Origin of the sequence: Chryseobacterium daeguense DSM 19388, assembly GCF_000430825.1 — a bacterium.
In the GTDB taxonomy this organism is placed as follows: Bacteria; Bacteroidota; Bacteroidia; order Flavobacteriales; family Weeksellaceae; genus Chryseobacterium; species Chryseobacterium daeguense.
In genome coordinates this window covers 1-57,671 of record NZ_AUMT01000012.1, presented here as the reverse complement: position 1 = coordinate 57,671, position 57,671 = coordinate 1, and the positions used below count along the sequence as shown (strand labels likewise).

Here is a 57,671-nt window from a genome sequence, read left to right as displayed (position 1 = left end):
TTGGGAAAAAGCATACGATGAGTTAATCTTATTTTTATGTACTAATCTATTTTTTAATAAATGGAATTTTAACAATGACAGCCTTGACAGGTTTATTTCTGATATTAATAAAAACTTCAGTTCCAGGCTTAGCATTTTCAACAGAGATATATCCCATCCCTATTCCTTTTTTGAGTGTAGGGGATAATGTTCCTGAGGTAACCGTTCCAATAATCTGATGATGATGATCCCAAATTTCATACCCGTGGCGCGGGATCCCTTTTTCTTCAATTTCAAAACCAACCAGCTTCTTAGTAACTCCTTTGTCTTTTTGAATTTTTAAGAATCCGCTATAAATAAAATCTTTGGTAAATTTTGTTATCCAGCCCAAACCAGCTTCCAATGGTGAAGTAGAATCATTAATGTCATTCCCGTAAAGACAGTACCCCATTTCAAGACGCAGTGTATCTCTTGCAGCCAGTCCAATCGGTTCAATACCTTCATCTTTTCCCGCGTCAAATATAGCCTCCCATAAATGAGCTGCATATTTATTTTCTACATAGATTTCAAATCCTGATTCTCCTGTATATCCTGTCGCTGAGATCAGAGCATTCGGAATATGGGCGAATTCACCAATGGTGAAAGTATAAGACTCCATGTCTCTTAGATTAATATCCGTCAAGCCCTGTAACACTTTTACTGATTTTGGTCCCTGAACGGCCAATAAAGAAACTGAATCTGAAATATTGGTTACTTCTGCTCCAAAAGAATTATGTCTTTTTATCCAATCCAGGTCTTTTTGTATGTTTGAAGCGTTAACAACAAGCAGGTAATCGTTTTTGCTTATTTTATAGACCAGCAAATCATCAATAAGTGCGCCGATATCATTGGGCATACAGCTGTATTGTACTTTTCCCGGATAAAGCTTTGATACATCGTTAGAAGTGATTTTTTGGATTAATTCCAAAGAACCTTTTCCCTGTATTGAAATCTCGCCCATATGAGAAACGTCAAAAACTCCAATACCACGTCTTACCATTTCATGCTCATGAGTGACTCCTTTGTACTGAACAGGCATTTCATATCCGGCATATTCCACCATTTTCCCTCCAAGAGCATGATGCATCGCATTAAATGCTGTTTTCTTTAGTTTTTTAGTTGTCATTTATTATAATCCTATTAAACATGTATATGTGTCAGGTCTCAACAGCCATTCTATATCAAAAAGATTCTCAATTTTCATTTTAATCATCCACCCTTCTCCATAAGGGTCAGAGTTTACCAGTTCAGGATTTGTTTCTAATTTGGGATTAATTTCCAGTATCTTTCCGGCAATTGGCAGGAAAAGGTCCGATACAGTCTTTACAGCTTCAACTGTTCCAAATATCCCATGCTGTTTTAAAACTTCCCCAAGGGTTTCTATTTCAACATACACTATATCTCCTAATTCACGCTGGGCAAAATCAGTAATTCCGATATAGGCCATATCATTTTCTAATCTAACCCACTCGTGATCTTCAGTATACAAGAGATTTTTAGGGATCTTCATTATTATCGTTCTTTTATTAATTTATATTCTTATTCTATGAGTTAATCTCATTTTGGATCAATGGAGCTCCGCTCAGAATTTCTTCATCCGCAAAAGACTCAAAAGACTTAAAGTTTTGTACAAACTGCACAGCAAGATGCTGTGCTTTTTCATCATATTCTGACTGGTCATTCCACGTATTTTTAGGATATAAAATTTCAGATGGGACTCCTTCACATTCTACAGGAATTTGAAGTCCAAATACAGCATCACATACAAAATCCACATTTTCGAGTTTATTTTCGAGTACTGCGGATATCATGGCTCTGGTATAGGCTAATTGTATACGTTCTCCTTTACCATAAGCTCCTCCGGACCAACCGGTATTAATAAGCCATACCTTGATATTATTTTCTTTTAATTTTTTTCCTAACAGTTCTGCATATTGTGTGGGATGAAGCGGTAAAAAAGGTTTTCCAAAACATGCTGAAAATGTTGTCTGGGGTTCTGTAATTCCAGCTTCGGTTCCCGCTACTTTCGCAGTGTAGCCAGAAATAAAATGATACATAGCCTGCCCTACTGACAATTTTGATATGGGAGGAAGAACTCCAAAAGCATCACAGGTTAAAAAGAAAATATTATTAGGAGTTTTTCCGATGGAAGGATGCACTGCATTATTGATAAAGTCGATAGGATAAGCTGCTCTGGTATTTTCTGTAACTGAGACGTTATCATAGTCAACAATATCGGTTCCCTCAAAAAAGCGCACGTTCTCAAGCAAAGTTCCGGAGCGGATTGCTGAAAATATTTGCGGTTCTTTTTTCTGGCTCAGGCCTATACATTTAGCATAGCATCCACCTTCAAAATTAAAGACACTTTCATCATCCCACCCATGTTCATCATCACCGATTAACTTTCTTGAAGAATCTGCTGAGAGCGTGGTTTTTCCTGTTCCGGAAAGACCAAAAAACACAGACGTATCACCATTAATTCCAATATTAGCGGAACAGTGCATGGAGAGTACATTTTTTTCAAACGGCAGGATATAGTTCAATACCGTAAAAATTCCTTTCTTGATTTCTCCGGTATACCCACTACCCCCAATAAGGATTGTTTTCTTAGTGAAATTGATAATCGTGAAATTATGCTGACGGGTTTTATGAATTTCAGGAATTGCTTTAAACTCGGGAGCATTAAGGATCAGCCATTCATGCTGAAAGGTTTCCAGTTCCTTTTCTGTAAGTCTTAAAAAAAGATTATTAACAAATAAATTTGACCATGCAGTCTCCGTGATAACTTTTATGTTCAGCCTGTATTCAGGTTTTGCACAAGCATAGGCATCCCTGACATAAATATCTCTATCTGAAAGATGGGCTATAACACTGTCATACAAACTTTCAAAATCTTCAGGGGAAAAAGGATGGTTAACATCGCCCCACCAAATGGAGTCTTTGGTTTTATCGTCCATTACAATATACTTATCCTTCGGAGAGCGTCCTGTGAATTCACCAGTATCACAAGCCAAAGCTCCTGACCTTGTGATAATGCCCTGGCCTTTTTTTAATGTCTGAGATATCAGTTGAGGCTCGGATAAATTCCAATAGACTTCTTTATTGGGGATAATCCCAATATTTCTTAGAGATTCTAAATATTCCATAAGTCAATTAAGGGTTGAATGCCCACAAAAGTAGCTGAATTATAAGAATGAATAAATGACGTACACCTTTTCTAAACTTGATTTAAGTCAAATTTATATTGTCTTAAAATTGCTTAATTTAGTAAACCATGATTTCAAAGTTTATTTTTAATAGTCAATATCTTTTTGAGGAACTTTCTCTATATGATAAGGAAATGCTTCAAAAGGTGATGCAGATTAAAAACTACCGTAAAAATGAAGCCATATTTACTGAAGGGACTATTCCTAATGGGATATTTTTTTTAAAAGAGGGTAAGGTAAAAAAGTATAAGGTGGATAATGACGGCAGGGAACAGATTATTTACATCTATAATGCTGGAGAATTTTTTGGATATTCAGCGATATTAAGCAATGATTCCTATGGAGATACAACCCAGGCCATAGAAAATTCTGCTGTTGCTTTTATCCCCAAAGAGGATTTTTTGAATATTCTTGATCAGTCGAAAGTATTTTCAACATTGCTTCTCAAAAGCCTTAGCCATGAATTCAGTGTAATGGCTAATCTCATGACCGTTTTATCCCAACGAACAGTCAGGGAGCGTGTGGCGCTCAGCCTGTTAATCCTTCATAAAAAATATAGATTAAATGGTTCGGAAGATAAGGTATATATCACTCTTTCCAGGACAGATCTTGCCAATATGGTAGGAACAGCCAATGAAACATTAGCCCGTATACTTCATGATTTCCGGGAGGATCATCTTATCACAATGGAAGGAAGAAAAATACAATTGACAGATTTGGAAAGCCTGATCCGTATTGCTAATATTAATAGATAATTTTTTTTGTGTTCTATGGCTTCTGATAGCCTGCAAGAAATAATTTTGTCTTTCAAAAATTCATAGCTTACAATTAACCTAAAGGAATTATTCATGTTTAGACACAAAGGGAAAAGACGAACATATTCGCATAATTTAAAACTGGCTTCTATTTTATCCTGTGTTGCAGGGTTAGTGAATATCACAGGGGTTCTCTCTGCAAGCACCCTAACCACCAATGTTACGGGACACTTTGCTTATTTCTCGGAACAACTATTTATAAAAAATTATAAAATGGCCTTTATGTATTTGTTGTACATTTTATTTTTCTTACTGGGATCCTTTGTTTCAGGAGCTATTATGGAATGGGCTTCAAAACATAAATCCCATACTTCCTATATGGTTCCTTTGTCTATTGAGATTGTGATCATGCTTGTCATTGGTTTTTCACCTGAATTATTACCTGATGGTTCTTCTTTAGCTCTACTATTTTCTTCAGCTTTACTTTTTGCCATGGGTCTGCAAAATGCTCTTGTTACCCGTGTTTCGCAGTCTGTAGTAAGGACCACCCATCTCACAGGGCTCTTTACAGATCTGGGAATCGAATTGTCTCAGCAGCTTTTCCATAGGGAAAAAGAAAAAAGAATACAATTAAATAAAAGCATTTTTTTAAAGCTTATGATCATCAGTTGTTTCTTTTTTGGGGGAATACTTGGGGCACTCACCTATCAACATTTTAACTTAAGAACTCTTCTTATTCCCGCAAGTCTACTATTATTTGCCTTATGGTATGATGGGTTATTATTCCGGTACTATCACCTGAAAAGAAAATTGAGATAGTTTTATTTTTTCTTGTTTTAAATATTTTGAAAATATAATCAACGACAGGTTAAGCTACTTTATTTTCATGTCCAACAGGAACAAAAATATAAGCTATGACATTTTCCAGAGTAGGGAAAAAGTTACCGGATCTCCAAAATCAAATGGAGGAGCTAAAAGATAATCCTTAAGTCTGAAAAAACTCCTTTAAAACTTTTTGAATATCATGAAAAATTTAACAATAAGGATGAAATTCCTACATTAGATCAATTGAAAGAAGCCCTAGGTGATACTTATAACCTATGGCAAAGCCTTGAGAAATTCACTCATCAACATGACCACAATTCGAAGTCAGAATGGCATTTTTACGGCGAAAAATTTTGATGGAGTCTGCGAGTTAAAGATAGAAACCGGGTTATAATATATCTTTTGCCAAGAGAAAAATTCTTTAAAGCAGCATTTCAGACAGTATAAAAACTGAACTTATAGCTGCAAAAGTGTATGCAGAGGGACGTGGTATAAGGATTGAGGTCAGAGATCAATTGCATTGTAAAGATATTGAAAAACTAATTGAAATAAGATTGCTCACTGAAATCTTGTTCCAAAAAAAGACTATAAAGGGATGACCACCCATTACAGTCTTTTTTACCAAGCAGTAAAATCATTATAGTTGTAATCGCAAAGACTTTGCAACATCTACCCAGAATCGCGATCAGATTATTTTCTTCTGTAATCTTATGACATCAATAACAATGGCTTTACCCTTTGCCTGACCACCGATCAACTAGCTCGCCTGTGCAAGGTTTTTAACTAGGTTGAAGCGTACCACTACTTTTGTTATATAAAGCTTTTTTAAATACTATCAATGCGGCAGCTTGTCTCTGAAATATCCGTACACCCAAGTTCCGAAAACAGCACTCACCAAAGTAATAATAACCGCAAAAGCTCCTGTTCCAATCTGTGCAAAAAGAGGTCCCGGACAAGCTCCTGTAATGGCCCAGCCAAATCCGAAGATTAAACCTCCGTAAATTTGTCCTTTGTTAAAAGTTTTAGGAGCAATTGAAATTTTTTCTCCGTAAATGGTTTTTATTTTGAAATTTTTAATCAGCCAGACAGAAATCATTCCCGTTAGAACTGCACTTCCAATCACTCCGTACATATGAAATGATTGAAAACGGAACATTTCCTGAATTCTGAACCAGCTGATAATCTCAGCTTTTACAAACACGATCCCGAATAAAACACCAACTATTAAATATTTCAAATTGTGATACCATTTGTGCTGAAGATGGCTTTCGTTGGTACAAATGGTATCCTGGTGACGTATATCTGTTTCTTTTTTCATTATTAAATATATTTAGAGTGAAAGAATGATTGGAAAAATCACATTTGCCATTAAAAAACCGCCGACCATAAAGCAAATGGTCGCTACTAAAGAAGGCCATTGAAGATTGGAAAGTCCCATTATCGCGTGTCCGCTGGTGCAACCTCCCGCATATCTTGTTCCGAAGCCAACCAAAAATCCACCGACAACCATCATAATGAATCCTTTTAACGTCAATAAACTTTCAAAATTCATCAGTTGTGTCGGGACAAGATTGCTGTAATCCGTGATCCCATAGGTTGCCAATTCTGCTTTAAGGTTTGGATTGACTGTAATTCCTCCAAGAATCATCAGCAAATGAATGGCAATCATTCCTCCGAAGAAAATTCCTAAAACGAAGAATAAATTCCAGGATTCTTTTTTCCAGTCGTATTTGAAAAAACTCACGTTTGCCGGAATACAGGCTGCGCAAATATGTCGCAATGACGAACTGATTCCGAAAGATTTATTGCCTAAAATCAGCAAAGTCGGAACAGTAAGACCAATCAGAGGACCTGCGATATACCATGGCCAGGGTTCTTTTATGATATCTAACATTAATTTAATTATTTAATTCAAAATTACTTCAAAACTTTACTTTGACAAACGAAATTGCTTTTGGGAACATCAGTTTGTGCGATTGCATTAAATCCACCTTCAATTTCGGTAAAATTTCTGTAGCCTCTTGCCAGAAGAATGCTCGCCGCCATCATACTTCGGTACCCGCCTGCACAGTGAAGATAAAAATGTTCGGTCGGTTCAATATGGTTAATCCACTCATTGATGTAAGCTAAAGGCTTATTATAGGCTTCATCGACGTGTTCTGCTTCGTACTCACTTTCTTTTCGTACATCAATGATTGTAAGGTCTTTATCTTTAATCTCATTTTCAAATTGGTTTGCAGAGATTCTGTTAACGATATCAATTACCTTTCCGCTGTTTTTCCAGGCTTCAAAACCACCTTTCAGAAAACCCAAAACATTGTCAAACCCTACTCTGCTGAGTCTTGTGACCGTTTCCTCTTCATTATTTTCATCGGTAATTAATAAAATCGGTTGTTTTACATCTACAATCAAAGCACCGACCCAAGGTGCAAAATCTCCGCCTAACCCAACATTAATCGATTGAGGAATAAAACCTTTAGCAAAATTTTCATTATTTCTGACATCCAAAATCAAAGCTCCTGAATGTTCTGCCATTTCTTCAAATTCTTCAGGAGAAAGAGCGTGAAGACCTTTAGATAAAACCTCATTAAAGCTCTCATAGCCTTTTTTATTCATCGCTACATTCATCCCGAAATAAGAAGGTGGAGGAAGAAGCCCTTCTGTAACAGCTTTTATAAAGCTTTCTTTGTCTTTTTGATTCAATGCATAATTTGTTTTCTTTTGATTACCCAACGTATCAACCGTTTCTTTCTGCATATTTTTTCCGCAGGCAGAACCGGCTCCGTGCGCAGGATAAACGATAATTTCATCATCCAAAGGCAGAATTTTTTGGTATAAACTATCGTAAAGAAGCCCAGCAAGTTCTTCCTTGGTCATATTTACCGCTTTCTGAGCCAGATCCGGGCGACCGACATCGCCGAGAAACAGAGTATCTCCACTGAAAAGTGCTTTTTCTTTTCCGTTTTCATCGATTAACAAAAAGGAAGAACTTTCCATTGTGTGTCCCGGTGTGTGCAGAACTTTTATTTTGATTTTTCCGATTTCAAAGATCTGTCCGTCTTGAGCAATGATGGCTTCAAACTCGGGCTTTGCCGTTGGTCCATAAACGATTGGCGCATTTGTTTTTTTACTTAAATCAACGTGGCCACTCACAAAATCTGCGTGAAAATGGGTTTCAAAAATGTATTTTAATTTTACATTGTCTTTTTCCAGTCTCTCGATGTAAGGTTGAGTTTCTCTTAAAGGATCAATGATCACCGCTTCACCTTTTGAAACAATATAATAAGCTCCCTGAGCGAGACATCCTGTATAGATCTGTTCTATTTTCATTTTAATATTTTTTATTTAATTTTAATTTGATACAAATTTCCGGGTTTGAACTCTGTTCTACAGCTACTTTTGTTACATAAGAGTTTTAATTAATTATCTCCTATTTTGAAACACCGAATGATTGCTGCCCGACTTGAACGGAGCTCTTTTTGTGAGGAGGAACGACGAGCAAAAAAGCGGGAGTGGAAGGCGGATAAAGCTGCCCCAATAATATTAGAAGAAAAGTTCTTTAATAATAATGTAAATTCCCATCACCAGAATAAACCATCCGAATGCAGGTTTCAGTTTTTTGCCATCAATTTTCTTTGATAATTGCGAGCCAATGATAATTCCAACGATGGCAATTGCGGTGATGGTTGATAATAAATTCCATTCGATCTTGACGTGATTCATTGATGAAAAAAATCCGATCAGAGAATTTAAAGAAATAATGACCAAAGAAGTTCCAATGGCAGTTTTCATTGGCGTTTTGAGAAGATTGACCAAGGCAGGAATAATCATAAATCCGCCTCCTGCTCCTACCAAACCTGTCAGAATACCGACTACAGAACCTTCAGCTACTGCCAAAGGTGTATTGTTTTTTTCTGAATTTATCGTTTTTAGTACAACACTTCTCTGAATCATCTTATAGGAAGCGGTAATCATTAATCCTGCAAATAGTAACAGAAGAAAAATGTCTTTGGTCACAATGAAACTTCCAAAAGTGAAAACTTCATCAGGAATAAGAGGCAAAAGGTAATTTCTTGTCAGAAAAATAGAAATGATGGAAGGAAAACCGAAAACTAAAGCTGTTTTAAAATTAACCAATCCTTTTTTGAAATAAGAAGCCGAGCCAACCAAACTACTGATTCCCACAATGAAAAGTGAATATTCTGTTGCCAGAAAAGCCTCAATTCCGAAGAGATAAACCAAAACAGGAACGGTAAGAATACTTCCGCCACCGCCAATCAATCCTAAAGAAATACCGATAAAAACCGATGCTACATATCCAAAGATTTCCATTTTTCAACTTTTATAAAGCAAAAATGGATATATCCGGGGAGCCGTACAGCTACTTTTGTTACATAGGGAAATTTATATGGGATCCAAGAGTGTAATTTTGTTTCTTCCCAATTTCAATTTACCGGAATCTTCCAGCTGTTTCAGAAGTCTTGACACCACTACTCTGGCTGTTCCGAGTTCATTGGCAAGCTGTTCGTGTGTGATTACGATGGTTTTAGATTGGGAGTTTTCAGATTTTTTATAGAGCAGATCAAGTAATCTTTCATCTACTTTTTTGAAAGCGATCGCATTGATAATATCGAGCAATTCTTCAAAACGCTTGTGATACAGCCTGAAAATATAATCCAGCCATTCCGGATATTCTTTGATGAATAATGTAACTTTATCCATTGGTAAAAACAAGATCTCAGAATCTTCCTCCACTTCGGCCTTTACAATACTTTTCTCATTGTGCATCCCACCAAGAAACGACATAATGCAACTTTCACCTGCTTTAATGTAGTATAGTAAAATTTCTCTGCCGTCTTCTTCTGTCCTTATTACTTTTAACAATCCTTTCATTACAATCGGAATGGAGCGTATGGACGCATTTTCATCCAGAATAATATCTCCTTCGTGATATGTTTTCAGGATACCGTTTTGATAAAGCATATCAGTTAATTCCTTAGAAGAACTGAATTCGGAAGAAATTATATTTGGGTTCATTATGTGAAAATATTCTACGAATTTACATTAATTTATAAATTTTCAATTTTACATCAATTAATTTTCTTATCAATTAAATATATCGTAATATTGCAATATTAAATTAACATGGGAGCTACAAAGACGGATCACTTTACAGATCAACAAAATAAAATAGCAGTGATAGCAAAAGCATTGGGACATCCTGCCAGAGTTGCTATTATAGAATACCTGCTCAAGGTAAATACGTGTATCACGGGAGACATCGTCAATGAATTACCCTTGGCACAACCCACCATATCCCAGCATTTGAAAGAACTAAAAAATGCCGGTTTGATAAAAGGTAACATTGAGGGAAATTCAGTATGCTACTGTATCGATGAAAATACTTTCGAGATCATGAAGGATTACTTTTCAAAGATCATTAATACCGTTACTGATCAAAAATGTTGTTGATGCATTTTTTACTTTTAAATATTGCATTAGTAAAATATATTTTTAGACTTTCAAATCGTATCCATTAAATTAAAAATAATTAAAACAAAATACTATGACACTAGGACAAATAAAAGAGATCTTGCCAACATTGGAGAATGTAGAGTTTCAATTGGAAGACGGGACTATTGTGCCTGAGCATTTCCACGTGACGGAGGTCGGACAAATTAATAAAAAATTCATTGATTGTGGCGGAGTGATCCGTGAGGAATCAGTGGTCAATTTCCAGTTATGGAATGCGGACGACTACGAGCACAGGTTAAAACCCGGAAAACTGCTTAATATTATCAAACTTTCTGAAGAAAATTTAGGGATTGAAAATAATGAGATCGAAGTGGAATATCAAAGCAATACAATTGGCAAATATGATCTGGAATTCAATGGGAAAGTTTTTGTTCTGAAAAGTAAGACCACTGCTTGTCTTGCTCAGGATGCTTGCGGAATTCCTTCGGAAAAACTGAAGAAGAATCTGGCAGAATTGCCTGTTAATAATACTAATACGTGCAAACCTGGAGGAGACTGTTGCTAAATCAATTTCTTTATGGAAGCATTCGACAAAAGATTGCATTGGGAAAACATTTACCAGAACAAACCTTTAGAAACAGTAAGCTGGTATCAGCCTGATCCCGAGACCTCTTTAAAATTCATCTGTCAGCTCGATTTAGCCAAGTCCGCTAAGATCATTGATGTTGGCGGAGGGGACAGTTTTCTTGTGGATCATTTGCTTGAGTTAGGGTATGAAGATATTACAGTGCTCGACATTTCCCATACAGCAATAGAACGGGCAAAAGCAAGACTAGGAAGCAAAGCCGACAAAGTACAATGGATCACCGAAGATATTTTGGATTTCAGACCAACAGAGCAATACGATTTTTGGCACGACAGGGCGGCCTTTCATTTTTTGACCGAAGAAAATGATGTGAATCATTATATAGAAATTACAGGAAATGCGATCTCCAGAAATGGAATGATGGTAATCGGTACCTTTTCGAAGCTGGGACCAAAAAAATGCAGCGGTATCGATATTAAACAATATTCAGAACAGACAATGACAGATCGGTTTGAGAAATATTTTGAAGGGATCGAGTGTTTTTCTGTTGATCATAAGACACCTTTTGAAACCATTCAGAATTTTGTATTCTGCAGCTTCAAAAGAAGAAACACCATTTCTGATAATGCTAAAGCTTAATCTTACTGACAATAGCAAAACCATCATTTTGATCCGTATGGAACTGCTACACGGAAGCGGAACCGACTGGGCGATGCTTTTCGGAAGTATTCTTTTGCTGATCAAAGGTGCAAGTTGTCGGTCACTCGATAAAAAACTGATCCCAAATGGAAAATAAGGTCAACACAAAAGAGATCATTCTTCTTTTTCTCAAACTGGGCATTATAGGATTTGGCGGTCCTGCCGCTCACATCGCAATGATGCAGAACGAAGTGGTGGTCAAAAGGAAATGGATGGACGAACAGCATTTTCTTGATCTCTTAGGAGCTGTCAACCTTATCCCCGGCCCCAACAGTACCGAAATGGCAATACACATCGGCTATGACAAAGGCGGATGGAAAGGTCTGCTAGCAGCCGGCTTGTGCTTTATTTTTCCCGCCGTTTTGATCACAGGAATATTCGCTTTTTTATATCATCAATATGGACAGCTGCCCCAAGTTCAACCGTTCATTTACGGTATTAAGCCTGCGATCATTGCGGTAATCATCGGCGCAGTGTATCCATTGGCAAAGAAGTCGATCAAATCTACATTCCTTGCTTTGGTCGGTATGGCTGTATTATTAGGTTCCTTATCAGGAATCAGCGAGATTTATCTAATGTTTGGTGCTGGGCTACTGGCCATAGTTGTATTCTCGTTTCAGAACACGAATAATGGTAACACTATGCAGGGCTTTGTTCCTTTATTATTTTTCAAGGTCGGTCAAAGTAATTTTCTTTCAGAAACAAATGTCAAATTGTTCTGGATTTTCCTGAAAATCGGTTCAATACTGTATGGAAGCGGATATGTTCTTTTTGCTTTCCTCGATACAGAATTGGTTGCAAAAGGCTTGATCACCAGACAGCAATTAATGGATGCGATCGCGGTGGGTCAGTTCACACCGGGACCTGTCTTTTCTTCTGTAACCTTTATCGGTTATCAGATCAATGGATTATCGGGTGCCATCTTTTCTACCATTGCCATATTCCTTCCGTCATTTATTTTCGTTGCATTGCTCAATCCACTAATGAAACGGATACGCGGATATAAAAGCTTATCGGCTTTTCTTGATGCCGTCAATGTAGCTTCTGTAGCGATCATAATTGCCGTCTGCTTTACAATGGGTAAAGAAGCCGTTACGGATTGGCGCACGATCACTATTGCATTGATCAGTGCTTTTGTTATTTTCAAATATCAAAAGATCAATAGTGCGTTTATCGTTTTAGGAGGTGCATTATTAGGCTATATTTTGATGAGTATTTAGTATGCTTACCATTAAAAAGAAGTCCGTTTATCGATACTAATAAAATAAATAAAAATGAACCAGACCATTTCAAAGATTATAGAATCAATTTCTATAGACTCTATTACCGAAGAAAGAAAAACTGTTTTGCAGCCATTAGCAGATTACATCCAAAGTAAATCGAAAGCAAATCAGACAGTCAGACTGAATTTTATCTGTACCCACAACAGCCGAAGAAGTCACCTGTCCCAGATCTGGGCGCAGACCATGGCTTTCCATTTTGGTATTAAGAGCGTGTATTGTTATTCTGGAGGTACAGAAGCGACCGCAATGTTTCCAAAAGTGGCTGAAACATTGGAAAATCAAGGATTTCAGATTCAGATGCTGATTGACAATGCAAATCCTGTCTATGCAGTAAAGTATGCAGAAAATGAAGCTCCTATCATCTGCTTTTCAAAAAAATACAGCAACGATTTTAATCCCAAAAAAGAATTTGGTGCGATTATGACGTGCAACAATGCCGATGAAGGTTGCCCTTTAGTGATTGGAGGAGAAGGTAGATTTCCTATCAAATACGATGACCCCAAATCTTCAGACAACACACCGGAACAGATGCAGATCTATACTGAGAGAAGTTTGCAAATCGCCACAGAGATGTTTTATGTTTTTTCGCAGATAGACAAATAGAATGGAAATAATACCAACAGACAAGAAGCATTTTCCAGACATAGCGGAAATATACAGGCAAGGACTTGAAATAGGCAATGCCACATTTGAAACCACTGTTCCGACTTGGGAGGATTGGGACAAAGGTAAACTAAAACACAGTCGATTGGTTGCTATAATTGACAACACGGTTGTTGGCTGGGCTGCACTCTCGGCAGTGAGTGACCGATGTGTCTATGGTGGTGTGGCAGAATTGAGCATCTACATTTCCAATAATCATAAAGGAAAAGGCATTGGAAAAGCCTTAATGCAAAAACTGATAGAAGAAAGTGAAAGGAACGGCATATGGACATTGCAAAGCGGTATGTTTCCTGAGAATGAAGCAACAGTGGCTCTTCATCAAAGTTCGGGCTTCAGAATGATAGGCTATCGTGAAAAAATCGGAAAGCTAAGAGATATTTGGCGTGACACCATCATTATGGAAAGAAGAAGTAAAACAACAGGAATAAATTAAAACAGTATGCAACCAAAATTAAAATTTCTCGACAGATACTTAACACTTTGGATATTTCTTGCCATGGCAGTCGGAGTAGGCTTAGGATATATATTTCCCGAAATAACAAACATTACCAATTCGCTTTCTGTAGGAGCAACCAACATTCCTCTGGCAATTGGATTGATCTTGATGATGTACCCTCCCCTCGCAAAAGTAGATTACTCTTTATTGCCTATTGCATTTAAAGACAAAAAGGTAATCACTATATCACTTCTGTTAAACTGGATCATCGGTCCCATATTGATGTTTATACTGGCCATTATTTTCTTAAGAAGTGAGCCGGACTATATGATAGGATTGATACTCATCGGTTTGGCAAGATGTATTGCAATGGTCATCGTGTGGAACGATCTGGCAAAAGGAAACAGAGAATATGCCGCCTTACTGATCGCCTTAAATAGTATTTTTCAGATATTCACCTACAGTTTTTTTGTCTGGTTATTCATCAATGTTTTACCTGGAAAATTAGGATTGGCCAATTTCAATGTAAGTGTATCAATGAAAGATGTAACCGAGAGCGTTCTCATCTATTTGGGCATTCCATTTCTGGCTGGGTTCTTAAGCCGATATTTCTTAGTTAAATCAAAAGGTTTGGATTGGTACAACAGAAAATTTGTACCAGCAATCTCTCCTATAACTTTGTATGCGTTATTATTTACCATTGTTTTAATGTTCAGTCTGAAAGGTGAAAAAATAGTAGAATTACCGATGGACGTTGTAAAAGTTGCGATACCACTCGTGGTGTACTTTGTTCTGATGTTCTTTGTCAGCTTCTTTATCAATAGATCGATGAAAGTACCTTACGACAAAAATGCTTCCATTGCATTTACAGCCACAGGAAACAATTTTGAACTGGCAATCGCAGTTGCGATCTCTGTTTTCGGCATCAACTCTGCGCAGGCCTTTGTCGGGGTTATCGGCCCCTTGGTAGAAGTTCCGGTTCTAATTTTGCTGATAAGAGCAAGTCTATGGTTAAAGAAAAAGTATTATGTATAATAATAGAAATTGAGATAACAGAAAAAGTTGGCTTATAACAAGACACTTTTTTGAATATGGCATTCAATTATGAAATTATCCATAACTACATTTTCTCAAGTAACATCGTTTTAATTTAGCAGTGAATAGTTAAACTTTTTAAAAGACACAGCTACAATAATATGTTCTAAATAACATAATGGTTTTTAATAAATAAACATTCACTCTCATTTTAGAATAAACCTTATCGGTAAAACTAAATTTTAAATTAGAAATACATAGATTTTTTTCTCCGATAAAGGCGATATGATATTGTTAAAAAGGCTTAATGTTGCAATCCTGATAATTGTGAAATTCTCTCTAAATCTTCTATCAAATGTTTTGATATTTCTTCGGTTTTTGGTACAAGACAGGCAAAGCCAACTAAAAGCTAACTATTCCAAACTCACCTATTTTTAATGTTCGAAATTAAATTGAAATAAAGTTTTTTAATTTTTCAATTCAAAAAAAACTAATTGATAAAAATGAGCTTTGTAATTCTTGTTTAATTTGGCTCAATCGAACCAAATCATCGATAAAAGTGTTTGAAGATACGCTCGTCTTGGTCACAAACAGCCAAACGGCGCCATTCTTAGACAAATGGTGCCGTTTTTAATTATTCATTCTTAATCAATACTAATACTCAATTTTCTATTGTTAACAAACAACTAGTTGTGAACAAAAAGTAAACGAGGTTCATCACAATACTGTAAGTATATTCATGATGATTAAAAGCAAATCAAAAAAGTCTCATACAATATAAAATGTTCCGTTCCACAGGGTACATCTATCTTACTTTTAAGATAAACTATATTATTTTTCCTTCTAAATACTTTATAAATTGAGAAGGAGGTATGGAAGTTATTTGCTTAAATACAAGAGAAAACTAGCTAAGTGATGAAAAACCGGATTCTTCGGCTAAAGTAGCAATTTTATACTTTCTGTATTTCGGGCTGCTTTTTAATTTCCTGATAATATAATTAATTCTTAAAGTGTTGATGTAATTATTAAAATCATTTTTTTTATATGTGTTTATGATATAAGAAAGATATTTTCCGTTGGTTTCGCAATACGTTGCTAAATATGAAAGTGAAATACTATTATCAGTATATAATTCTGAATTTTCAAATTTTTGCAATAATGTTAAGATTTTACTTTCCTTTTCATTAGACATCATGGGTTTATCAGCATTTACCGTTTTATCTTTACTTCCTGTAGTCTCTTTTTGGCTAAGAAGCTCTTTCTCTTTGTCTAAATTCTTGATAATTTGTTTAAAGTGTTCAAATTTTAATTTCTTCATTTTCTTATATCTTAAGAAAAGCAATCCCCCTATGATGAACAAGAAACGATAAAAATGAAATCATCAATGAAAGTGTTTGAAGAAACACTCGTCAAGGTCACAAGACCGGTATTTGAAGTTTTATTCTTCGCAGATTTTTAATTTTTTAATTTTAAAACATTTGTTTCAAAATATTTTTATACATTTGCAACGTTATGGCAAGATTAGTAGAGTTTGACGAAAAAGAAGCAATAGAGAAAGCAATGAAAGTTTTCTGGAAAAAAGGTTATGCCTCAACATCTATGCGTGATTTAACAGATGCTATGCAAATCAATAGCAGCAGTCTTTACAATACGATTGGTGATAAAAAACAGCTATTTATCAAGTGTATCAAAAATTATACTCAGTTTCGGATTCAATCAATTGAAGAGCGTTACAAGCATTGGGGTTCTCCTTTTGAGGCACTTGAAAATTTCATCAGAGATGCCGCAAATATTATTACGACCGAACCGAATACCTGTTTGTGTCTGAAAACGACTTTTGAAACCGAAGGCGGAAACGCGGAAATTAATACGATAATAAACTCTTACGATCATTTCAACCACCAATTTATTAAAAACCTGATAGAAAAAGCCCAGCATCTAAATGAAATGCCAAAAAACGGAAATCCTGAAATGATTTCAGATTATCTAATGAGTGTAGTCAGCGGTTGGTACAATTCTTTTGTTTTGCATCAAAATCCTGATAAAATTTTAGATATGGCAGAATTCGTGATTCGACAATTAAAACGATAAAAAATTTTTTAACCAATTTTGAAACAAATATTTCAAAATAAAATCTAAGTATTAACAATTTAAATTCAAAAAAGAATGTCATTATTAGAAAATTTGAAGTGGCGTTACACCACAAAAAAATTTGGTCTCCAAGAAGTAGAGCGGGGAAAAGTGGATAAAATCATCGAAGCTGTTAATCTCTCTGCATCGTCAGGCGGGCTGCAGCCTTACAGAGTATTTGTAATCCAAAATAAAGAAATACAAAAAAAATTGCGGGCAGATTCTTTCAATGCTCAAATTGAGGAGGCGTCGCATCTTTTAGTGTTTGCTTCATTTCAAAAAATCACGAAAGAACACATTGATGATTACATCAACCTCATTATAAAAGAAAGAGGAACACCCATTTCTGAACTGGAAGGTTTAAAAACAGCATTAGAAAGCTGGCATCTTGATCAATCTGCAGAACAAAGTTCAGTTTGGGCTGCAAAACAAGCATATATAGGATTGGGAACGGCATTAATCGCAGCAGCTGAACAAAAGGTTGATGCAACACCAATGGAAGGTTTCGACCCGCAAAATGTTGATGAAGTCCTAAAACTCAAAGAAAAAGGACTGAAAACAGCGGTGATGCTGGCTTTAGGTTATAGAGATGCTGAAAATGACTGGAATACAAATCTCAAAAAAGTACGTTTACCGATAAATGAATTTGCCGTAGAAGTGAAATAAATTTTTTTATCTATTTCTAAAACAAATGTTTCAAAATAAATCTTAACTATAATTTAAAAATTATGACTCAATTGAACGGAAAAATCGCCCTCATAACGGGCGGTACAAAAGGAATCGGAAAAGCAATTGCCGACGAATTACATAATGCTGGTGCAACGGTTATCGTAACAGCGAGAAATAAGCCGGAAGAAAATACGAACGGATATCATTTCATTCCAAGTGATTTGACTCTACCTGAAAGTGCCGAAATTATCGCAAAAGAAATTTTGGAGAAATTTGGAAAAATAGACATTATTGTAAATAATGCAGGAGCCAATTTAAGTAAAGGCGGAAGTTTTAGCTCACTTTCCGATGAGGATTGGATCAATGATTTCCAATTGAATCTACTATCAGTAGTACGCGTCAATAAAGCATTATTACCTTCCATGATTGAACAGAAAAACGGTGTCATCATCAATATTTCTACATACGCGGCTCAACAACCAGTTTGGGAAATAACAATGACCTACTCTGCTGCCAAAGCTGCATTAAATGCTTATACAAAAGCATTGGCAAACGAGGTCGGACCGAAAGGAATCCGTGTAAATGCAGTTTCACCGGGCGTAGTAAAAACGCCGCTGATGCAGGATTTTATTGAAGGTTTTGCTAAATCTTCAAATATTACGACAGAAGAAGCATTTGAAAATATGGTAAGTAAAATTTGGGGCGCCATCCCTTTGGGAAGAATGGCTGAACCAAAAGAAATTGCAAATCTGGTTACATTTTTGGTCTCTCCGGAAGCACAATATATAACCGGTGCGAATTATTTGGTTGATGGTGGGGTGAGTCCGGTTGTATAAACGCAAAAATCCTTTCCAATTACGGAAAGGATTTTTCTTTTAAAACAGAAATCATGATAATTAGGTTTTCTAATTTCTCATTTACCTTTATTTTATTTCTACAGGAACTGAGATTTTATCCCAATCCATTGTGAATCCATTATTGTTTATTTTATAAACTAAATTTTCCTGTGTTGCTGGTAAAGCTTTTGTTTTTACATCTACACGTAAAGCATCTTTTGCCTGTTCGTATTTGTAAGCGCCCCATTGTTTGGCTTCTTTGTTAAAAATGGCAGTCCATGTTCCGCTTTCTTTAGGGATTAAGAAAAAGCTATATTTACCTTTAGGAAGTTTTTTACCCTGAACGGTAATATCTTTATCCGTTTCGAAGGTAGTCGCTTCATTGGCACCTGCACGCCAAACTTTATCATACGCTTCCAAACCACCCCAGATTGTACGTCCTTTCACGGAAGGACTGCTGTAGGCAATTGTAATATTTGCATCTTTAATTTTTCCTGTTGCAGTAGCCGGAGGGCTCGCAGGTTTTTTAGTTTCCTGTGCAAAAGCATTTACTGAAATCGTTATTGCAGCCAAAACCATGGTAGCAGATTTAATCATTGTTTTCATACTATTTTTATTTATTTGTTCTTGTTTTGTTCGTTTACGAATTTACGGCTTTCGGCTTATAAAATAGCAACCCGACTGCAGAAAATATAATAACTGCCGCGGCTCCAATTACATTGAGCCAAAGGAACGAAACGATATCAAACTTATAAACGGCAATAACCGCAATTTCTGATAAAATAGCAGCAATAAATACATTGGAACCAGTGATTTTTTTATAGTAAAAAGCAACAAGAAAAATCCCCAATATCGGGCCGTAGAAAAGAGAGCCCAATACATTAACCGCTTCAATAAGAGACCCCATCTGAGTCGCAAACATCGCAACACCAATTGAGAAAATACCCCATGCTAAAGTATGCAAGCGGCTGTACTTCAATTCGGTAGCATCATCTGGAATTTCTTTTCTGAATATCAAATGAACATCTTTTAATGAGCAGGCGGCAAGAGAATTCAACGCTGCCGAAATGGAGCCCCAGCTGGCCAGAAAAATAACGGCAAACAATAAGCCGATCATCCCGACGGGCAGTGTATTTTTCACGAAATAAAGGAAAATATAATTCGTATCTGTTTTTTCCGCATTATAGTTTGAATTGTTGATAGCCTCTTCTACTCTTCCATGGAGTTTTTTAACCTCGGTTTGTGTATTTTTAAAATCCTCAATTGTTTTATTAAGTTGAGGAGATTGAATTTCTTTCAGCTTTAGAATTTCTTTCGATTCTGCATTGAATTTTATTTGTAAATCCTGATGTTCTTTTTCAAAAACTGCAGCCTGTTCAGGTTTTGTTTCCTTTAAATGCTGATAAGATCTTTCGTTAAAATAAATAGGAGCCGGCTTCAGAGAAAAGAAAGCGAAAAGCAGAGCACCAATCAGGAGAATAGCAAACTGCATCGGAATTTTAACCAGTCCGTTCAATAGCAAACCCATTTTTGCATTGGTATTGTCTTTAGCAGTAATATACCTTCCAACCTGACTCTGGTCTGTACCGAAGTAAGAAAGTGCCAGAAAAAAACCGCCAATTAAGCCACTCCAGATATTGTATTTATCTTTCCAGTCAAATTCTGTGGTGATTACATTAAGCTTTCCTGATTTCCCCGCAAGATAAAGCGCATCCGTAAAACCAATTCCATTCGGCATATTTTGAATCAAAAGATATCCTGCAAAAGCCATTGTTCCCAAAATAATAAGAAACTGTAATTTTTGGGTGTGAGCGATCGCTTTGGCACCACCAACATAAGTGTAAATCAACAAAATTCCACCCGTTAAAACATTGGTTACATAAATATTCCAGTTTAAAACGCTTGATAAGATGATACTCGGAGCGTAAATGCTGATTCCTGTTGACAAGCCTCTGGAAAAAAGGAAAAGCAGTGAAGTGAGAACCCTTGTTTTTTTATCAAAACGGTTTTCCAGATATTCATAGGCCGTATAAACATTCAAACGCTGAAAAATCGGGATGAAAGTAATACAGATCACAATCATCGCCAATGGCAAACCAAAATAATACTGAACGAAACGCATTCCGTCTGTATACGCCTGTCCCGGTGCCGAAAGAAACGTAATAGCACTGGCCTGCGTAGCCATAATACCGAGAAGCACAATATACCACGGCATTTTATTATCTGCCTTCAGGTATGAAGCGTTGCTTTTTTGTCCACGACCGATAAATACGCCGTAAACAACCACTGCAACCAGTGTGAAAATGAGAACTGTCCAATCTATATTGCTCATGCCCAATATTTAGTAAACCAATAATAAAATGCGATCTGAAATATTAATGCAACGGCTAATAATACGTACCAGATGTTCCAGTTTTTAAGTTGATTGTTCATCAGTTTTTCTGTGCAGATAAAAAGTTAAAGAATAAACGTGCCGCCCCAACATTTCCCGCAGGCAGCTGTCTGAAAAATGCCAACGGTGTATAAATAAAATTACCTTTCCCGTATTTGGCATATAAAGTTGATCCCTGCAGGGGCTCTTCCCCTGTATCGTGCATTTCAAAAAGCGGTTCATAGGCTGCATCCCATTGATCAGGAAAATAGGCACCGCGCTCCTGTACCCAGCCTTTAAAATCGTCCGCAGTAATTTTGTTTGGAAAGTTCAGGAGTTTATGATTTGGATTTAAAAATGTAACCTCAGCATTTTCTTCGGTAACCCTCTTATTGGCGATACTGAAACTGTACATTCCCAATTGGTTAACGGTTGTATCCTGATTCGTGTTATACTGCATCACCAGATTACCTCCGGATTTTACATAAGACCATAAAAAAGGCATCCATCGACCCAGCTTTTTCTCTGTGTTATTGGCACGAACACCCAATACGATGGCATCATATTGCGATAGCTTGTTCTGACTGATATTTCCGTCAGATTCATTTAAATTACCATAAAAATCTTCGTCTTTCAGGACATCTACCTGAATACCTGCAATGCGCAGAAACTCAGGAATGAAATCACCCGCACCTTGTACATAACCCACTTTTTTAACCTTCACCTGAATATCACCTTTCATCACAATTACCGTTGCAGGTGCAAAATATTGTAAAAAAGGCAAATGCGGATACTGAATTAATACCTGTTTTTTATTGTAAGCTAGTCCATCTGCAATAAAATTAGCATCCAATTGCAAACGATTTGAATTAATAGAGGCAAGTTTAGCCTTTGGAATAATATAATCAACAGTAAAATCTTTCCCATTGATCGACTTTAATTCGCCGCCACCCAATTTTTCTCCGTTATACATTAAGTTTATTTTACCATTACTGAACTTTTTGCTGGAATTAACTTTAACATTTAAACTCAAATGTAAATCTTCATTTTCTTTAACTAAATAAAGAAGCTGTGTAAATTTCAATTCCAAGGCAGGAACGATGCGCAGGGCTTCGACCACATCACCACGCACAGGATCTAATTTTTTGAATGATAAAGGAAGTTTAACCTGAAACTTTTCCGAAGCGATTTTTAAATCAAGCAAAACATTCAGGGGTGATTCTGTCTCCGGCAAACCGACTAAAGTATCATTCGGAACAGAGAAAATTGCCGCGTTCGTGGCTGGTTTTGCTAACCAATACGGTTCTGTGAACGCTGCATCTGCAGGAATCTGAATGTCATGCTGAATGGTAATTAAGGAATCTTTTGAGAGTTTTCTGTTGAAGCTTTCTGACTGACCTAACCACTTTACATTTTCCAGAACGACAGGATTTTCAGCTCTTGAAATCAGATTTAATCTGAAATTATAGTTGTTCCCGGCAACAGCTTCAGCCTGATTGGTCACTACTTCACCCATAAATCCGGCACAGCTTAAAATGATATTATCAAGTGATTTAAGTTTATCCATTTTCAGGTCTGAATCTTGCAGTGCCATGATTTTTTTTCTTAAAGCAAGCAAAGCGGGCAAACTCAAGTCAGGTTTATTAAAATTGAAAGTGGAAATAATTTTATCTAATTCCTGATCAATATGAACATTTCCTTTTGCAGTCCACGTTTTAACTACTCCATCAAAAAGCGTTGATTTTGCAGGATCACCGGCAACGTGACTAAAATATTCAGTTTTGATCCCAGCTACAGACTGCGTTCCTGCACCCTGGCTTTTATGTAAACTTCTGCTTAATCCTGCCAGTTCACCATACCCCATCCCCAACTGAGCATCATATTGCCCAACGGTAACTTTCAATTGATTTTCAGCTGTCGTATTGATCCCACCGAAGCGGAACGTATTCCATAACATTCGTTTTGGCTGCCATGTATTTACATATTTCAGTTGATCCGGGAAAGCTGTTTTATCGCCCGCCAGCTTAAAAGCTTTTTCTGCTACCACAGCCGAAGCGGCATGTTGTCCGTGCCCTGCCGCAGCAGTAGGTGGAAAACGACAAATGATCACATCAGGACGGAATTTACGGATGACCCAAACGACATCAGCAACAATGCTGTCTTCATTCCATTGTTTAAAGGTATCGGTCGTATTTTTAGAGAATCCGAAATCAATCGCGCGGGTAAAAAACTGCTGGGCACCGTCTAATTTTCTTGCCTCCAAAAGCTCATGTGTTCTGATTAAACCCAATGCAGCACCCTGCTCTGTACCCAATAAATTTTGACCGCCGTCACCTCTTGTTAGTGATAAATAGGCCGTTTCTACATTTTGATCGTTGATTAGCCAGGAGAGTAATCCTGTGTTTTCATCATCGGGATGAGCCGCCAGATATAAAACTTTAGGAATATTTTTAAGGGTTTTGATTTCACGGTAAATTTCAGATGATTTTGAAGGTCGAACCTGTTGAGCCGAACAAAAAACCGTGTAAAAGCTAAGAATAAATACAGTGATTACTTTTTTGAACATTTGAATTTGCTTTGCGGGACAAATATAAGTAAATCGTTTTTCTTTCAATATTAAAAGAAAAAGCACTTAGCAACTCTAAACATTCTATTAAATTCTTCGTAAAATCTTATGTGAAGGTAAAAATAATCAAAGCAAAATAAAGATTAAACCAACTATTGTCGCATTCTCGATTATATTTTCCGCCGGGTTTATCAGAAAGACCAAAGCCTTTTAATATAATACCGAAAAAGAGATCCTGTAAAAAGAATCTCTCTATTTGTGCGTAATTATGTTCTCTGGTCTTTTATTAACTTATCTTTCAGATTGAGAATATTCTGCTTTAGGATACGTAATGTAGCCGTTTTCCCCACCCGAATAATATGTATCTCTGTCGCTTTCTGACAGAGGCCAATTATTTTGAAAACGTTCCACCAGATCGGGATTTGCAATAAAAGGCTCCCCAAAAGACACCAAATCTGCTTTACCTTCATTTAGAATTGCATTGCCACTTTCTTTTGAAAAACCTAAGTTAGCCAAGATTCTTCCACTGTAATTATTGCGGAAATGAGAGAAATAATCTTCCTGCAATGCTTCTACAGGCGTGCCCGATAAGTCTTCCGATGGTCCTACGATATGTACAAAAGCTAAATTGTAGTGCTCCAGTTTATTCAGGATATATTTGAATAAATCAATAGTTTCATCGTCGGGCGTCACGATTCCGACATTACTTAGCATGACAGGAGAAAATTTTATCGCAACACGCGTACTGTCCCAAACTTCTATGATGGCATCTAATATTTCAAAGACAATTCGGGAACGGTTTTCAATACTTCCACCATATTCATCAGTTCGTTTATTGGTGGCTGTACTAAGAAATTGAGGGATAAGCATTCCGACTATTGCATGTACCTCCATGCCGTCAAAACCTGCATCTTTTGCATTTTGAGCAGCTTTTTTATAATCCTGAATGGTTTTTTTGATATCAGCAACCGTCATTTCACGAGGGGTTACGGTATTTTTAAAACCTTCCGGAGTGAAAGATTGCGACTGTATATTAACTGCTGACGGCCCTACAGGAAGCTCTCCGTTCTGCAGATCAGGATGCGCGCCTGCACCAATATGTCCTAATTGCGAAAAAATCAGTCCTCCGTTATCATGAACAGCTTTGGTTACAGCTTTCCATCCTTCTACCTGCTCTTGGGTATAAATCCCCGGAACATTAATAAAACCTATAGATTGTGGATTTACCCAGGTACCTTCTGATAAGATGAGCCCGGCAGAAGCACGTTGTGCGTAATATTCCGCCATCACCGCTGTAGTTACCAAGCCGGGATTAGAAGCTCTTGCACGAGTGAGTGAAGCCATTACGACTCTGTTTTTCAGTTTTAAATCTCCTAGCTGATATTCCTCTAAAAGCGGCTGTGATGTATTTTTCATTGTTGTTTATTTTAAATTTTACCCTAACAAAGTTCAGCCAATAACAATAAAATAACAATATAGGAGAAATTAATGCTATAGGGATAAATTTATCCCTATGTATCTTTTGGGTATTATGAGTATTTTTGTTCTAAATTTCAATCTTATGTACGAAAAAAAGATTCCTCTTACGATTGACTGCGGCCTTCACCTGACCAGAGAAATACTCAACGGGAAATGGAAGCCGGCGTTACTCAATGCTATTTATATGGATGTGAAACGGCCGAGTGAAATTTTGAGAATACTGCCGGACGCCACACGCCGTGTTTTGAATGTACAGCTGAAAGAGCTTGAAGAGCACGGAATGATAGAAAAAAAAGTTTATCCCCAATTACCTCCTAAGGTAGAATATTCACTTACCGAGATTGGCAGGTCACTGATGCCTATTATTGATGCTATGAATGTCTGGGGAGATAAAAATCGGGATTTTTTAGAAAAAGTCATCGCTAAAAATCCAAAAATTAAGGAAATATCAAAGTCTCCCTGTGATCTTATTCCGGTAAAAACAACAAAAAAGGAAAGGATATAAAAAACTGAATAACTTTCATTTTAATCTTTATTTCCAATATAAAATTCTAGTATTGATGAGATAAGTGACATATTCGGTCAGAATTAAAGCTCATCAATCGGTTGAAGATTATTATACCTGAAAATAGAATATAATTAACAAGATCCATCAAAAATTAATAATCCGATTTTTGAAAATTGCCCTTAAATAAAGGTATAACTCAAAGTTTAATCAATGTTGACTTAATATCATTATGAAAAAAAACTTACACTTTACAGCATTAATCAATTATTATCATTCTGAAAAAGGCGGGCTCGTTTCTCCCATCTCATCTGGTTTTCGGTCGACATTTACATTTCCTTATGAATCGAAATCTTACACGGGATCTCACATGTTTGAAGATACAGAACTTATCTTTCCCGGAGATTCTGCTACGGTAAATATTAGTTTAATTGATGCTGAACCTTTTCTTGAAAAACTGTACGAAGGAATGGATTTTGAGATTTCAGACAGTTCAAAAGTCATTGGTAACGGAGTTGTTACTGCTGTTTTGTTCTGAAAAAACAGCGGATAAATTTATTTTTTACATAAAAAAGAGGCCCGGATAATCCAAACCTCTTTTAAATAATACATTACCGTAGTAACTGAGTTTTAACAATCTTAGCTGTTGAGATACCAGGTGAAACTATATATGAATCAACATCAGGCACCTGCTTCCCGGTCAGTAAAAACCTCAACGCTGCCTTTCTTTTCGATGAGCTGAAGCGGATATAATTCAGGATTGTATGCTCCGTTTAAAACTTCATTCAAAGCATGTTTTTTTGATGTTCCAAAGGTTACCACCAGTATATTTTCAGCTTTATTAATGATCGGCGCAGTAAGTGTGATCCTGAACATTTCCTGAGATTTCAGATAATAGGCATCTACCCATTTTTCTTTCTCATGCAAGATCTTTTCACCCGGGAATAAAGAAGCCGTATGACCATCATCACCCATTCCTAAAAGAATAAAATCAAAAATACCGTCACTGCCCAATACATTTCTGATTTGCGCCTCATATTCCTGAGCATAATCCTGAGGCTCGGTTCCGGTTTTATACATCTGAAAAATCTGATCTTTATTTACGGGAACATTATTGAAGAGTGTTTCAAAAGTCATTTTAGCATTACTTTTTTCATCTTCAAGGGGTACCCATCTTTCGTCTACCCAGAAAAAATACACTTTATTCCACTCTATTTTATCTGCATATTCTTTATTCGCCAATAAACTGAAAATGGCTTTCGGAGAAGATCCGCCACTTAATGCAACAACAAATTTGCCGTGCTTTTGGATAGATTTTTCTGAAAGTTCTACAAACCTATCGGCTGCCTTTTTATATAAGCTATCCAGTGTATCAAATATTGTAATATTCATTTTATTTATTATTAAGTTTAAACCCATTCATGACCCTGTCTTTCTACCAGCGCATTGCTGTCATCAGGGCCCCAGCTTCCGGCTTCATAGTTCGGAAAAGAGAAATCGCTATTTTTTTCCCAGGTTTCCTGAATGGTTTTGACAACATCCCAAGCTTCCTCTACCTGATCCGAACGCATAAATAACGTAAGATCACCCACAAGCGCCTCCAATAAAAGTGTCTCATAAGCTTCTGGAGTATCAGTTTGGCAGGCAAAATTATCAAAGATCATTTCTACCGGCTTCAATTCTAATGAAAGGCCTGGTTTTTTTGACATAAACTGTAATCTGATATCCATCTGCGGCTGAATATTAATAATTAACCGATTAGCCGACAGAAGCGATGTACTTTCCGAAAACGTAGAATGCGGAAGAGGCTTAAACTGAATTGTAATATAAGAATGCTTTTCCTTCATTTTTTTCCCTGTACGAACATAGAAAGGAACATTTTCCCATCTTTCGTTATCGAGATAAAACTTGATGGCTGCAAAGGTTTCCGTATTGGAATCAGAAGCAATACCTTCTTCCTGACGATAGCCGCTTACCTTTACACCATTTACTTTTCCTCTTCCATATTGGCCTCTCACGGCATAATGATCTACTTTATCAGGAGAAATTCTTCGGATTGATTTTAAAACATCCACTTTACGGTCTCTAATCTCTCCAGACTCCAGTGAAATCGGCGGCTCCATGGCAACCATGCAGAGAATTTGTAAAAGGTGATTCTGAATCATATCACGCAGAGCACCCGTCTGCTCGTAAAAACTTGCTCTGGTCTCAACTCCCACTTCTTCTGCAACAGTAATCTGAACAGATTCTATATGCCTGTGGTTCCACAAAGGCTCGAAAATTGAATTTCCGAATCTGAATGCTAAAATATTTTGAACCGTTTCCTTTCCAAGATAATGATCTATACGATAAATCTGCTCTTCCTTAAAGGTTTCAGAAAGAAGATTATTAAGCTCAATGGCAGACTCTTTATTATATCCAAAAGGTTTTTCAATAATAATCCGGTCTTTTGCCGAATCTGAAGCTATTGAGGTATTCTTAATATGATTTGAAATAACCGATACAAAGTTCGGCGCAATGGACAAATAGAAAAGCCTGTTGCCGCGCATGCCGTAAACGTGATCAAAATTTTCCAGCTTATGAAATAAATTCTGATAAGACTTTTCCTCATCCAGCTGATGCTGAAAATAAGTGATATGCGCCTGAAAACCAGCCCAGTCTTCCGGTGTCACAGTCCTTCTTGAAAAGGTCTCCATATTTTCTTTAATATACGACCTGAATTTTTCATCTGTATTTTCAGCCCTTCCTAAAGCTAAAATATTAAAGCCTTTAGGCATTCTGCCATCGACATATAAATTATAAAATGCAGGAAAAAGCTTTCTTTTTGCCAGATCTCCTGTTGCTCCAAAAATGATGATAGTAGTTGGATGCAGGATTGTATTGTCACTCATCCGATTAGTTATTTAAGTTTTGCCATTGGGTGTGAAAAATTCCTTCTCTGTCAGTTCTTTGATACGTATGTGCTCCAAAATAATCACGCTGAGCCTGGATAAGATTAACAGGTAAAGTATCTGTAGTGTACGCATCAAAATATCCCAGCGCGGACTGGATTGCCAAGCTCGGAATACCATTTGAAACTGCAAAAGCGGCTGTTTTTCTTAAAGAGCCGATTTTAGAATTTACAAGTTCAGAGATTTCATTATTCAATAAAATATTTGACAGGTCCGGGTTTTGAGTATATGCCGAATAGAATTTTTCCAGTAAAACAGAACGGATGATACACCCTCCCCTCCAGATTTTCACAACATCTTTTAAAGGAATTTCAAACTGATATTCTTTAGACGCTTTTACCAATAATGCCAAACCTTGTGCATAGCTGATTAACGTAGCCAAATACAATGCTTCACCCACCTCTTTGATGAATAATTCAGTATTTTCCGGTGCTGTTATTTGGTTTTTGGGATATAATTGGGATGCTTCTGTTCTTTCTTCTTTATAAGCTGATAAAATCCTGGAAGTGACTGCGATATCAATTGTGGGAATAGAGACACCAATTTCCATTGCCTGCTCAGAAGTCCATTTTCCTGTTCCTTTCGCTCCTGCTTTATCTAAAATCTGATCGATAAGAAAACCGTCTGTAAGCTCATCTTTCTGCTGAAAAATATCTCTTGTGATTTCTATAAGGAAGGAATTCATTTCGCCTTCATTCCATTTTTTGAAAACTTCGTAAAGCTGTTCATTGTTCAGATTTGCTCCTTTTCTTAAAAGATCGTAGGCCTCGCTGATCAGCTGCATAATCGCATATTCAATTCCGTTGTGCACCATCTTCACATAATTTCCGGCAGAACCTTTCCCCATATAAGCAGTGCAGGCTTCTCCATTAACTTTTGCTGCGATCAGTTCCAACATAGGCTGAACGGTCTTAAATGCTTCCAGATCTCCTCCGGGCATGATACTGGGTCCTCTTCTTGCCCCCTGCTCACCTCCGGAAACCCCCATTCCCATGAAGTGAAGGTTTTGAGAAGCTAAAGCAGCAATACGTCTTTCGGTATCTTTGAAATAAGAATTTCCGGCATCAATTACGATATCTTTTGGACTCAAAAGCGGTGTTATACTTTCCAGAACAGCATCTACCGGTGCTCCGGCAGGAACCATTAGAATAATCTTGCGTGGAGTCTCCAGTAAGGATGTGAATTCTTCCAAAGAAGCTGTTCCCTTAACCTCTGTTCCCGAAGTGGCACCTTCATGAAGTGCATTTACTTTTTCATTATCCAGATCGAATCCCGCTACACTAAAACCGTTATCAGCAATATTGTAAAGCAGATTTCTTCCCATTACACCGAGCCCGATAACTCCGTAATTATACTTTTCCATTCTTACTTAAGATTATTTATTTTTTTACTGACCAAATTTACGGAAATGCAGATCAGTAAAAAAATTATGTGAAACTTTCTTTCAATCATTACAGTAGTTGCTATCAACTGAAAATAATCCCGTCTTTGTCTCAAAAGCCAAATGGCGCCACCTTTCTCAAAGCAGCGCCATTTTTAATTGGTTCTGTAATCAAACATCGCAGAAGTAAATTACAGATTTTTCTTTATCAATCCAATGCCAGGCGAATGGCCTGCTCAACAGGTGAATAGACACTATCATTTGAAATGTTTAATTCACCTTTTAAAAACAATGGTGGCTGCGCCATAAATCTGGGGACTGCTCCTTTGTGAGACTGGGCTGAATGCACCAGAAAAGGGTGGCATAAATATACAGTTCCTGCCTTGCCTATCGCAAATATTTTTTTTCTTTCCGGCAGATTATCAGATTCATTAGCAATTTGTAAAAATGAGAGACCTTCATCCCCTTTATCAGCCAAAAGTCGCGCAATATCCATATGAGAACCCTCATAAATGACCGTGGGTGCATCATTTTCACTTACATCTGAATACAATGCCAGCATCAGTAAAGCTCTTCCTTTTGATTTAATGTTTACACGCCATTCAAAATAATTATTCGGATCTTTCCCCGGAAAACCTGCATCTACATGCTTTCCTGTATCATTCGACTGACTGGCTGATGGAAATCTTACAGGAAATGCTCCAACGCTCTGGCAGGGAACCCATCTGTCTTTTCCCACTAACTGATTATAAATTGAATGTAATTTTGCTGTGTTCAGCGATTTGACAAAAGGTGGCTGAGAGTGCATCCCCAACCAGATGACCGGTTCTGTCCAGGTTTCCGGGTTTGACCTGTCAAAAGGGATTTCCTTCCATAAAATATCCAATACCTCATCCGCAATTTCCTGTGAAAATGCATGATCAATACGAATAAAACCATTTTGTACAAAATGTTCTATTTCAGTTATATTTAAAAAATCTGACATAAAAAATTGAGTTTAAAACTAATGAAAAGACACCAACTACAGCTGGTCTCATTAGTTATGTTAAAAGTATATGAAGAACAACGCCAATAAATTGTATTAGCGAAATGCTTAAGAACTAAGCGCAAAGGGTTTTATAACATTACTGTCATTGTCATATTGCAAAAATAAAAAAAATCTACATAATGATCAATTGAGAGTGAACAACATTGCCCGTAAAAAGGACAGATGGCATTTCAAAAAAAGCAGACCATCAGCACTTATTACATTGATTCAAATATTCCAAAAATTTTATAAAAAAGAGGTGGTGTAGTAACATTACCTCTTTTAATATGTTGAAAACTTCTTTCAGCATTCAATTTAAATTTTGTGAAACATTTACAGTTAAAATCTTGCAAGCACTTTTAATTCCCGCTGTCTCCTTCCACACTTTTTGGCAAATACTTATTGATTTTCCTCTGCTTCCTGAACTGCAGAACAGAGCCTATGATAAACAATATAAGAATGAAAAGAATGGTTTTTCCAATTAACGGATCTTTCGGGCCATTGGCTAAAGGATGCCCGACAGGAATACGGGTAAATGTTTCATTAACGGTAGGAAGTAATGACAGAAAAAAGCTGAATGACAAAAAGAAGTTTTCAAAAAAACGGGAGCGGTTATTTCCCTGTTTCCTCGAATAAAGAAAATATGCAGCCAGGATCAGCACTACAATGATCAGAGAGAGAATATGGCCGGGATTGATACCTTTAACACTGGATAGGCCCAAAGCAGTTAAAGAAGTAACCAAAGTACAATAAAAATAGATTTTTCCGGACAGCCCGCTAAGATCTATTTTTCCATTTTTTATTAATGATATAAAAGCTGCAATGATGGCTGCAATGCCTATAACGGTATGAAAAATACCTAATTGTGATAAACCCATAACTTTAATTTTAAAAATTTGATTAATTAAATTGACATTGCAAAAATGCAATTCAAAAAAGAAAATGGGTTTGGCGATAAGGTCAATTACTTGGTAATATGGTTCAATATTTTAATGCCTGAAGAAGAAATCCGCAGATTGGTTTGTAAAATAGCGGAATATAGCAGGTATCAAGCTATTCAGCTCATCCTTTTTTGTTTTCTAACCGGTAATTTGTTGGTGAAATATTGTATTTGCTATGGAAGCTTTTGGTAAAATTAGCCGGGTCATTGAATCCGCAGTCAAAGGCAATATCAGAAATCCTTTCTTCTGAAATTACAAGCAATTCCGCGGCTCTTTCCAGTCTTCTGTTTTTAATATAATTTCCCGGAGAATCATGGTATATTTTTTTAAATTCTCTTTTAAATGAAGATACGCTTAGGTTAGTTTTTTCTGCAAGCTCCTGTACACCGGCCTGCGAAAACAGATGAGCTTCTATAATTTGTTTGAAAGTATATCTGGCCGGGGAAAATAACTGCGACAGTATCACCTGTATTGTTTCTGCATCCTGGGTCTGTGATAATAAAAGAACAATTTCCTGTAGCTTGAGGATTAAAATCTCTTCGCTCGTCAATGACGGATTTTCAAAATAAAATAAAAGCCCTTCAATATATTTTTGTATCAAAAAATCATTATTAATCACACTTCTGCATTGGTTGGTCACCTTATTATTTGTCCGAAAAATAAATGGAACTTCCCTGTCATAAACTGTTTTTAATACATCTGGATGAAAAGTGACAATTACAATTTCAGTTTCGATGTCCGGATTGATATCAAGAATCTTCTTTTTGGAATCGATGCAGTTCAACAGGAGTGAGTGTCGGTTAGGAATTTCCAAATGGTCATCTTCAGACTGATACTTCATAGAACCTTTCAGCATATATAAAAAGCAGGCCTGTTCTGCTTCCGGGAAAGCAAACTCAAAAGGTGATTTTAAATCTATTTTCTGAATAAATGTTTTTCCAAATAGATCAATTCTTTTATAATCTGTAACCATTTTTAAAATATCGTATTTCTTTTTTATAGAAGCATTTATTTCTTGTTTAGAACTCTCCTGTCAGCAAATCAAAATCAGCCGGTATTCACCGTCATTTTCCCGAGGTGCCCGGTGAACACACGGTAAAACCTTCTGTTTCGGATGATCTACTGCCAATTTCCAAAGGTTTCCTATTCCCAGATTAACGGGCCGGGCTCCGGGCTTTGGCTGGTAATGCAGATCAAAATAATTATCCTTTAAAAAAGTTTCAAAATCATCATTCAGTCCGTTATGCAACTCTTTTAGTCTTTCTCTGATCTGCGGAACCAGGATGTTCTGGATGCTCTGGTCATTTGGCAGAATATCACTTGCGGCACCAAAATATGTACATAAAAAGGTATCTGTTTCAACAGGTGAGCGATCGACGTGATAAGAATAAACATCTGTTGAAATAAAATCAAATTCTTCATCCCTTTCATAATTTTTCAGCAGATTAACTGAAGGCTGCGCCCCGAAATCAGACAGCAACTCTACATCATTGATGATTATTTGCCGGGCTGTGTTACCCTCTTCAGTTAAATTCAGTGCAAGAAGATCATCAATGGAAACTTCTGTAATATTTTCCTTCAAAGGAAGCTTTGATACAATTTCCTTAAAATCACCGGACAGGTTTCTTTGCCAGAAAATTGCATTCACATCCCCATGAAAGCGGGTTCCTGTAAGTTCCGAAAAAGAAGAAACAACTTCTATTTGCGGGCTGTCAGATAATGTGTTGTTCATAATTTAGGAATAATAAAGCTTCCTCAGACTGTAAAATTAAGCATTTTGAAAATACATTAATAAAATGTAAATCCCAAATTCTTCTATACTTAACCTATTTTGATTTAATTTTAAAAAACATGCAGTATTCCTCATAAAAAACACCTAAAGTTTCAAAATAGCCAGTATTAATCAGGTTTTTATTAAGTATTATTCATACAATAGTGAATTCTATTCCAAATTATTTCTCTTTTATGACTAAACTTTAATTTTTTATATTAAGTTAACTTATTTTTTCATATAAAACCTCACAATTAACAGTATTAACACACTATAAAACAATACTTTACATTTAAATGGTGCACTTTTGGAAATAATCTGATTACTAATTTTAAAAAAACATAGGAATGAAAAAGTTATTTTTCTCAATTATCACATTAAGTGTTATTAGCATTACAATTAACGCACAGGTAGGTATTAATACTACCAAACCGGCAGCTACTCTGGATATAGTAGCTAAAAATCAACGAGGATCCTCCCCTACTGCAGACGGACTTCTGATTCCGAGGGTAGACAGACAGAGAGCTCAAAGTATGAAGAGCGTAGAAACATCCACCCTTATTTACATCAATGATATTTCTACCGGGTCTCAAACCGGTACTGCAACAAATATTGATAGTACAGGATATTATTATTTTAATGGTACAGCATGGGTAAAACTTACCGGAGCAGGCGGCTCAAACACAAACATCTATAATTCTGACAGTACCCTTACAGGAAACAGGATAGTAACACAGAATGATAAATCCTTAAAATTTAATTCTACTATTACCAATGCTTTTTCTGTAGATGATAAAACATTTTCCGTAGATGCAGCAAATAACCGCGTTGGGATAGGAACGACTACTCCGGCAGCAACCTTGGACCTTAAAGGAAATATGATTTTAGGCCAGGCTGCTGCTACGAATCAAACTTCAACCTACTCTACTGTTGTAAGAGACAATGTTACAGGTGAGCTGAAAGTCTCGCAATCATCGACAGGAAATACATTCCCTATCAGCTATATAACATTTGAGCTAAAAAATGCTTATGGAGACTGGGTGAAAGACTATAACACCAAAATAAACTCAAGCGATTACACCGTAGCCGTAATCGGAAGCACATTTATAGACCCTACAGACCCAAAAGGAACTTTTCTTAAAGGCGAGCAGGAAGGCTTTAGCCCACTTAATCTCTCCGCTTTTTCTTCTGGAGGAACGTGGCATATAACCGCAGACTACTTCGGGTCAAAACCTACTTCCAGAAGAAACGGAAACTGGACTATAAGATGCCTTGTCATCAGTAAAAGCCTTATCCAGACTATTCCAACTGTGAATGAAGATATGGGCGGCAGTAACACAAAAACAGCAGCTAATCCGCCATCCGGATTATAATATTTTTAGAGATTTTAATTACAGACGAAGCCGGCGGAATGCCGGTTTTGTTTTTTGTTTTTTGTTCTTAAGCAAAGTTTAATATTTTAATTATCTTTGCCGTTCGAATATTTAATACGCACACAATGAAAAAAATTTTTGTCTATAATTTATATGACATTCTAAACCCCTCAAAGAAAAGATCTTTAGTTTTTAAATCTTTAATTCAAATAATTTAAAATAAAAATTAGGTGAATACTGATTTATTTAAACAGATTTAACAATATTTTAAATTAACATTCATTTTTGAAAAGCCCTCAATCCTTTCTGCTGAATTTCAGTGAATTACTGTAGATCAGCCGGATGAAAAATTATAAATACATTTCTCCACAGAATGTATAAAAATCTTATAATCAATTGTTTGAACATTGGTTTCAATTAATAATGATATGCATAGCATCAGGCTTTCAGTAAAGATGGATATTAAAAAAAAGTATTACTTTTGCTTAAAAGAATAAAAATTGTTTATTCGCTTTTTATTCCTAAATTAGGTACACCAATTTTATGAAACATTAAAAATCATCGCATGAAAAAAATAATTCTACTTTTTACGTGTATGTTCGGTATCTCGGTTTTCTCACAGATTAAAGTGTTGAAAAACGAAGCCTTGGTGGAAATTGGTAAAGATAATTCTGTCGGCTTATATAAAAAAGATGAGAACTATACCGTTAATTATCAGGATCTTAACACAGCCAACCTCAATACCTTCAGATCATTTTCTTTTCAGAACATGAACGGGGATGTTTCCGGCCTGTATGATCTTATTACCGGCGGATTAGCCAATACTCCGGAGAGCAACATTGTTCTGGAACTTCCCAATGATATTATCGAGCTTCATTATGAAAAAAACTTCGGACAGCCGACTGTTCAGTTTATCCAATATATTAATAAGAATAAAAAATACGTTGGTAAATCACAATTCTTAAACAAAAAGCAGGTAGATAAAATCTTTGGTAAATTGAACGGAAAATCTGCCCTGTACGGCAAACCAGCCACCATGAACAATGTAAATTCAGCCAAATCCGGAACAAATACAGCCTCAACAGCTGCTCCGGCTTCCAGCAATAAAACAAAAAAATCAAGGAAATAATTTCAATTTTTAAAATATTAAATCAGCTCATTCATCCGAATGAGTTTTTTTATTTTTATTTTTGCAAAAAGATCATTACGAATTATGTCTCTTCAAATAAATAATTTAACCAAAAAATTCGGTGACCAAACCGCGCTGAATTCTATAAACATAACCATTGATAAGAACGAAATCATAGGGCTTCTGGGGCCTAACGGAGCGGGAAAATCCACTTTGATGAAGTCGATTGTCGGTGCTTTGAAAATAGATGAAGGTGAAATAATTTTTAACGGAAAAAATATTACGGAAAACGAGATAGAAAGCAAAAAAAACATTGGCTTCCTGCCTGAAAATAATCCGCTTTATCTGGAGATGTATGTAAAAGAATATTTACAATTCGTAGCTAATATTCATAAAATTCCGGAAACAAGAGTAGATGAGGTTATTGAACTTGTAGGAATTACTCCTGAAAAATCAAAGAAAATAGGGCAGCTTTCCAAAGGATACAAACAAAGAGTCGGTCTTGCACAGGCCATTATTCACCAGCCGGATTTACTAATTCTTGATGAACCTACGAATGGTCTTGACCCCAATCAAATCATTGAAATCCGTAATGTGGTAAAAGAAATCGGGCAGCAAAAAACGGTTTTACTTTCCACCCACATCATGCAGGAGGTGGAAGCACTCTGTTCACGTGTGATTCTGATCCATAAAGGAAATATTCTTCAGGACGGCCCAATTGATGAATTTAAAGGAAAATTCAGCAGTCTGGAAGAAGCCTTTGCCCACTATACCCAGACTGAAGTGGAAACTGATCATTAATGCCTTAAATTTGATGAACATACATCACAATAAACATTAAAACAATGATTAAAAAATAGTATTAGCGGGATTTTTGGTTGTTAATTTCTCCCTGGCTTTTGCCGGAAACCTTGAAAAAAAAACTGTTTTACAATCGAATGATGGTAAAGAGCTTTATCAAAAAGTTCCAAAAACTGTTATTATTAAAACAAAGAAGTTTAAAATAAGAATTGATCAGCAGCCTAACGGCAAATATCTTTATCAATCCTGGGCTGCCAATGCTAAAATAACTTCAAAACCCAGCATGATCATTAGTGACGGAGAACTTATTCCTGACGGTACAGGAGGAAACTATTATTATGAATTTAATAACAAAGGGTACAATTACCAAATCTGGAGAAACTACCTTACAGAAACAAAAATGCCTCCCTATACGCTTATGGTAAGTGATCCAAACGGAAAAACCATTGTAAATCAGGACGGAAATATCGTTAAAAATTAAAAAATATAACTCTCGCTTTGAAAGCGGGAGTTTTTTATGTTCCGAAAGGTTTCAGATAGAAGCTGCTTTCATTAAAGCTGTCTTTTGCGGCGTTGTATCCTATCTTGAAAATTTGTTCCAGCCTGTCTTTTCTTCTTTCAAAAGTTCCGTATGTAGATAATTCCTGTGATGAAATGAACCAGTCGCAATATTCAAACTTTATTTTTTCGATTCTGTAGGAAAGAAGGTCGTAGGAGCGAGAAACTATAGCTTTGATGGATTTCAGATCATCGATTTTGATATCATGCGGCGGAGAAACAAAAACTCCTATCAGCTTTTCACAATCATCCCTGATAATATCTGCAGGAAAATTATTGAGAACTCCCCCATCACAATACATTTCGTCACCAATGATGTACGGAGTGGTAATTCCCGGAATGGAACAGGAAGCAATAATGGCGTCCACTACTTTGAAATCTTTATCAAATATTTTTTCTGTTCCGCGAACGAGCTCTGTAGCAACAATTTTTACTTCTTTGTCCAGATCACCCAGTTTCATATCACCAAAAATAGGATGAAGATAGTTCCTGAAGATCACGGAAGAAACCAATCCCGGCTGATTAAACGCAAAATGCTTCCAGTTGAAGAAATAAACCGAATTAAAAAACTCTAAAATTTCCTCAGGAGTTTTCCCCATAGCGTACAGGCATCCTACAATAGAACCCGCGCTGCAACAGGACAAAACATCAATTTCAATATTCTTTTCCCTCAAGAATTTTAAAACTCCTGCATGTGCAATACCCTTGGTACCGCCTCCCGATAAAACTAGGCCTACTTTTTCAAAATTCATAGAATAAAATTAATAAATCAGGTTGACAAAACCGGATTAATTTTTCTTAAATAATTTATTTTAACAAGTACAAAGATTACTTCTTATCATACAACTTAAGCACCTTCAAAAAATCTTCATCATCTGCCATATAATCGATTGACTGAGAAATGTCCGCATATCTGCCCATTTTTTCTTTTAGCAGAGCTTTAGCCCCGGGTAACTTAAAATGTATTTCCGTGATGCTTTTGCTCTGATTATCTTTAAGGTAATCGGTTTCAGAAGTTTTATAGGTGTAAATTCTCCCGGAATAGGAATTGAGTCGGTACCAGGTTGTTTTCTTTCCCGTAAACATCACTTGAAGAAGCCCCAGATCTTTGGAAAGAATTGCTTTTGAATCTACAAATTTCCGTATGTTTTTTTTATTATCCGTAATTTCCATATACTGGATATCTTTCTCATAGACTTTCGTTTTTTTACCGGCATTTAAAACAGTCATCTGACGGATGTAAGTATCGGGAGAAAACTCTTCATCTGTATAAATTCCGAGATTCAGCACCCTGGATTTTATAGTATCCGTAGAGTTTTTAAGAATATATTTTACCGGAAAATAAGTTTCCTGAAGCGGATTCTCCTTTTGAGAAAACAACAATCCAAAACATAAAACCAGCAGAAATGAGGTAATTTTTTTCATAGTTAACAGTTAAAAAAAGCCCAGAAAAATCCGGGCTTTATGTATGGGTGTAAATCAATATTTAGTTATTAATATACTTTTCAAAAATTCTTGAGAAATCTTTTTGGTTATATTTATCAAAACTGGTGGTATTCCAGGCAAAAATATACTCATTGATTGCTCTTAATTCCTGACTTTTCGAAACGTTTTCCTGCTTTCCGGAAGCTACAGACGTGATGGCTTTCTGTATGCTGTCATTAGAAAAATTCAACAAAGAGTGGTTGTGATGAACTTCCTGCTGAATCGCCAAAAGAGCCTTATAAAGGTCTTTCAACTGATCTACCTGACCTTTTGCAACACTTATGATTAAAGGAACATTCCCGATATTAAATGAAATTTCAACGTCCAGGTCAATAGTTCCGGCAGTCTGCAACGCTATATTAGAAAAAGGAAACTGATAATATTCATATCTTCTCAATACTCTTTTCTTATCCAAAGCGCTTGCCCCGTCAATATGGATCAATGCTCTGTTTGTAAAGCAGTATTCATCTCTTTTAGATTTAATTAGAAAGAAAATTTTCTCATTATCTTCCGATAAGATATAATCATCAGAATCTACCTTATCATAATCCTGAGAAGGAATAATCTTACCGATATCACCTAGTCCTAATGCTTCCGCAGCTAATTTTTTAAACATCCCTGTATTTTTTATTGTTATTAAATATGAATAACTTCTCCGTAAGCTGCAGCAGCTGCTTCCATAATTGCCTCAGAAACAGTTGGGTGTGGGTGGATAGACTTGATGATCTCATGACCTGTAGTCTCCAGTTTTCTGGCAACAACAGCTTCAGCAACCATATCCGTAACGCCTTCTCCGATCATGTGGCAGCCTAACCATTCACCATATTTAGCATCAAAAATAACTTTGATGAAACCGTCCGTATTTCCGTTTGCAGTAGCTTTTCCACTTGCAGAAAGAGGGAATTTACCAACTTTGATTTCGTACCCTTTTTCTTTAGCCTGCTTTTCTGTAAGACCTACAGACGCTACTTCAGGGTGGCAGTAAGTACATCCGGGGATATTGCCGTAGTCAATTTTTTCTACATGCATTCCCTTGATTTTTTCAACACAAGTGATTCCTTCCGCAGAAGCAACGTGTGCCAACGCCTGAGTAGGAATCAAATCTCCGATTGCGTAATATCCCGGAACTGAAGTTTCGTACCATTCGTTTACTAAAACTCTGCCTTTATCTGTTTGGATTCCAACTTCCTCAAGGCCAATATTTTCGATGTTTGCAGCAATTCCTACAGCAGATAATAAAATATCAGCTTCAAGGGTAATATTTCCTTTAGCAGTTTTTACCGTTGCCTTTACACCTTCACCAGATGTATCAACGCTTTCTACAGAAGCATTGGTCATGATTTCGATCCCTGATTTTTTCAGAGACTTCTCAAGGTGTTTAGAGATTTCCTCATCTTCTACAGGAACGATATTCGGCATAAATTCCACAACCGTTACTTTTGTACCCATTGTATTATAGAAATCAGCAAATTCTACCCCGATCGCTCCGGAACCTACTACAATCATAGATTTTGGCTGCTCAGGAAGAGATAATGCCTGTCTGTACCCGATTACTTTTTTACCATCCTGTGGTAAGTTCGGTAATTCTCTTGAACGGGCTCCTGTAGCGATAATGATGTGAGTTCCTGTATATTCAGTTACTTTTCCGTCTTTATCTGTAACAGAAACCTTTTTACCTTTTTGTACTTTTGCAGTTCCTAAAATGACGTCAATTTTATTCTTTTTCATTAAGAATTCAATTCCTTTGCTCATTTTATTAGCTACACCACGGCTTCTCTGAATTACGTTCGGAAACTCGAAAGAGGCTTCCACTTTGTTTAAACCATAATCTTCAGCGTGATTAATATAATGAAAAACCTGAGCAGATTTCAATAAAGCTTTCGTTGGAATACATCCCCAGTTAAGACAGATACCTCCCAAATTTTCTTTTTCGATAATTGCAGTTTTGAAACCCAATTGTGCAGCTCTGATAGCTGTAACATATCCACCAGGACCACTTCCGATGACAATAATATCGTAATTCATTAGTTTAAAATTTTTATGCGAATTTAAGGAAAAATATTGGATGTATAACCTTTCCTTGTAATGATCTGCGGATACTTTTTTAAGATTAATCTTATTTAATTTCCAATAAAAAAGAGAACACAAAAATGTGCTCTCCTGATACCAATAATTTACCGGTGAAATCGTTACAGCTTTCTAAGCAGCTGCTTTTCGGCCTGATATTTTTTATTTAATGCTCTTATCTGATCCTGCTTCATTTTTTTGCTTAGAAGCGGGTGATTCAGAATCATTTTCTTTTCTGTATTGTATTTTTTGTCGAGCTCACGGGCTTTACTGCTAACCATTTCCCCTTTAGACGGGTGCGGCGGTGCAGGCGGGCGTGGTGGAAGCTTCTGAGCAAACGCATTTGCCGACAAGCCAAATAACAATAGTGTTGAAATAAAAAACTTTTTCATGACATTTACTTTTTTGAATGAATTATAATTCATTTCAGTTCAGGTAAATATTTGCATATATCATACCACAATTTTTTAAAGCTTTCTTAAAATTTACTTTGCATACGAAACCCTCCATACAATGCCGCTCACATCATCTGCAACAAGGATGGATCCGTCCGCAATCTGCAAAACACCCACCGGCCTGCCATAAACATCTCCTTTTTCTTTATCAGCAATAAAACCTGTAAGAAATGGCTGGTAAGGCCCGCTTGCCTCCCCCCTTTTTAAAAGGTACAAACGCTACCTGATAACCCGCTAGCTGAGATCTGTTCCATGAGCCATGTTGCCCGATGAATGCTCCGTTTTTATATTTCTCCGGAAATTGGCTTCCCGTGTAAAAAGTTAATCCCAATGAAGCCGTATGACTTCCCAATGGCACATCAGGAACAATAGTTTTCGCAACAAGATCTGGCTTTTCCCCTTTCCTGCGTGGGTCTTCATTTTTCCCGAAGTAAGCGTAAGGCCAGCCATAAAATGCTCCTTTTTTAACACTGGTAAGATAATCCGGAACCAGCTTGTCGCCCAGCTCATCTCTTTCGTTGACCACAGTCCAGAGTTCACCTGTAGCCGGATTCCAGCTCATCCCGACCGGATTTCGAAGGCCCGCAGCATAGATTATCTCTCCGGTACCGTCCGGGTTTACCTCCAGGATATTGGCTCTTCTTACCTCATTTTCCATTCCATTTTCCCCTACATTGCTGCCCGAGCCAACGGAAATATATATTTTCGACTGATCTTTATTTGTAATTAAATTTCTCGTCCAGTGGTTGTTATAGCCACCCGCAGGAAGATTCACGATTTTTTTACCGGGGCTTGTCATTTTGGTATCGCCTGCTTTGTAAGGATACACCCAAAGTCCGTCTGTATTGGCGACATAAAATTTATCTTTAATGATAAGCATTCCGAACGGCTGGTTCAGATTTTCCATAAATACGGAGGAAGATTCCGGGACACCATTTTTGTCAGCATCCCTGTACATCATGATTTTATTGGCGGATTGGCCTCCAACTTCGGCTTTGCTTTTCCCGGTAATATCATTTTTTACTTTTTCAGTGGCTGACCGTTCAGAATTGGAAAGTACTACAAAAACATCTCCGTTTGGAGCCTGAATCATGTTTCGCGGGCTTTTAATCTTTTCCGCAAAACGTGTTACCGTAAAGCCTTCCGGTGCCTTCGGGCTCTTATCAGCAGGCCATCCGATCACATTACTGAATTTGTTTTTAGCATTTTTCTCATCCGGTGGCGGAAGCTTTAAAGTATTGGTTTGGGTGGCGACTTCTGCAGTTTTAGAAAGTTCCTGCTTTTTGTGGTCTTTACAGCTGAAAATAAGCAGAGCAGCCGCAGGTAAAAGGTAATTTTTCATATGTAAAAGTGATGATTGGTTTTCTCGATTTCACCATTAAATTACAAAAATTATTCCTTTAAAATATTTTTATAAAAATCAAATATTACAAATTATTTACATCAATAATCAATTAACCTCAATATTTTGTTTTAAAGGAAGGTTTTTTGAAGAATTTCCTACAAAAATTCTGTACGTTCCTTTTTCTACAATCCAGTTCATTTTTTCGTCTAAAAACTGTAATTCTTTCACCGGAACTTCAATGGAAATCTTTTTGGATTCTCCCGGCTTTAACTCTACTTTTTGAAATCCTTTCAGCTCAATAATGGGCCTTGAAACCGAGGCCAGTAAATCCCTGATATATAATTGAACCACTTCACTTCCTGCTCTTGAGCCAGTATTTTTTACGTTAATTTTTGCGACAATAGTATCGTTTTCAGAATATTTTGACTGATTTAATTGTAAATCAGAAATTTCAAAAGTCGTATAACTTAGTCCAAATCCAAAAGGATATAGCGGTTCACCGCTCAAATCGTGATAATCATTTCCCCGCCCTGTTGGATGATGGTTGTACGTCAAAGGCAATTGCCCTTCCTCAAAAGGAAATGTAACCGGCAATTTTCCAGATGGATTTTCTGCTCCGAAAAGTACTTTTGCCACTGCATTTCCGCCTTCTTCTCCCGGATACCAGACATCGAGAATTGCCCCTACTTTATCTTTCCAATCGGTAGTCTTAATTGCAGAACCACCCACCAAAACTACCGTTACCGGCTTATTAAGCTTTGAAACTTCCTGAATAAACTTTTCCTGATTTCCTGGAAGGCTCAGCGAAGACCTGTCCTGAAATTCACCTTCATGAATTCCGGCTGTAACGATGATGTAATCTGCATTTTGAGCCAGTTTTAAAGCTTCATTAAAATCTTTCTGGTTATCATTCAAACCATAATTCCAGATCAGTTCAATATTTGCTTCGCCCCTGTTTTCGTGGAATTCAACAATAATATCAGACTTCTGATCTTTCACAAAATCCACCTCAACGGTTTTGGTTGAATAACTTAATTTTTCCCAATTGTCGATTAACAGTTTTCCGTTTATATACAATCTGAAGCCGTCATTTCCACGAAGCCCGACCTGATATTTTCCGGAATCCGGAGCTTCCAGTTTTCCTGTCCAGCGAATACTGTAATTATCGGGCTGCAGCTTTTCAGGATTTGGAGAATACAGTGTCCATTTAAAGTTTAATTGTTCGTCTTGCTTTTCAAACGAAGGATTTCCTTTTAGATCAGCATTGGGAAAGTAATTTCCTTTTAAACCTTTATTATTTTCTGAAGATAAAAATTCGGTTGGAACTGTTGTAAAACGCTTTAAATTCCAATCAATTCCTTTTGAATAATTTACTTCAATATTTTTATTTTTAGTGAAATTTTTAATTCCATCCAGAATACTTACCTTCTTATTTCCCGGCCCGGAATAACCGCCTAATCTTGCATCAACAGCATCCCTGCCAACCACCAAAATCTTTTTATAATTTTCAGAAACCGGAAGCGTTTGATTAGTATTTTGAAGCAAAACAAAAGATTCCACCGCCGTTTTTTCAGCTAAAGGCTTGTGATTTATTTTCTTTAATTCATTCATATCTTTTTTAGAAACGTAGGGATTTTCAAACAAGCCTAATTCAAATTTTGCCCGTAAAACTCTTGCCACTGCATCATCAATTCTTTCCTTTGAAATTCTTCCATCCAGAAACGGGGGAATAAACAGTTTATAATGTTGATATTCTGTCTGAAAAATCACATCAAGACCAGCATTGATCGCCTGTGCAGAAGCATCGTCATAATCTTTAGCTGTAAAATGGAGAACATTCGCACCACCAACTGCGCTTGCATCGCTGATCACAAAACCTTTGAAATCCCAATCATTCTTTAATTTTTCTGTTAAGAGCCAATGATTCGCTGTGGAAGGCCTTCCGTCCAACAAATTATAAGAAGTCATCACAGAACGGCTTTTCCCCTGTTGAAAGGCTTTTTGAAAAGGAATTAAATGCGTTTCCTCCAAATATCTTTTGCTCCAGTGAATAGAATATGAATCCCGGCCGCCTTCACCCACATTCGCCAGGAAATGTTTCGGAGTCGTGATAATTCCCTGATTTTCAAAGGAAGTGACAAAATTCACCCCCATTACCGAAGTCAAAAACGGATCTTCACCATAGGTTTCTTCGGTTCTTCCCCAACGAACATCGCTCGCTAAATTCACAACGGGTGTAAGAATCTGACGTATTCCTCTCAGCTTAGATTCCTTCGCAATCGCTGTTGAAACTTCTTTCATCAATTCAGGATTGAAAGTTGCAGATAAACCGATTGCCTGCGGAAATGACGTTGCACCCTCCCGCATTAATCCGTGTAAAGCTTCATCAAAAGGGATAATAGGAATGCCCAATCTGGATTCTTCAACGAAATATTTTTGAATGGCATTGATTTTTTTTGCGAGCCTTTCCGCATCTTCACTGGCATTGTATTTCAACATCTGTCCCGCAGCTCCGCCACCCTGATTTCCCGCACTCACCTGCAATCCGAAAATTCCGTGAGAATACTTACCTTTCGGAACATTATCCAAATCTCCGGGAATCATGAAACACTGCCAGAATTTTTCTTCCGGCGTCATGCGTTTCAATAAATCCTGAACTCTTGCTTCAACAGGCTGTTTCGGGTCTTTATATAATGGCTTTTGTCCAAAAACCGATACAAAACCCAACAGCGAAATCCCGACTGCTATAAATCTCAACTTCATTATTGAGTTATTTGAATTACAGTTGAATATTTTAGCTGATTTTTGTTTTTCGGCAAATTAATTTCAATAGAATTTCCTGTTTTCTTCCATTGAATTTTACCTGATAATCCTAGAATTTTTAATGCTTTTGGGTTAAACCTTTCAGGAATTTTAAAATTTAACACGGAAGGAGCCTCATAAGATTTCTTTTCATCTAAGTGAAAAATATTTATTGTTTTTCCGTCTTTGCTTTGAGTGTAATAAAAATCTCCGTCATGATAAGGCTCAACACTTCTTGTTGCAAAAACTGCGGACTGATTTTTATCCATCCAGGCCGAAATTTCTTTCAACCTTTCGTAAACAACAGCGTCATAATCTCCATTGGGCCCGGGAGCAATATTCATCAGATAATTCCCTCCTCTTGATATGATTTTTACTAAAGTTTCAACAATCTTTTGAGAAGATTTATAATTATCATTCGGAACATAAGAAAAAGAATCTCCCATTGTGATGCAGCTCTCCCACGGAATCGGAAGCGCGTGCTCAGGAACAGCCTGCTCCGGCGTTACATAATTCTCCCATTTCCCTGAAACAGTGCGGTCTACAATGATAATTCCGGGCTGATTTTTTCTGGCCATATTCCCGATTTTATCCATATCGATATCCTGCTCAACCTTGATGGTTCTCTGCCATTCTACTTTAGGGTCAATAGTATTGAACGGGCGAACCCAGCCGCCATCCAGCCAGAGAATATCTATTTTACCGTAGTTTGATGTGATTTCGTTCAGCTGATTAAATGTAAAATTTTTGAAGCTGTTCCATTTTTCAGGATATTTTTTGGGATCATAATTTACATTTCTGTCTTTTGGCGGAAAATAAGACCACCAATAATCATCGGAATGCCAATCAGGTTTTGAGAAATAAGCCCCGATTTTAAAGCCTTCTTTTCGGAATGTATTGAAAATTTCTTTCGTAACATCCGCTTTCGGATTTTTAGAAAAAGGAGTTTTTGAAGATGTAATTTTGTAATCAGACTGCTTAGTATCAAACATTGCAAAGCCGTCATGATGCTTAGTTGTGAAAACCACATATTTCATTCCTGCTTTTTTCACTGCATCTGCCCATTTCTTTGGATTAAATTGTACAGGATTAAAAGTAGTTTGAAGATTTTCATAGTTCTTCACATATTCATAGTAAGATTTTCCGTGTTCCGGTTTTCTTTGTGTCCAGGATTCATCTTCCGGGCAAAGGCTCCAGCTTTCTACAATTCCCCACTGGCTGTAGGTTCCCCAATGCATAAAAAGCCCGAATTTTAAATCCTGCCAGTTTTCAAGATTCTGAATGACAAGCGGATCCGTAGGTTTTTGATAACCCTCTGAAACATTGTGAGCCTGAGAAAAACAGGTAACAGATGTTAATAATGATGAGAAAAATAAGGCTTTTGCTTTTTGTCTGATTAGCATTGAAGTTAATTTTCGCTAATTTAATATTTAACCACAAATTCCAATCACAAAAGACCTAATTTTTTATTGATTTACGTATGTTTATTGGATTATATTAATTTTTTAAATGCAAGTTCAATGGTAGGATAAAAAAATTGAAAACCATTTTTAACCAATTTTTCAGGATAAACGTTTCTGCTTTTTAATAATAATTCTGTCTCTGTCTTTAGGAAAACTGATGCGATTTCCAACTGCCACACAGGAGCATTTAATCCAAATGGAATTTTCATTTCTGCCCTGAGCTTTTTCATGAAATCTTTGTTTGACAGAGGATTTGGGGCGGTTACGTTAATGGCTCCATCCATATTTTCGTTATCAATAATGTATTCTATAATTCTGCAAAAATCGTCAATATGTATCCAGCTTATGTTTTGATTTCCCCTTCCCTGCTTGCCTCCCAAGCCTAGCTTTGTAATTAGTTTTAATTTTGGAAAAGCTCCTCCGTTGTTTCCTAACACGATTGAAGTCCGTAAAGCTACTTTTCGTACATTTTCTGTTTTTGCTTTAAAAAATTCTTTTTCCCAGCTTTTACAGATGTTCATTGAAAAATCATCGCCTATTATTCCGTGTTCTTCTGTATTCAGCCTTGTTTCTGAGTGAATATAAATGGTTGCTGAGCTCGCATTCATCCATATTTTAGGCTTATTTATACAAGTATCAATTGCCTGCTGAAGAACTTTTGTACTATCAATTCTGGAAGAATAAATTTCTTTTTTATTTTTCTCCGTGTACCTGCAGTCAACAGATTTTCCTGTGAGATTGATGAGAACATCTGCGTTTTCGAGCAAATTTTTCCAGTCACCTATGGTATTTGCATCCCAGTGGATTTCATTTTCACGTTTTGGATTTCTTGTTAAAATATAAACCTCGTTTCCTTTTCCGTTAAAATATTTTTCTAAATTTTTTCCCAGAAATCCGGTTCCGGCGGCGATTATTATTTTCATTTTTTAAGTGTTTTAGAGTTGAATTATTTAAGCAAGATATTTCTTTGTCTTCACTTCAATTTCAGAACCTTCTGCGAGCATTACGGATAATGGTTTTTGATGATTTAAATATTCAAAGTCATTTCCGTAGATTTTTTGGAAATCTATCTCAAGCTGATGATTTTTCACAAGATAATAACCCCATTTTGGGTGGCAGACTTCATATTCAGATGTTTTATTTTCTTTTTTTGAGAACCCGTAATAATGCTCGGTAATGAATTCAAATTCGGAATTGTCTTCCATTTTTAAAAGTTCATTTTCTGCAGTAATCTCGATGGAATGCCAGTTTTTGTCTTTCCATGAATATTTTATCATGAGTTCTTTATTTTTTTCCGTAATTGAATTCTTCATCTGCATGGTTTTATAATTTTCTTTATACACCGAATTGGCGACAAAGCTTAAAGCTGGTTTCGGAACAATTTCCCTGATGAAGACCACTCCTCTTTTCCAATAATTTCCTTCTTTCTTCTTTACGTAAAATCTTAAATTGACTTCTTCAAAATTTCTGTGAAAAGGAATGGGAAGGCCTAGTAATTTAGTATTTAAAAACATAAAACCCACAAGACTCACATAACATTTACCCTGATAAAAATCGAGTTCGGTTCCTTTTGGAAGGTATTTGATTAGAATTTCCGGATTTATTTCGTAATTGATGATGGCTAATTTTCGCCATTCTGCTTTTAAGAAGTTCATTATTCTATTGATGACTAAAGTTAATAATTTTATTAGTTTTGAGATCCTTCGACTTCGCTCAGGATGACATTTCTAATACTAAGTGTTTTAACGCTCGCTTCGCTCGCGCTTGGATATTTTCTCTGCAGTTGATTTAATCAATTGATTTCGTTCCAAAAGAAATTTTTTCATATAATTTTTAAGAAATACTGCATTAAAAAATTTCCCGATAATTCCGAATGGAGATTGAAATTCAAAAATATCGATCATTAGTGTGTTTTTGCCCTTTTGTTTAAAAATATGCTGATGTTTCATTGATTTGAAAGCGCCTTTTTGCATAACGTCAATAAATTCATAAGGTTTTTCCATGCTGATAATCTTTGTTGTTAAAGTCTGATAGACGCCCAGATGTTTTGCTTTCCAGGTTACAGTTTCATTCTCTTCAATAAGCCCCGAAATCCTTCCTGCAATCGCTTTTTCATTTGTTTTAGATGTAGATTTTTGGTGTAAGTCTATGTCTCTTGACAAATCGAAAACAGTTTGAGTATCTGCTCTAATGAAAGTTTCTAAAATAATCCTGGTCATATTAACATTAATAAGGTTAATACTAAGATCCTGTATATCATCCAGCTTAGCGTAGGAAGAAAATTCAGCTGTAAAATCCTGCATCGTCTCAGGTGTTCCAGGAACATGATGAAAACTACAATTCCAAAGTATAGGATATTGAAATTCAAGCTTCCATTAAGAAATAGTGCAGGGATTAAAAGGATGGTCCCGATCAGGGAAACTGTCATCATATTGCCAAGATAATTCCACATTTTTTCCTTTACATATGATTTTAAAAACAGAGTCTGCCAGGCAATCTGACCTAAACAAACAGCAAATTCCCTTGCGAAATTCTGCCCTGAAAACAGTCCCAATTTTGACGTAAACAGACTTAAAATAAAGGATGAAAAAAATATTACAAAAGTAATGTAAAACAGTCGGTATTTTAAGTTGAAGTCCGGTGTACAGGAATTGTCTATGTTTTGATAATCTTTTGCAGACGGAATAATCTGTTTTCTGTTATAAGAAACAAAATAATACAGCTTTTTGAAAAACCAATACAAAGGCTTTATTCTGGCTATTTTTTCCAATGTAGGAAATGAATTCCCTATAATTAAAAGTAAGCTATCCAAACCGTAAATCACTTTATTTTTTTCGTTATCAACTAAAGCGATTTCATTTTTTGCCCTTTGAAAATCGATAATATTTTTATTGCTTGCAGTCAGTTCTGTAAAAGCTTCTCTTCCGTTAGTATCAAGCATTCCTGCTTTAATGAAGCCTTTTGAATAGATTTTGCACATTGGGCATTCATTGTCGTAGATGAGGGTGTGGTTTTTAAGTGTTTTCATTATTTTGTTTTTTTAATTCATTTAATTTATCGTAGTCATTATCGCAAATCAAATAGTAAATAATTGCTAAAACGGGTGTTCCGAAAAGTCCAAAACAAAGAATCGAGCTCCAAAATTCATGTAAATATTCATTTGAAAATCTTGAGTTCCCGGGAATTAACATGGCAATAAAACTTATCATGAAAACCATGCTGATGAAATAGTAAATTTTGAATAAATTACTCTTTACATACTGTTTTGAGAAAAATTTTACATTCGAACTGATGATATGATTGATCGCGAGTAAAAAGTAAACAACAATACAAATACCTTTCTGAAAGACAACCATATCTAAAAATAAAGCGATAAAAAATGCAATAGTAAGACCTGTCTGGATATAGTAATCCCTGATAATAAATTTTTCCATGATAATTTTTTTATAGTTAATTTTTTGAATGTAATCCGAAATATAAAATCAGAAATAAATGAATGATTAAATTTTTCATAATTATGGTATTTTCAATAATTTTTGAAAGTTAGATTTAAATAAAAAAGGATTTGAGGTCCTTTCTATTTTAATAAGTTGGTAATTTTACCTACCAGCCAGTGATCATCACTCTTTATAGCAAGATCCATGATATTGTTGATTTTCCCTGTTACCGAGCTGAAATCTTCCATTAAACTGATAAACTCTTTTGCTCCTTCAGAATCTTTGTCTTCAATATTTTTCAGTTCTTCCAGGAATGAAATTACAGGTTCTATTTCTCTTTTTCTGCGCTCTTTTGTAATTTGTTTAAACAAAAACCACACATCTTTTTCTGCTACAAAATATTCTTTTCTTTCTCCCTTTACAAACTCTTTTTTCACAATTCCCCAATCCATCAAAGCTCTCAGGTTCATATTGGCATTTCCTCTGGAAATTTCCAATTGTTCCATCACTTCATCCGTAGAAAGGGGTTTTCCGTTGGCAAGAAGCAAGGCATGAACCTGCGCCATCGTACGGTTGATTCCCCAATTGGTTGCAAATGTTCCCCAGGTCTGAATATATTTTTCTTTGGCTTCTGAAAGTTTCATGTATCAATCTTTTTCTATTACAAATGTGATTATAATTTTTGAACTTTCAATAATTTTTGAAAATAATTATTTGAAAATTTATATTTTAAATGTAAACAATTGATTACCAATATTAAAAAATAACTTTATTTATTTTTAGTCTCATCATTTTCAAGTAATTTATACAGTCTTTTCTTTTCTTTTTCAGATATAGACTTCGTGATGACTACAATTACACCATTCCTTGCATTTTCTCCTGAAAACAATGATACAGCTTTATCGCCTTTCAAAACAGTTACAGCTTCTATTTTTTTTGGGTCTAGAGTTCTGAATGTTTCAATATCGGAAATCTTCCCGTCTATAACTACCATTGGATTCTTTTCCGCCTGAGCCGAACCACGAATACTGATCGACATATCCACCTGCCCGGAATTTGGCTTTCCTGAAATAGAATTGATCTTCACTCCCGCAGCCGAACCGTTAAGGGAATTCACGAACACCTTGCTGCCGGTTTTATTTCCCTGGTCCGAAGCGGCAATTGCTTTTTTCAGATTCATTTTTTCTTTATTATAAGCAAGGATTTCGGGCTCTTTCGCAGGTGCTTTTGAAGCAAAAACACTAGGATAATTCACATCAGCAGTATCTGCTACTCCACTCAAACCGGAAATTTTCACTTTTGATGAAGAAGCCGTAGATTCGGAAATCATTGCTGTTTTTTTCCTTTGAGCACCCAGCAATACTACCTCTTCAAGGCTTTGCCTGCCCAAGGTATCTGCAGTTCTCCCGGAATTTATCACCATATCGTCATGCTGTGGTGCCTGAGGAGCTGCAGTCTCAAAAACAGGGGAAGATAAAGGTGGTGAAGCCAGCGTCGGAGCCTGTTGGAATGCCATTTTTGAAGGCTCAGGCGGTAAAATATCTTTTTGAATATTGGCTTTCACAGTACTGTCGATCTCTTGAATACTTTCCGGAGCGGAGACAGCTGTGCTTTTTGGTATTTCATTTTGTACAATAGCAGATTTTGCAATTGGGGTTTCATCTTTATCATTAAAATAAAAAATTCCAAAACCTATCAGTAAAGAAGCAGCAATACCGTAAGAAATCCACATCGGGAATACCTTTTTCTTTTCTTTTTTCTGATCCAATTTTTCTTCAACACTGCTCCATACTTTTTCAAACCCCGGAAAAGTCGCAGGTTCCTCTGTTTTTGAGGCGTCGCTGAATGTTTTATCTATATCGTGATTGTTTTCCATTTCTTAAAGTTTAAATGTTTTGATTTACCAGAAGCTCCTGAAGTTTTTTTCTTGCAAAATTGAGCTGTGATTTTGATGTACCTTCACTGATGGAAAGCATCACCGCGATCTCTTTATGAGGATATCCTTCAATGGCAAAAAGATTGAAAATTGCCCTGCAGCCTTCCGGCAGAAAGTTTAACAGGCTTAAAATATCTTTTTCAAACGAAATATTTTCCAGTGTGGAATCTGAGGCATGGATATGGTTTTCATCTAAAGAAATATGCAATGCTTTATTGGCTCTTAATTTCTGCAGGCATTCATTAACAGCTATTTTCCTTGCCCAGGCCTCGAAAATATCAGGATTCTGAAGCTGATTCAGTTTGGTGAAAATTTTATAAAAGCTGTCTGCCAAAACTTCCTCAATATCTTCATCATTTTTCAGATAACGCCGGCAGACGGAATACAGCTTTCCCGCCATTATTTCGTAGACCTTCCGCTGTGCGTTGCGGTCGTTCCTCTGACATTCTAATAGTAGCTCTTTTTGCATAAATAAGGCTTTATATAAGTATAGATGCAGAAAGTATCAAACAGGTTGGAACCATTGTAAAACTTTTTTTAAAAATAGTGAAAAGATAGAGAAGATGGGGCAAAAAGGCTAAAAAGCAAATTTGCCAATTGCGGATCATCATTGCGTAATTTTTTTCAACTAATTTTTAACGCAAACGGCCAATTTGCCTTTTATCAAATAAAAACAAAATTCCATTTAACTTTTCAGCTTGTAACAAATCTTTATTACAAACGACTATTCTTTTAAATACCTTATTTAGTAATGAAAAATAGAAAATTGGTGTCATTACTTTTTGTTTTGTCTGCAGGAAGTATGATGTTTGCTCAGGATGATTTAATCAACAAATTAAAAAACAATCAATCCCAAAATGCTAATTTCCAGTTTACCACACTGAAAGATGTGGGTGCAACTTCAGTGAAAAACCAGGGTTCTTCAGGTACGTGCTGGAGCTATTCGGGGAATTCTTTCCTTGAATCTGAAATGCAGAGAATGGGCAAAAAGCCGGTAGATCTGGCAGAAATTTTCACTGCAAGAAATTCTTATCATGACAAAGCAAAATTATATGTTCTAAATAATGGTGCTATCAACTGGGGAGACGGAGGCGAGCTTCATGATGTGATCAATATGTATAAAAAATACGGTGCAGTTCCTCAGGAAGTGTACACTGGTTTGAAAGAAGGGCAGACTTTGAATAACTTCAAGGAAATGCAGGACAAATTAAAGCCGGTTTTAGACAGCCTTGTTCAGGCTTCTCAAAAAGGAAAGCTGACGGATAACTGGATGACTGCCGTAGATTCTATCCTTGATCAATATTTAGGAAAAGTTCCTTCAAACTTTACTTATCAGGGAAAAAATTATACTCCTCATACCTTTGCAAAGGAAGTTGTAGGGATTACTCCTGAAGATTATGTAGAAATTTCTTCATATAAAGATTATCCTTATTATCAAAAATTCGTAGTTCCTATTCCTGATAACTGGAGCCACGATTCTGACTGGAACGTTCCAATGAAAGACTTAACGGCTATCATCGACAATGCTGTAAATAAAGGATATTCCGTAGGCTGGGCAACAGATGTTTCTGAGCCTTATTTCTCCTATAAAAACGGTGTGGCGTATGTTCCGGACATGGATCTTGATCAGATTACCAAAGAAAACACAGGCACATTGTTCACCGAGCCTAAAAAAGACAAAACCATTACTGAAGATATGCGCCAGAAAGCACTTAACAACCTTTCTACAACGGATGATCACGGTATGCATATCGTAGGCCTCGCAAAAGACCAGACCGGAAAAGAATATTATATGGTGAAAAACTCATGGGGTGTAACCAATGATTTCGAAGGTTACCTATATGCAACAAAACCTTACATCGAGTACAAATCAACTGCGATTCTGGTTCATAAAGATGCCCTGCCGAAAAGCATCAAAAAACAATTGAAGCCAACAAAAAACATTGGCTTATAAAAAGATCACTTTTTGCCTTTTAATGGCATTAGATATTTAAATCTGTTAAAAAGACCGTTTTCAATTTTGGAAACGGTTTTATTTTTTGTTTTAACCGCATAATTTTTTTACCATTAACCAAATTAAAACCGGCTTTCAGAAATTCTGAAAGCCGGTTTCGTTTAAAAATTTAAATAGGTAAATCAAGATATGTATAAAATGTCAACAGTGAATTTTGTTTCGCAAGTGAATAGTAATAGTCAATTCAGAAAAGTTGTAAAATCCAATTGACAGCGAAACAAATTCACCATTAACAATTAATTCTTAGTATAAAGTCGCTAAGCTTTCCGCTGAAAAGTCTAAAATCTCTTCTGTATTTCCTTCTTTTATCTTTTTCGCCCAAAGCGGATCCTGAAGCAATGCACGACCAACTGCAACAAGATCAAAATCTCCTCTTTCGAGTCTTCTTGTAACTTCATTTAAGTCTGTTTTTTCAGTTCCCTGCCCGGCAAAAGTACCCATGACATCACCTTCCAGGCCTACTGAACCCACTGTAATTGTTGGCTGACCCGTGATTTTTTTTGCCCATCCTGCAAAATTCAAATCAGACCCTTCAAATTCAGGTTCCCAGAAACGGCGCTGCGAACAATGGAAAATATCAACACCTGCTTCTTTAAGCGGTAATAACCAGTCTTCCATTTCTGCCGGTGTATTGGCTAATTTTGTTTTATAATCCTGCTGTTTCCACTGGGAAAGACGCAGAATAATAGTGAAATCCTCACCTACTGCAGCTCTGATGGCCTTTACAACATCCACTGCAAAACGGCTTCTTTCTTTAATATTTTTACCGCCATATTCATCTGTTCTGGTATTGGTAACTTCCCAGAAAAACTGGTCGATCAGGTATCCGTGCGCTCCATGAATTTCAGCGACATCAAAACCCAGGTCTTTCGCTGATTTTGCTGATGCAGCAAACTGCGCAATGGTATCCTGAATATCTTCTAAAGTCATCGTGGAAGCTTTTTCCGTATCAATCAGAGGATAATCTGCGGAGCTTCTTGTATCCCCTACGTGCCAGATCTGCGGTCCCATTTTTCCTCTTTTTTCATGAACGGCATCAATGACGTTTTTCCAGCCATTCAGTGCTTCTGTTCCGTAAAAATCAGGAATATTCTGCATGTTTTTTGAAGCCGGCCTGTTGATAACGGTTCCTTCGGAGATGATTAACCCTACTTCAGATTCTGCTCTTCTGGCATAATAATCTGCAATAGCCTGAGTCGGGACACCATTGTCCGACTGAACTCTCGTCATAGGAGCCATTACGATTCTATTTTTTAGATGTAAATTCTTGTATTGAAACGTTTTAAATAATGATTCTGTGCTCATTTTTAAATGTATTTTTATAATTGTTACACAAAGTAACTAATAATAGTTCATATTTGTATCTTTTATGAAAAAAAGTGGTAACTTCGCGGTAACTTACATTAGTAACATAAAAGTAACGATGAATTTTTGCAATGAATAGTATTTTTTAACCACAAAAGATTATTACATGTAAGTTTTTAAGTTCATTTATAAATCGCAAATAAGACATAAGTTTTAAAAATCTCAGGTTTTTACTTTTGTTGTTTAATTTTAATTAGTTTTAAATAAGTGTCATGAAAAAAAGCGAATTAATGGAATACAGCTGTCCTCTTGGTAAAGCGATGTCAGCCTTAGGAAGCAAATGGAAGCCTATTATTGTATTGGTAATTAAAGACCGAAAATTGCGTTTCGGAGAGCTTGCTGTAAGAATAAATGTGATCTCCAGAAAGGTTTTAACCGACCAATTGCGCGAAATGGAGTCTGATGGATTGGTGATCCGTGAAGAGTTTAAGGAAATCCCTCCAAGAGTAGAATATTCATTAACGGAAAAAGGGTTGGCGCTGTTGCCGATTTTATACCAATTGGAAGAATGGGAAACGAAATATCATGTGTATGATCCTGAAAAAGCAAAGGATTGTAAGACGCTTTTGGAAGAGAAGAAAGTGAAAAAGGCTGCTATGTGATTGTATTTTTTATTCTTAATATAAAAATTAAATCAAAAATTAATTTTAAAAGAAAAATATAATATCTATGCTAATTAATTAAAACTAAATATTTAAAATATTGATTTTCAAAATATCCTGCTTTGTAATTTTTATGTTATTTCATACTTTTGAGAAAAACAACAATGAATGAAAAAAGCAACCTTTGAAGACAAGGAAAAGGCAGTTGATATTTTATGTCAGGCTTTTATTGATGTTCTTATCCCCAATTCTATAAATTTTGTCGTTAAAAGTTCAGGAAACAGATATGAAAGGCTAAAGGCCTTAATGGAATTTCAATTTGATTTGTCAATACTGAATGGAAGCGTATTTTTAAGTGACGATCAAAAAGGATGTATTTTATACTTAGACAAATTTAATTTCAGTTTTCAAAAAATTTGGCTGGAATTAAAGTTATTATTTAAATGTGTAGGTATTGAAAATACTTTTAAAATTTTAAAACGAGAAAAACTCTTAAAAAAATTCCATCCAAAAGAAAAATTTATTCACCTATGGTTAATGGCTGTAGTTCCGAATCAACAAGGAAATGGAATTGGATCAAAATTATTAAAAGAGTCTATGAACCATTATGAGCATGAACTCATATATGTGGAAACAACTACTCTGGAAAATAGGAATTTTTATAAGCAAAATGGTTTTACAATTTTCCATGAGACTTTCGAATTAGACTATCCTCTTTATTTTTTGAAATATGTTTAATACGGAAATTTGTATCAGTACATTTATTCATATTGTAATTTTTGTACTATTAATAATTATTGTTTCTGTTCAATTAATTTTAGTTTGGAAACGTAGAGACAGAATTTTTTATCTAAAATTTTTAGGATTAGTTATTGCAGGATTACTATATAATATTGTTGAAGGGTGAACTTGCAACTATTTTTGAGACAAAATTTATATACTCTTTATGCTACATTTTTAGATTGATTAGACATTAAATTTTGATACTCTCTTATGGTTAAATTTCCTAAAGCTGAATGCCTTCTCTGGGTGTTGTAAAATGTTTCTATATATTCAAACACAGAGTTTTTGGCGTGGTCTCTAGTTTCATATTTATTTTGATAGACAAGTTCGGTTTTCAGAGTTTTGAAAAAACTCTCCGCTACAGCATTATCATAGCAATTTCCCTTTCCACTCATACTTCGGGTAATATTTTTCCCGACTATTGACGTAAATTCTGTGCACGCATACT

63 protein-coding genes (1 of these 63 running past the window's edge) are annotated in these 57,671 nt (G+C 36.2%); 24 read left to right on the top strand and 39 right to left on the bottom strand.

The features are described 5' to 3' along the window. The 4 genes in view from H560_RS0114450 to pckA are tightly spaced (at most 34 nt apart) and all read right to left on the bottom strand, a layout consistent with a single transcriptional unit that may run on beyond the window. Nucleotides 1-14: the beginning of a glycine cleavage system protein H gene (locus H560_RS0114450; protein WP_027380709.1), read on the bottom strand. 355 nt of this gene lie to the left of the window's left edge; only the first 14 of its 369 coding nucleotides appear in the window; it begins with the start codon at nt 12-14; the stop codon falls past the left edge of the window. A 32-nt stretch (nt 15-46) separates the two neighbouring features. After that, the gene (gene gcvT, locus H560_RS0114445) at nt 47-1,144 is read right to left on the bottom strand and encodes a glycine cleavage system aminomethyltransferase GcvT (RefSeq protein WP_027380708.1); all 1,098 of its coding nucleotides are present in this window, start codon (nt 1,142-1,144) and stop codon (nt 47-49) included. Between the two features lie 3 nt (nt 1,145-1,147). Beyond that, complete coding sequence (gene gcvH, locus H560_RS0114440) at nt 1,148-1,528, bottom strand: glycine cleavage system protein GcvH (protein WP_027380707.1); 381 nt, start codon at nt 1,526-1,528, stop codon at nt 1,148-1,150. A gap of 34 nt (nt 1,529-1,562) precedes the next feature. Then, a complete protein-coding gene (gene pckA / locus H560_RS0114435; RefSeq protein WP_027380706.1) occupies nt 1,563-3,164 on the bottom strand; it encodes a phosphoenolpyruvate carboxykinase (ATP) in 1,602 nt (533 codons plus the stop codon). A 128-nt stretch (nt 3,165-3,292) separates the two neighbouring features. Between pckA and H560_RS0114430 the strand changes: the two genes are divergently transcribed. The 4 genes from H560_RS0114430 (at nt 3,293) to H560_RS23785 (ending at nt 5,403) form a co-directional block, all read left to right on the top strand. After that, nucleotides 3,293-3,979, top strand: a complete 687-nt coding sequence (locus tag H560_RS0114430) for a Crp/Fnr family transcriptional regulator (RefSeq protein ID WP_027380705.1) — start codon at nt 3,293-3,295, stop codon at nt 3,977-3,979. A 93-nt stretch (nt 3,980-4,072) separates the two neighbouring features. Continuing rightward, nucleotides 4,073-4,798 (top strand): YoaK family protein, encoded by a 726-nt coding sequence (locus tag H560_RS0114425; RefSeq protein WP_027380704.1) that lies wholly within the window; start codon nt 4,073-4,075, stop codon nt 4,796-4,798. A gap of 159 nt (nt 4,799-4,957) precedes the next feature. Next, nucleotides 4,958-5,161, top strand: a complete 204-nt coding sequence (locus tag H560_RS23790; RefSeq protein ID WP_155845017.1) for a DUF3788 family protein — start codon at nt 4,958-4,960, stop codon at nt 5,159-5,161. Nucleotides 5,162-5,235: 74 nt separating this feature from the next. Further along, complete coding sequence (locus H560_RS23785; RefSeq protein WP_394330265.1) at nt 5,236-5,403, top strand: DUF3788 family protein; 168 nt, start codon at nt 5,236-5,238, stop codon at nt 5,401-5,403. A 236-nt stretch (nt 5,404-5,639) separates the two neighbouring features. On the opposite strand, the gene H560_RS0114420 is transcribed toward H560_RS23785, so the two are convergent. From H560_RS0114420 to H560_RS0114400, 5 genes are all read right to left on the bottom strand, one after another. Further along, the gene (locus H560_RS0114420; RefSeq protein WP_027380703.1) at nt 5,640-6,122 is read right to left on the bottom strand and encodes a DUF6691 family protein; all 483 of its coding nucleotides are present in this window, start codon (nt 6,120-6,122) and stop codon (nt 5,640-5,642) included. 12 nt (nt 6,123-6,134) lie between these two features. Continuing rightward, on the bottom strand, nt 6,135-6,698 hold the full coding sequence (locus H560_RS0114415) for a YeeE/YedE family protein (protein WP_027380702.1): 564 nt from the start codon (nt 6,696-6,698) through the stop codon (nt 6,135-6,137). A gap of 23 nt (nt 6,699-6,721) precedes the next feature. Next, nucleotides 6,722-8,134: an MBL fold metallo-hydrolase gene (locus tag H560_RS0114410; protein ID WP_027380701.1), complete on the bottom strand. Its 1,413-nt coding sequence runs from the start codon at nt 8,132-8,134 to the stop codon at nt 6,722-6,724. A gap of 213 nt (nt 8,135-8,347) precedes the next feature. Continuing rightward, entirely contained in the window at nt 8,348-9,136 is a 789-nt protein-coding gene (locus H560_RS0114405; RefSeq protein ID WP_027380700.1) for a sulfite exporter TauE/SafE family protein, read from the bottom strand. A gap of 72 nt (nt 9,137-9,208) precedes the next feature. Beyond that, nucleotides 9,209-9,841 (bottom strand): Crp/Fnr family transcriptional regulator, encoded by a 633-nt coding sequence (locus tag H560_RS0114400; RefSeq protein WP_034752935.1) that lies wholly within the window; start codon nt 9,839-9,841, stop codon nt 9,209-9,211. A 108-nt stretch (nt 9,842-9,949) separates the two neighbouring features. Here H560_RS0114400 and H560_RS0114395 point away from each other — a divergent pair, with 108 nt between their 5' ends. The 8 genes from H560_RS0114395 to arsB all read left to right on the top strand — a co-directional run bounded on the left by H560_RS0114395 (nt 9,950) and on the right by arsB (nt 14,981). Further along, entirely contained in the window at nt 9,950-10,276 is a 327-nt protein-coding gene (locus tag H560_RS0114395; RefSeq protein ID WP_027380698.1) for an ArsR/SmtB family transcription factor, read from the top strand. Nucleotides 10,277-10,370: 94 nt separating this feature from the next. Continuing rightward, nucleotides 10,371-10,844, top strand: a complete 474-nt coding sequence (locus tag H560_RS0114390; protein WP_027380697.1) for a DUF6428 family protein — start codon at nt 10,371-10,373, stop codon at nt 10,842-10,844. A 12-nt stretch (nt 10,845-10,856) separates the two neighbouring features. Beyond that, nucleotides 10,857-11,504 (top strand): class I SAM-dependent methyltransferase, encoded by a 648-nt coding sequence (locus tag H560_RS0114385; RefSeq protein WP_027380696.1) that lies wholly within the window; start codon nt 10,857-10,859, stop codon nt 11,502-11,504. Continuing rightward, nucleotides 11,491-11,661, top strand: a complete 171-nt coding sequence (locus H560_RS22980; protein ID WP_155845015.1) for a hypothetical protein — start codon at nt 11,491-11,493, stop codon at nt 11,659-11,661. Before H560_RS0114385 ends, H560_RS22980 begins: the two co-directional genes overlap by 14 nt. Beyond that, complete coding sequence (chrA, locus tag H560_RS0114375) at nt 11,651-12,784, top strand: chromate efflux transporter (protein ID WP_027380695.1); 1,134 nt, start codon at nt 11,651-11,653, stop codon at nt 12,782-12,784. Before H560_RS22980 ends, chrA begins: the two co-directional genes overlap by 11 nt. Before the next feature lie 54 nt (nt 12,785-12,838). Continuing rightward, nucleotides 12,839-13,450 carry an arsenate-mycothiol transferase ArsC gene (locus H560_RS0114370; RefSeq protein WP_027380694.1) on the top strand — a complete coding sequence of 204 codons (612 nt, stop codon included), beginning with the start codon at nt 12,839-12,841 and terminating at the stop codon, nt 13,448-13,450. Between the two features lies 1 nt (nt 13,451). Beyond that, complete coding sequence (locus H560_RS0114365) at nt 13,452-13,943, top strand: GNAT family N-acetyltransferase (protein WP_027380693.1); 492 nt, start codon at nt 13,452-13,454, stop codon at nt 13,941-13,943. Nucleotides 13,944-13,949: 6 nt separating this feature from the next. Beyond that, nucleotides 13,950-14,981, top strand: coding sequence for an ACR3 family arsenite efflux transporter (gene arsB, locus H560_RS0114360; protein ID WP_027380692.1), 1,032 nt, complete (start codon nt 13,950-13,952; stop codon nt 14,979-14,981). 904 nt (nt 14,982-15,885) lie between these two features. Here arsB and H560_RS0114355 read toward each other — a convergent pair. Then, a complete protein-coding gene (locus H560_RS0114355) occupies nt 15,886-16,299 on the bottom strand; it encodes a helix-turn-helix domain-containing protein (protein WP_027380691.1) in 414 nt (137 codons plus the stop codon). Nucleotides 16,300-16,493: 194 nt separating this feature from the next. Here H560_RS0114355 and H560_RS0114350 point away from each other — a divergent pair, with 194 nt between their 5' ends. The 3 genes from H560_RS0114350 to H560_RS0114340 all read left to right on the top strand — a co-directional run bounded on the left by H560_RS0114350 (nt 16,494) and on the right by H560_RS0114340 (nt 18,616). After that, a complete protein-coding gene (locus H560_RS0114350) occupies nt 16,494-17,072 on the top strand; it encodes a TetR/AcrR family transcriptional regulator (protein ID WP_027380690.1) in 579 nt (192 codons plus the stop codon). A 75-nt stretch (nt 17,073-17,147) separates the two neighbouring features. Continuing rightward, complete coding sequence (locus H560_RS0114345; protein ID WP_027380689.1) at nt 17,148-17,777, top strand: nitroreductase family protein; 630 nt, start codon at nt 17,148-17,150, stop codon at nt 17,775-17,777. Nucleotides 17,778-17,839: 62 nt separating this feature from the next. Beyond that, complete coding sequence (locus H560_RS0114340; RefSeq protein ID WP_034752933.1) at nt 17,840-18,616, top strand: SDR family oxidoreductase; 777 nt, start codon at nt 17,840-17,842, stop codon at nt 18,614-18,616. An 87-nt stretch (nt 18,617-18,703) separates the two neighbouring features. Here H560_RS0114340 and H560_RS0114335 read toward each other — a convergent pair whose 3' ends face one another. The 4 genes from H560_RS0114335 to H560_RS0114315 all read right to left on the bottom strand — a co-directional run bounded on the left by H560_RS0114335 (nt 18,704) and on the right by H560_RS0114315 (nt 24,969). Further along, the gene (locus tag H560_RS0114335) at nt 18,704-19,222 is read right to left on the bottom strand and encodes a DUF2911 domain-containing protein (RefSeq protein ID WP_027380687.1); all 519 of its coding nucleotides are present in this window, start codon (nt 19,220-19,222) and stop codon (nt 18,704-18,706) included. A 34-nt stretch (nt 19,223-19,256) separates the two neighbouring features. Continuing rightward, nucleotides 19,257-20,948, bottom strand: a complete 1,692-nt coding sequence (locus H560_RS0114330; RefSeq protein ID WP_027380686.1) for a sodium:solute symporter — start codon at nt 20,946-20,948, stop codon at nt 19,257-19,259. Nucleotides 20,949-21,048: 100 nt separating this feature from the next. Next, on the bottom strand, nt 21,049-23,553 hold the full coding sequence (locus H560_RS0114320) for a PIG-L family deacetylase (protein WP_027380685.1): 2,505 nt from the start codon (nt 23,551-23,553) through the stop codon (nt 21,049-21,051). A gap of 291 nt (nt 23,554-23,844) precedes the next feature. Beyond that, nucleotides 23,845-24,969 (bottom strand): alkene reductase, encoded by a 1,125-nt coding sequence (locus tag H560_RS0114315; protein ID WP_027380684.1) that lies wholly within the window; start codon nt 24,967-24,969, stop codon nt 23,845-23,847. A 145-nt stretch (nt 24,970-25,114) separates the two neighbouring features. On the opposite strand from H560_RS0114315, the gene H560_RS0114305 reads away from it, so the two are divergent. Continuing rightward, nucleotides 25,115-25,537, top strand: a complete 423-nt coding sequence (locus H560_RS0114305; protein WP_027380683.1) for a winged helix-turn-helix transcriptional regulator — start codon at nt 25,115-25,117, stop codon at nt 25,535-25,537. Nucleotides 25,538-25,769: 232 nt separating this feature from the next. Continuing rightward, on the top strand, nt 25,770-26,075 hold the full coding sequence (locus H560_RS0114300; RefSeq protein ID WP_027380682.1) for a hypothetical protein: 306 nt from the start codon (nt 25,770-25,772) through the stop codon (nt 26,073-26,075). 143 nt (nt 26,076-26,218) lie between these two features. On the opposite strand, the gene pgl is transcribed toward H560_RS0114300, so the two are convergent. From pgl to H560_RS0114265, 7 genes are all read right to left on the bottom strand, one after another. Further along, the gene (gene pgl / locus H560_RS0114295; protein ID WP_027380681.1) at nt 26,219-26,929 is read right to left on the bottom strand and encodes a 6-phosphogluconolactonase; all 711 of its coding nucleotides are present in this window, start codon (nt 26,927-26,929) and stop codon (nt 26,219-26,221) included. Between the two features lie 17 nt (nt 26,930-26,946). Next, nucleotides 26,947-28,428, bottom strand: coding sequence for a glucose-6-phosphate dehydrogenase (zwf, locus tag H560_RS0114290; protein WP_027380680.1), 1,482 nt, complete (start codon nt 28,426-28,428; stop codon nt 26,947-26,949). 4 nt (nt 28,429-28,432) lie between these two features. After that, a complete protein-coding gene (gene gndA, locus H560_RS0114285; RefSeq protein WP_027380679.1) occupies nt 28,433-29,851 on the bottom strand; it encodes an NADP-dependent phosphogluconate dehydrogenase in 1,419 nt (472 codons plus the stop codon). Between the two features lie 226 nt (nt 29,852-30,077). Further along, nucleotides 30,078-30,854 (bottom strand): phytanoyl-CoA dioxygenase family protein, encoded by a 777-nt coding sequence (locus H560_RS0114280; RefSeq protein ID WP_027380678.1) that lies wholly within the window; start codon nt 30,852-30,854, stop codon nt 30,078-30,080. A gap of 401 nt (nt 30,855-31,255) precedes the next feature. Next, the gene (locus tag H560_RS0114275; protein ID WP_027380677.1) at nt 31,256-31,774 is read right to left on the bottom strand and encodes a hypothetical protein; all 519 of its coding nucleotides are present in this window, start codon (nt 31,772-31,774) and stop codon (nt 31,256-31,258) included. Nucleotides 31,775-31,958: 184 nt separating this feature from the next. Beyond that, nucleotides 31,959-32,810 (bottom strand): helix-turn-helix domain-containing protein, encoded by an 852-nt coding sequence (locus tag H560_RS0114270; RefSeq protein ID WP_027380676.1) that lies wholly within the window; start codon nt 32,808-32,810, stop codon nt 31,959-31,961. Between the two features lie 60 nt (nt 32,811-32,870). Further along, nucleotides 32,871-33,569, bottom strand: coding sequence for a DUF1826 domain-containing protein (locus H560_RS0114265; RefSeq protein ID WP_027380675.1), 699 nt, complete (start codon nt 33,567-33,569; stop codon nt 32,871-32,873). 386 nt (nt 33,570-33,955) lie between these two features. Here H560_RS0114265 and H560_RS22470 point away from each other — a divergent pair, with 386 nt between their 5' ends. The 4 genes from H560_RS22470 (at nt 33,956) to H560_RS21670 (ending at nt 37,392) form a co-directional block, all read left to right on the top strand. Beyond that, nucleotides 33,956-34,981, top strand: a complete 1,026-nt coding sequence (locus H560_RS22470; RefSeq protein WP_051289342.1) for a hypothetical protein — start codon at nt 33,956-33,958, stop codon at nt 34,979-34,981. A gap of 565 nt (nt 34,982-35,546) precedes the next feature. After that, entirely contained in the window at nt 35,547-36,110 is a 564-nt protein-coding gene (locus H560_RS0114255) for a hypothetical protein (RefSeq protein ID WP_027380674.1), read from the top strand. Nucleotides 36,111-36,194: 84 nt separating this feature from the next. After that, complete coding sequence (locus tag H560_RS0114250; protein ID WP_027380673.1) at nt 36,195-36,911, top strand: ABC transporter ATP-binding protein; 717 nt, start codon at nt 36,195-36,197, stop codon at nt 36,909-36,911. 73 nt (nt 36,912-36,984) lie between these two features. Further along, the gene (locus tag H560_RS21670) at nt 36,985-37,392 is read left to right on the top strand and encodes a hypothetical protein (protein ID WP_051289341.1); all 408 of its coding nucleotides are present in this window, start codon (nt 36,985-36,987) and stop codon (nt 37,390-37,392) included. A gap of 34 nt (nt 37,393-37,426) precedes the next feature. Here H560_RS21670 and H560_RS0114240 read toward each other — a convergent pair whose 3' ends face one another. From H560_RS0114240 to H560_RS0114160, 16 genes are all read right to left on the bottom strand, one after another. After that, a complete protein-coding gene (locus tag H560_RS0114240; protein ID WP_027380672.1) occupies nt 37,427-38,221 on the bottom strand; it encodes a patatin-like phospholipase family protein in 795 nt (264 codons plus the stop codon). 76 nt (nt 38,222-38,297) lie between these two features. Next, nucleotides 38,298-38,894, bottom strand: a complete 597-nt coding sequence (locus H560_RS0114235; protein ID WP_027380671.1) for a hypothetical protein — start codon at nt 38,892-38,894, stop codon at nt 38,298-38,300. Between the two features lie 61 nt (nt 38,895-38,955). After that, a complete protein-coding gene (locus H560_RS0114230; protein ID WP_027380670.1) occupies nt 38,956-39,570 on the bottom strand; it encodes a PH domain-containing protein in 615 nt (204 codons plus the stop codon). A 20-nt stretch (nt 39,571-39,590) separates the two neighbouring features. Next, nucleotides 39,591-40,979, bottom strand: a complete 1,389-nt coding sequence (gene lpdA / locus H560_RS0114225) for a dihydrolipoyl dehydrogenase (RefSeq protein ID WP_027380669.1) — start codon at nt 40,977-40,979, stop codon at nt 39,591-39,593. Between the two features lie 164 nt (nt 40,980-41,143). Further along, nucleotides 41,144-41,413, bottom strand: a complete 270-nt coding sequence (locus tag H560_RS0114220; RefSeq protein ID WP_027380668.1) for a hypothetical protein — start codon at nt 41,411-41,413, stop codon at nt 41,144-41,146. Between the two features lie 211 nt (nt 41,414-41,624). After that, nucleotides 41,625-42,818: a PQQ-dependent sugar dehydrogenase gene (locus H560_RS21665; RefSeq protein WP_316929361.1), complete on the bottom strand. Its 1,194-nt coding sequence runs from the start codon at nt 42,816-42,818 to the stop codon at nt 41,625-41,627. Nucleotides 42,819-42,926: 108 nt separating this feature from the next. After that, on the bottom strand, nt 42,927-45,584 hold the full coding sequence (locus H560_RS0114210) for a glycoside hydrolase family 3 N-terminal domain-containing protein (RefSeq protein WP_027380667.1): 2,658 nt from the start codon (nt 45,582-45,584) through the stop codon (nt 42,927-42,929). Then, complete coding sequence (locus H560_RS0114205; protein ID WP_027380666.1) at nt 45,584-47,026, bottom strand: alpha-L-fucosidase; 1,443 nt, start codon at nt 47,024-47,026, stop codon at nt 45,584-45,586. The genes H560_RS0114210 and H560_RS0114205 overlap by 1 nt, the downstream gene beginning before the upstream one ends. Nucleotides 47,027-47,115: 89 nt before the next feature. Then, the gene (locus tag H560_RS0114200; protein WP_027380665.1) at nt 47,116-48,009 is read right to left on the bottom strand and encodes a TIGR01777 family oxidoreductase; all 894 of its coding nucleotides are present in this window, start codon (nt 48,007-48,009) and stop codon (nt 47,116-47,118) included. A gap of 27 nt (nt 48,010-48,036) precedes the next feature. Next, complete coding sequence (locus H560_RS0114195; protein WP_027380664.1) at nt 48,037-48,741, bottom strand: YqjF family protein; 705 nt, start codon at nt 48,739-48,741, stop codon at nt 48,037-48,039. An 87-nt stretch (nt 48,742-48,828) separates the two neighbouring features. Continuing rightward, nucleotides 48,829-49,305, bottom strand: a complete 477-nt coding sequence (locus H560_RS0114190) for an SRPBCC family protein (RefSeq protein ID WP_027380663.1) — start codon at nt 49,303-49,305, stop codon at nt 48,829-48,831. Further along, a complete protein-coding gene (locus H560_RS0114185; RefSeq protein WP_027380662.1) occupies nt 49,302-50,114 on the bottom strand; it encodes a DCC1-like thiol-disulfide oxidoreductase family protein in 813 nt (270 codons plus the stop codon). Before H560_RS0114185 ends, H560_RS0114190 begins: the two co-directional genes overlap by 4 nt. Beyond that, complete coding sequence (locus H560_RS0114180) at nt 50,101-50,520, bottom strand: hypothetical protein (RefSeq protein WP_027380661.1); 420 nt, start codon at nt 50,518-50,520, stop codon at nt 50,101-50,103. The genes H560_RS0114185 and H560_RS0114180 overlap by 14 nt, the downstream gene beginning before the upstream one ends. Nucleotides 50,521-50,663: 143 nt before the next feature. Continuing rightward, nucleotides 50,664-51,167: a GbsR/MarR family transcriptional regulator gene (locus H560_RS0114175; RefSeq protein WP_027380660.1), complete on the bottom strand. Its 504-nt coding sequence runs from the start codon at nt 51,165-51,167 to the stop codon at nt 50,664-50,666. A gap of 125 nt (nt 51,168-51,292) precedes the next feature. After that, nucleotides 51,293-52,399, bottom strand: coding sequence for a TonB-dependent receptor (locus H560_RS0114165; protein ID WP_027380659.1), 1,107 nt, complete (start codon nt 52,397-52,399; stop codon nt 51,293-51,295). A gap of 10 nt (nt 52,400-52,409) precedes the next feature. Then, entirely contained in the window at nt 52,410-52,928 is a 519-nt protein-coding gene (locus H560_RS0114160; RefSeq protein ID WP_027380658.1) for an RNA polymerase sigma factor, read from the bottom strand. A gap of 282 nt (nt 52,929-53,210) precedes the next feature. Between H560_RS0114160 and H560_RS0114155 the strand changes: the two genes are divergently transcribed. Then, a complete protein-coding gene (locus H560_RS0114155; protein ID WP_027380657.1) occupies nt 53,211-54,413 on the top strand; it encodes a C1 family peptidase in 1,203 nt (400 codons plus the stop codon). 303 nt (nt 54,414-54,716) lie between these two features. Here the strand turns inward: H560_RS0114155 and H560_RS0114150 are convergent, their stop codons facing one another. Continuing rightward, nucleotides 54,717-55,778, bottom strand: a complete 1,062-nt coding sequence (locus H560_RS0114150; RefSeq protein WP_027380656.1) for an NADH:flavin oxidoreductase — start codon at nt 55,776-55,778, stop codon at nt 54,717-54,719. A gap of 272 nt (nt 55,779-56,050) precedes the next feature. Between H560_RS0114150 and H560_RS0114145 the strand changes: the two genes are divergently transcribed. Further along, entirely contained in the window at nt 56,051-56,440 is a 390-nt protein-coding gene (locus H560_RS0114145; RefSeq protein ID WP_027380655.1) for a winged helix-turn-helix transcriptional regulator, read from the top strand. A gap of 168 nt (nt 56,441-56,608) precedes the next feature. Beyond that, nucleotides 56,609-57,178 carry a GNAT family N-acetyltransferase gene (locus H560_RS0114140; RefSeq protein ID WP_027380654.1) on the top strand — a complete coding sequence of 190 codons (570 nt, stop codon included), beginning with the start codon at nt 56,609-56,611 and terminating at the stop codon, nt 57,176-57,178. Nucleotides 57,179-57,384: 206 nt separating this feature from the next. Here H560_RS0114140 and H560_RS0114130 read toward each other — a convergent pair. Continuing rightward, the coding region (locus H560_RS0114130) for an IS3 family transposase (protein ID WP_027380653.1) at nt 57,385-57,671 on the bottom strand (287 nt) is incomplete at its 5' end.

Coding starts and splice junctions, on each gene's coding strand:
- H560_RS0114210 (WP_027380667.1), bottom strand. CDS start 45,584: ATGAAGTTGAGATTTATAGCAGTCGGGATTTCGCTGTTGGGTTTTGTA.
- H560_RS0114340 (WP_034752933.1), top strand. CDS start 17,840: ATGACTCAATTGAACGGAAAAATCGCCCTCATAACGGGCGGTACAAAA.
- H560_RS0114230 (WP_027380670.1), bottom strand. CDS start 39,570: ATGTTTAAAAAATTAGCTGCGGAAGCATTAGGACTAGGTGATATCGGT.
- H560_RS0114140 (WP_027380654.1), top strand. CDS start 56,609: ATGAAAAAAGCAACCTTTGAAGACAAGGAAAAGGCAGTTGATATTTTA.
- lpdA (WP_027380669.1), bottom strand. CDS start 40,979: ATGAATTACGATATTATTGTCATCGGAAGTGGTCCTGGTGGATATGTT.
- H560_RS22980 (WP_155845015.1), top strand. CDS start 11,491: ATGCTAAAGCTTAATCTTACTGACAATAGCAAAACCATCATTTTGATC.
- H560_RS0114220 (WP_027380668.1), bottom strand. CDS start 41,413: ATGAAAAAGTTTTTTATTTCAACACTATTGTTATTTGGCTTGTCGGCA.
- H560_RS0114420 (WP_027380703.1), bottom strand. CDS start 6,122: ATGAAAAAAGAAACAGATATACGTCACCAGGATACCATTTGTACCAAC.
- H560_RS0114270 (WP_027380676.1), bottom strand. CDS start 32,810: ATGGTTACAGATTATAAAAGAATTGATCTATTTGGAAAAACATTTATT.
- H560_RS0114355 (WP_027380691.1), bottom strand. CDS start 16,299: ATGAAGAAATTAAAATTTGAACACTTTAAACAAATTATCAAGAATTTA.
- H560_RS0114265 (WP_027380675.1), bottom strand. CDS start 33,569: ATGAACAACACATTATCTGACAGCCCGCAAATAGAAGTTGTTTCTTCT.
- H560_RS0114145 (WP_027380655.1), top strand. CDS start 56,051: ATGAAAAAAAGCGAATTAATGGAATACAGCTGTCCTCTTGGTAAAGCG.
- H560_RS0114315 (WP_027380684.1), bottom strand. CDS start 24,969: ATGAAAAATACATCACAGCCGCTTTTAGAGGAATATCAGCTAGGAGAT.
- gcvH (WP_027380707.1), bottom strand. CDS start 1,528: ATGAAGATCCCTAAAAATCTCTTGTATACTGAAGATCACGAGTGGGTT.
- H560_RS0114370 (WP_027380694.1), top strand. CDS start 12,839: ATGAACCAGACCATTTCAAAGATTATAGAATCAATTTCTATAGACTCT.
- H560_RS0114300 (WP_027380682.1), top strand. CDS start 25,770: ATGAAAAAAAACTTACACTTTACAGCATTAATCAATTATTATCATTCT.
- chrA (WP_027380695.1), top strand. CDS start 11,651: ATGGAAAATAAGGTCAACACAAAAGAGATCATTCTTCTTTTTCTCAAA.
- H560_RS0114190 (WP_027380663.1), bottom strand. CDS start 49,305: ATGACCAGGATTATTTTAGAAACTTTCATTAGAGCAGATACTCAAACT.
- H560_RS21665 (WP_316929361.1), bottom strand. CDS start 42,818: ATGAAAAATTACCTTTTACCTGCGGCTGCTCTGCTTATTTTCAGCTGT.
- H560_RS0114165 (WP_027380659.1), bottom strand. CDS start 52,399: ATGGAAAACAATCACGATATAGATAAAACATTCAGCGACGCCTCAAAA.
- H560_RS0114430 (WP_027380705.1), top strand. CDS start 3,293: ATGATTTCAAAGTTTATTTTTAATAGTCAATATCTTTTTGAGGAACTT.
- H560_RS22470 (WP_051289342.1), top strand. CDS start 33,956: ATGAAAAAGTTATTTTTCTCAATTATCACATTAAGTGTTATTAGCATT.
- H560_RS0114425 (WP_027380704.1), top strand. CDS start 4,073: ATGTTTAGACACAAAGGGAAAAGACGAACATATTCGCATAATTTAAAA.
- H560_RS0114275 (WP_027380677.1), bottom strand. CDS start 31,774: ATGGGTTTATCACAATTAGGTATTTTTCATACCGTTATAGGCATTGCA.
- H560_RS0114250 (WP_027380673.1), top strand. CDS start 36,195: ATGTCTCTTCAAATAAATAATTTAACCAAAAAATTCGGTGACCAAACC.
- H560_RS0114175 (WP_027380660.1), bottom strand. CDS start 51,167: ATGAAACTTTCAGAAGCCAAAGAAAAATATATTCAGACCTGGGGAACA.
- H560_RS0114305 (WP_027380683.1), top strand. CDS start 25,115: ATGTACGAAAAAAAGATTCCTCTTACGATTGACTGCGGCCTTCACCTG.
- H560_RS0114410 (WP_027380701.1), bottom strand. CDS start 8,134: ATGAAAATAGAACAGATCTATACAGGATGTCTCGCTCAGGGAGCTTAT.
- H560_RS0114155 (WP_027380657.1), top strand. CDS start 53,211: ATGAAAAATAGAAAATTGGTGTCATTACTTTTTGTTTTGTCTGCAGGA.
- H560_RS0114400 (WP_034752935.1), bottom strand. CDS start 9,841: ATGAACCCAAATATAATTTCTTCCGAATTCAGTTCTTCTAAGGAATTA.
- H560_RS0114150 (WP_027380656.1), bottom strand. CDS start 55,778: ATGAGCACAGAATCATTATTTAAAACGTTTCAATACAAGAATTTACAT.
- H560_RS0114160 (WP_027380658.1), bottom strand. CDS start 52,928: ATGCAAAAAGAGCTACTATTAGAATGTCAGAGGAACGACCGCAACGCA.
- pckA (WP_027380706.1), bottom strand. CDS start 3,164: ATGGAATATTTAGAATCTCTAAGAAATATTGGGATTATCCCCAATAAA.
- H560_RS0114240 (WP_027380672.1), bottom strand. CDS start 38,221: ATGAATTTTGAAAAAGTAGGCCTAGTTTTATCGGGAGGCGGTACCAAG.
- H560_RS0114280 (WP_027380678.1), bottom strand. CDS start 30,854: ATGTCAGATTTTTTAAATATAACTGAAATAGAACATTTTGTACAAAAT.
- H560_RS0114185 (WP_027380662.1), bottom strand. CDS start 50,114: ATGAAAACACTTAAAAACCACACCCTCATCTACGACAATGAATGCCCA.
- H560_RS0114385 (WP_027380696.1), top strand. CDS start 10,857: ATGGAAGCATTCGACAAAAGATTGCATTGGGAAAACATTTACCAGAAC.
- H560_RS0114405 (WP_027380700.1), bottom strand. CDS start 9,136: ATGGAAATCTTTGGATATGTAGCATCGGTTTTTATCGGTATTTCTTTA.
- H560_RS0114255 (WP_027380674.1), top strand. CDS start 35,547: ATGAAAAAAATAATTCTACTTTTTACGTGTATGTTCGGTATCTCGGTT.
- gcvT (WP_027380708.1), bottom strand. CDS start 1,144: ATGACAACTAAAAAACTAAAGAAAACAGCATTTAATGCGATGCATCAT.
- H560_RS0114195 (WP_027380664.1), bottom strand. CDS start 48,741: ATGAACTTCTTAAAAGCAGAATGGCGAAAATTAGCCATCATCAATTAC.
- pgl (WP_027380681.1), bottom strand. CDS start 26,929: ATGAATATTACAATATTTGATACACTGGATAGCTTATATAAAAAGGCA.
- H560_RS0114205 (WP_027380666.1), bottom strand. CDS start 47,026: ATGCTAATCAGACAAAAAGCAAAAGCCTTATTTTTCTCATCATTATTA.
- H560_RS0114330 (WP_027380686.1), bottom strand. CDS start 20,948: ATGAGCAATATAGATTGGACAGTTCTCATTTTCACACTGGTTGCAGTG.
- H560_RS0114200 (WP_027380665.1), bottom strand. CDS start 48,009: ATGAAAATAATAATCGCCGCCGGAACCGGATTTCTGGGAAAAAATTTA.
- H560_RS0114395 (WP_027380698.1), top strand. CDS start 9,950: ATGGGAGCTACAAAGACGGATCACTTTACAGATCAACAAAATAAAATA.
- H560_RS0114415 (WP_027380702.1), bottom strand. CDS start 6,698: ATGTTAGATATCATAAAAGAACCCTGGCCATGGTATATCGCAGGTCCT.
- H560_RS0114390 (WP_027380697.1), top strand. CDS start 10,371: ATGACACTAGGACAAATAAAAGAGATCTTGCCAACATTGGAGAATGTA.
- H560_RS0114235 (WP_027380671.1), bottom strand. CDS start 38,894: ATGAAAAAAATTACCTCATTTCTGCTGGTTTTATGTTTTGGATTGTTG.
- H560_RS0114335 (WP_027380687.1), bottom strand. CDS start 19,222: ATGAAAACAATGATTAAATCTGCTACCATGGTTTTGGCTGCAATAACG.
- gndA (WP_027380679.1), bottom strand. CDS start 29,851: ATGGAAAAGTATAATTACGGAGTTATCGGGCTCGGTGTAATGGGAAGA.
- H560_RS0114350 (WP_027380690.1), top strand. CDS start 16,494: ATGGCAAGATTAGTAGAGTTTGACGAAAAAGAAGCAATAGAGAAAGCA.
- H560_RS0114345 (WP_027380689.1), top strand. CDS start 17,148: ATGTCATTATTAGAAAATTTGAAGTGGCGTTACACCACAAAAAAATTT.
- H560_RS0114365 (WP_027380693.1), top strand. CDS start 13,452: ATGGAAATAATACCAACAGACAAGAAGCATTTTCCAGACATAGCGGAA.
- H560_RS0114320 (WP_027380685.1), bottom strand. CDS start 23,553: ATGTTCAAAAAAGTAATCACTGTATTTATTCTTAGCTTTTACACGGTT.
- zwf (WP_027380680.1), bottom strand. CDS start 28,428: ATGAGTGACAATACAATCCTGCATCCAACTACTATCATCATTTTTGGA.
- arsB (WP_027380692.1), top strand. CDS start 13,950: ATGCAACCAAAATTAAAATTTCTCGACAGATACTTAACACTTTGGATA.
- H560_RS0114180 (WP_027380661.1), bottom strand. CDS start 50,520: ATGGAAAAATTTATTATCAGGGATTACTATATCCAGACAGGTCTTACT.